The organism is Streptomyces sp. MB09-02B (genome assembly GCF_033794485.1).
Lineage (GTDB): Bacteria > Actinomycetota > Actinomycetes > Streptomycetales > Streptomycetaceae > Streptomyces.
Genome location: NZ_JARGEE010000025.1, coordinates 1 through 40,895 on the forward strand (window position 1 = coordinate 1; position 40,895 = coordinate 40,895).

Sequence of the window (40,895 nt, forward strand, 5' to 3'; positions counted from 1 at the left end):
GCGGTACGGGGCCCGGATGCGTGCCCGGGGGGATCGGTTGGCCCGCACCGGGGTGGTGACCCGGTGGGTTCGCGCCCGGCGCTCCCGGATGAGGGGGTGCCGGGTGTCCCTGGTGGTTCGCGGTCGGCGACCACGGGGCCGCCGGGTCCTGCCCCGGCCGATGGGGCGGCGGCAGCGGAGCTCCCACTGCGTGCTGCATCCGGTGCCACTCCGTCTCGTACAGTCACATCGACACTGGCGAGCGGGACCTCACGACCCCGCCCTTACCGAACGGTACCGTCCCCGGCCGCCGTTTGGTGAACGGCCGGGGGCAGCCCGAAGTGCCCAAGTGGCCAGGGACACAAGGCGAATCGGGCAAGTGGTGCCCGAGCGGGTGTTACTGGCCCACTTCGCCGTAGGCGGCGAGCAGGATCGCCGGGTCGGGACCCTCCAGGACGGTGGGCTTGGCCAGACCGTCCAGGACGATGAAGCGCAGCAGGTCGCCCCGGGACTTCTTGTCGACCTTCATCGTCTCCAGCAGCCGGGGCCACTGGTCGTAGCGGTAGTGCAGCGGCAGCCCGACCGACTCGAGGACCGTGCGATGACGGTCCGCGGTGGCGTCGTCCAACCGGCCCGCCAGACGGCCCAGTTCGGCCGCGAAGTGCATGCCCACGGACACGGCCGCGCCGTGCCGCCACTGGTAGCGCTCGTTCTTCTCGATGGCGTGGGCCAGCGTGTGCCCGTAGTTGAGGATCTCGCGGCGGCCGGACTCCTTGAGGTCGCCGGAGACGACCTCGGCCTTGACCCGGATCGACCGCTCGATCAGCTCCGAGGTGTGCCGCCCGGCAGGCGTGCGGGCGGCCTGCGGGTCGGCCTCGACCAGGTCCAGGATCACCGGGTCGGCGATGAAGCCGGCCTTGATGATCTCGGCGAGTCCGGAGACGTAGTCGTTGACCGGCAGCGAGTCGAGCGCGGCCAGGTCGCACAGCACCCCGGCCGGCGGGTGGAACGAGCCCACCAGGTTCTTGCCCTCGGCCGTGTTGATTCCGGTCTTGCCGCCGACGGCCGCGTCCACCATGGCCAGCACGGTGGTGGGGATGGCGATCCAGCGGACCCCGCGCAGCCAGGTCGCCGCCACGAAGCCGGCCAGGTCGGTGGTGGCGCCGCCGCCGACACCGACGATGACATCGGTGCGGGTGAAGCCGGACTGGCCGAGCGCCTTCCAGCAGTACGCGGCGACCTCGGCGGTCTTGGCCTCCTCCGCGTTCGGCACCTGGATGGCGACCGCCTCGAAGCCCTGCTCCGCCAGGTCGGCGCGCAGGGCCTCGCCGGTGCCCTCCAGCGCCTCCGGGTGGATCACCGCGACGCGCTTGACGCGGTTGCCGATCAACCCGCCGAGTTCGCCGAGGAGTTGACGCCCCACCAGAACCTCGTACGGCTCGGTGCCCGCCGTACCGCCGACCTGGATACGGGTCACTGTCTCGCTCATGCGTCCTTCAACTCCAGTGCGTCCAGGGCAGCCCGGGTGACTTCCTCGGGCGTGCGGCCGTCGGTGGCGACGACGGCCGTGGCGACCTCCTCGTAGAGGTTGCGCCGGGCGTCCATCAACTCCCGCCACTGCTTGCGGGGATTGACGGCCAGCAGGGGGCGGGCGGCGTTGAGGCCGGTGCGCTTGACGGCCTCCTCGACGTCCATCGAGAGGTACACGACCCGCTGCCCCACGAGCAGGGCCCGGGTGTCGGCGTCGAGGATCGCACCGCCGCCGAGGGCGAGGACCCCGTCGTGGGTCGCGAGCGCCGTGTGCACGGCCTTTTTCTCGATGGCACGGAAGGCGGGCTCGCCCTCGTCGACGAAGATCTCCGCGATCTCGCGGCCCTGCTCGGCCACGATGTCGTCGTCGGTGTCGCGGTAGGCGACGCCGAGCCGCTCGGCGAGCAGCTGTCCGACGGTGGACTTGCCGACGCCCATGGGGCCGACGAGGACAACCAGAGGCACCGGGCTCACCGGATCGCGAGGTGGTCGAGGTAGGAGCGGACGTTGCGGGCCGTCTCGGTGACGCTGTCGCCGCCGAACTTCTCGGCCACCGCGTCGGCCAGCACCAGGGCCACCATCGCCTCGGCGACGATACCGGCCGCCGGCACGGCGGAGACGTCGGAGCGCTGGTGGTGGGCCTGCGTGGCCTCGCCCGTGGTCACGTCGACGGTCTGCAGGGCGCGCGGCACGGTCGCGATCGGCTTCATCGCCGCACGGACCCGCAGCAGCTCGCCGGTGCTGAGCCCGCCCTCGGTGCCGCCGGAGCGGCCGGAGACCCGGCGGATACCCTCGGGGGTGTTCACGATCTCGTCGTGCGCCTTGGAGCCCGGCACCCGCGCCAGTTCGAAGCCGTCACCGACCTCGACGCCCTTGATGGCCTGGATGCCCATCAGCGCGCCGGCGAGTCGGGCGTCCAGCTTGCGGTCCCAGTGGACGTGCGAGCCGAGGCCCACGGGCACGCCGTACGCCAGGATCTCGACGACGCCGCCGAGGGTGTCGCCGTCCTTGTGGGCCTGGTCGATCTCCGCGACCATCGTCTTCGACGCGTCGGCGTCCAGGCAGCGCACCGGGTCGGCGTCCAGCTTGTCCACGTCGGCCGGGGTCGGGTACACCCCCTGCGGGGCCTTCGCGGCGGCCAGCTCGACGACGTGGCTGACGATCTCGACGCCGGCCGTCTCCTTCAGGTACGACCGGGCGACGGCGCCGAGGGCGACCCGGGCGGCGGTCTCCCGGGCAGAGGCCCGCTCCAGGACCGGACGGGCCTCGTCGAAGCCGTACTTCTGCATGCCGGCCAGGTCGGCGTGACCGGGCCGGGGGCGGGTCAGCGGCGCGTTGCGGGCGAGCCCGGCGAGGATCTCCGGGTCGACCGGGTCGGCCGCCATGACCTGCTCCCACTTCGGCCACTCGGTGTTCCCGACCATGATCGCCACCGGGGAGCCCATGGTGAGGCCGTGCCGCACACCGCCGAGGAAGGTGACCTCGTCGCGCTCGAACTTCATCCGGGCACCGCGTCCATAGCCCAGGCGCCGCCGGGCCAGGTGGTCCGCCACCATCTCCGTGGTGATCGGCACGCCGGCGGGAAGGCCCTCCAGCGTCGCGACAAGTGCGGGACCGTGGGACTCCCCCGCGGTCAGCCAGCGCAACCTGCTCAACGGTGCTCCTCCAGTGCTCGCGCCCGGTACTGCGTCCTGCCTGCGTGTACGCGCGTCCTCGCGTACGGCGACGGCTACCGGGTGCGCGGCCCCGGCCCGCCACCTCCGATCCTCCCACGTCCGGGGCGGCAGCCGGTCACAGGTCCAGCAGACGGACGGGCCAGGCGCGCGGGACGGAGCACCGCGCCGGGTCAGCGCATCTTCGCCGCCGCGCTCTTGATCGCCTCGCGGATGCGGAAGTACGTGCCGCAGCGGCAGACGTTGGCGATCTCGTCGATGTCGGCGTCGGTGGGGTCGCTGGTCCGCTTGAGCAGGGCGACGGCGGCCATGATCTGCCCGGGCTGGCAGTAACCGCACTGGGCGACGTCCTGCTCCAGCCAGGCCTCCTGGACGGGGTGCAGCTCGTCGCCGTCGGCCAGGCCCTCGATGGTGGTGACCTCGCGGCCCGCCGCCTCGGCGACCGGCACCACGCAGGGCCGGACGGCCTCGCCGTCGAGGTGGCTGGTGCAGGCCTTGCAGACGTCGATCCCGCAGCCGTACTTCGGGCCGCGCACGCCCAGCAGATCGCGCAGTGCCCACAGCAGGGGCAGGTCGTCGGGGGCGTCGACGGTGACGGTCTCGCCGTTCACGGTGAAGGTGTGGGAGGGCATCGATGTGCTCCTGGACTGTGCGGTGGGCTCAGCGGGGGAAGGGCGTGAAGTCCACGTCGAAGTTGAGGGGGAAGCTGCGCGGCTTGGTGCCGGTGGCCCGCGCGTAGGCGTTGGCGACGGCGCCGACGGCCGCCGGGACGCCCAGTTCGCCCGCGCCGCCGGGTTCGTCGGCCCCCTCGATGACGAAGATCCTGACGTCCTTCGGGGAGTCCTTCTGGCGGGCGTAGTGGAACTGGGAGTAGCTGCCTTCCAGCGGCAGGCCCTCGTCGATGTGGAGCCCGGCCCGCAAGGTGGTGGAGATGGCGTCCGTGAGCCCGCCGAGCAGCTGGGCCTCCAGGCCGCGCGGGTTGATCACGCGGCCCACGTCGGCGGCGATGACGGCCTTGGTCACGCGGGGCTTCTTCGGATCGGTCGCGTCGATCTCGACCAGGCAGGCCGTGCAGGCCTTGTACTCGTCGTGGAAGGCGACGCCCTGGGCCCAGCCGTCGGGGAGGATCCGCCCCCAGTTCCCCTCCGCCGCGACTTTGTCGAGCACGGCCCGCTGCCGCGCGGTCTTGAGGAACTCCCGCCGGAAGGCGACGGGGTCCTTGCCCAGCTTCGCCGCCAGCTCGTCGACGATGATCTCCTCGGCCCCGCGGGTGTTGGCCGAGTACACCGAGCGCCACGACCCGGTGTGCATCCTGATCGGCACCTCGGTGAGCGTCTGTGCGGTGACCCCGAAGTTGTACGGGGATTTCACCGTGGTCAGGAACAGGGTCTGGGCGAAGGTCGCGTTCCCGATGCCGGACGGCAGGCTCGCCGCGGCGGCGGTGATCGCGTCGCCGAGCCCGTGGCGGAAGTCGGTCTCCACCGCCGCCACCTGGTGGGTGAAGGTGAGCACCTGCCCGGCCGCGTAGGTGGCCCGGACCCGGTGGTGGGTGGCGGGCCGCATCCGCCCGTGCCGCATGTCGTCGATACGGGACCACATCAGCCGTACCGGCCGCCCGCTCTTCTTCGACACGACGGCGGCCTCCAGTGCCGCGTCGTAGAAGAGCCGCCGCCCGAAGGAGCCGCCGGACTGCACGACGTGCACGTCGACCTTGGACACGGGGAGCCCGACGGCCTTGGCGATGGCGGCCTGGGCGACGATCGGCGACTTCAGCCCGGACCAGATCTCGGCACGGTCTGCCCGCACGTCCGCCACGGCCGAGTTCGTCTCCAGCGGCGCATGGCTGGCGAACGCGAAGTCGAACGCGCCCTCCACCTTCTTCACCAGCAGCCCGAGGACGTCCAGCGAGGGCGTGGCCGCCTTCAGCTTCGCCCTGATGCCGTCGTCCGAGAGCGCGTCGACGCTGCCCGGCCCCCAGGTGACGTCCAGCGCCTCCTTGCCGTCGAGGGCCTGCCCGAACGTTTCCGCGACGACGGCGACGCCCGTGTCGATGGTCACCACGTCGAGCACGCCGGGCATGGCCCGTACGGCGGCCTCGTTGTTCACCGCCTTCACCGTGCCGTTGATCGTCGGCGGCCTGCGCACCATGCAGGGCTTGGCCCCCGGCACGTCGAGGTCGAGCGTGTAGGCCTGCTTGCCCGTGACCAGGGCACGGGCATCGATGCGTGAGGTGGGGGTGCCGACGAGGGTGTGCTCCGACTCCTTCTTCGGCGTGACGGTGAGGTAGCCGAGGTCGAGGGATGCGGCGGCCGCCGAGAGCGAGCCGTAGGAGGCGGTACGTCCGTCCGGCGCGACGACGACGCCCTGACGCATCGTCAACTCACGTGCTGAAAGCCCCCATTGCTTTGCGGCGGCACGAACCAGGCGGGCCCGTGCGGCGGCTGCCGTGTGCCGGACCGGATCGTAGAGCGAGCGGATGGAGTTGGAGCTGCCGGTGAGCTGGTTGAACAGCAACTCCGGCCGCGCGTCGTCCAGTTGGATCCTGACCCGGTCGAGCGGGGTGTCCAGCTCCTCCGCCACCAGCATCGCCACGGCAGTCGTGAGCCCCTGCCCGACCTCCTCGCGCGGCAGCCGGAAATGGGCCACGCCCTCCTCGTCGACGCTCAGCACCAGCATGTGCGCCGTCGGCGTCCCGGCCAGGATCAGCAGATCACCGAGGTCCACCAGATCCGCCGGCGCGGGCAGTGTGGGGATCGCCGCCTCCGCGCTGCCGGGCTCGTAGACGTCCAGGCCGATCTTGGTGGCGACCGCGAGCGTGGGCGCGGCCACCAGATACGTGAGAAACCTGCGCCGGGAGTGACGTGACATGTGGGCTCCGTTCAACGCCCCGCCTGCGTCGCCGGGCCGCCCGGTGATGATCGCCGCTGGTTACCCCTCGGTACAAGGGCTTCACAGCATCAGCACACGCGGGGTGACACGCGGGCTGCTCGCCCCTCCCTCAGCCGCGCTCGGCCAGCGCCCGCTCCCCCGCCGTCCGCATCGCCGCCACCGGCGCCGTCTTGCACCCGGTCATCTGCTCGACCTGCAGCACCGCCTGGTGGACGAGCAGATCGAGCCCGCTGACGACGGCACCGCCGTATGCCGACCAGCGCGCGGCGAGTTCCGTCGGCCACGGGTGGTACAGCACGTCGAACAGCGTCGTCGGCCGCTCCGGCACCACACCGGACAGCGCGTCCGTCGCCCCGGCCGGTGTCGTGGCGATGACAAGGGGAGCGCTCAGGCCGCGCTCGGCCTCCGCCCAGTCCGCCGTACGTACCTCGACTTCCAGCCGCTCGCCCCACTGCCGCATCTCGGCGGCCCGCGCCTCGCTCCGGACGTACGCCACGACCTCACCGGTACAGATCCGGGCGAGCGCGGCGAGCGCGGAGGACGCCGTGGCGCCCGCGCCGAGGATGGCCGCCGACTCCACCTGCTCGATGCCGCGCTCCCGCAGGGCCGCGACCATCCCGGGGATGTCGGTGTTGTCGCCGACGCGACGTCCGTCCTCGGTGAACACCAGCGTGTTGACGGCCTCGACGGAGGTCGCCGTCTCGCTGATCTCGTCCAGCAACGGGATGACCGCCCGCTTGAGCGGCATGGTCAGCGAGAGGCCCGCCCACTCCGGCCCGAGCTGCTCGACGAAGCCGGGCAGAGCCTCCTCGTCGACCTCGAATCGGTCGTACGACCAGTCGGTGAGCCCGAGTTCGGCGTACGCGGCCCGGTGCAGCACCGGGGAGAGCGAGTGGGCGATGGGCGAACCGAGCACGGCGGCGCGGTTCTTGCTGGCGGTGCGGCTCATTGTGCGTTCTGCGCTTCCTGGTACTTCCGGCGGTTCTTGTTGTGCTCTTCGTTGGTGACGGCGAACAGCGTCTCGTCCTTGCTGATCGACACGAAGTAGTACCAGTCGCCCTTGGTCGGCTTGAGGGCTCCCTCGATCGCCTCGTCGCCGGGGTTGCCGATCGGCCCGGGCGGCAACCCATACACCTTGTACGTGTTGTACGGGTCATCGATCCGCCGCAGCGAGTCGACTGAGCCGGTGGCCAGCTTGGATTCACCGCGCAGGTAATTGACCGTCGAGTCGAAGTCGAGCAGCCCAGCCGTCTCCGCATTGTTGGGCTCAAGGCGGTTGTAGACGACCCGCGCGATCTTCTTGTAGTCCTTGCTGTTGTTTCCCTCGGCCTGCACCAGGCTCGCGACGGTGAGCACCTGAAGCGGACTTTCGAGCTTCAGACCCTTCGCCTTGCCCGTCAGATCGAACTGCTCGTACTTCGCCTTCGCGAGATCGATCATTTCCTTCAGGACCGCCTCGGGCTTCATGTCATTGGCGACCGGATAGGTGGACGGGTAGAGGAATCCTTCCAGCGGATCCTTGATCTCGTCGTTGTCGTTCGCCCACTCGGGCAGGCCGAGTGAGTTCCACTTCTTCTCGGCGACGTCGGCGGTGGTGCCCTTCTTGAGGCCGAGTTCCTTGTCGATCAAGACATAGATTGCACTGTTCCGCTCACCTTCACGCACAGTGAAGTTGTTCTGGCTCTTCGGATCCAGCATCAAGGCGATAGCGCTTGCAGCGGACATCTCCTTCTTGAGGAGATAAACACCGGCCTGAATGTCCTTCCCGGGATTCTTCGCCAGCGCGGCCGTGAAGGCGTCCACGCTCTTGACGACCCCGGCCGTTTTCAATTTCTGCCCGATGTCCGACCCGAACTCACCCTTGGCGACCGTGATCGTCACGGTGTCGTTCGTGCCGTTGCCCGAATAGTCGGGAGCCTCGCCAAAACGACTCTGGAAGAACTGGTACCCGAAATAACTCACACCGGCGAAGCCGCCGCCGAGGACCATGACGACCACCAGGCAGGCGCACCCGCTGCGGCGCTTCTTGCCGCCCTTGCCCGGTTTCTTGGACTTGCCGCCGCGGCCCTTCCGGTCGCCCCGGCCGCCACGCCCCTCCGACTCGTCGTCATCGTCGTCATCGGCGCTACCCGCGAAGAACGCGTGCTCGCCCTGGTCCGGCCCGGGGTCCCAGTCGGTCCGTTCGGCGGCCTGCGGCTTCTCGGCCTCGGGCTCCGGAGCGGGCGTGGTGTCCGCGCGGCGGCGGGCGGGCGGCTCCGGCGGCGGATACGCGTCGGGCGTCCCGTAGAAGTCCTGCTGGCCACCGCCCCCGTAGGCCATCGCCTGCTGCTGTCCCCCGTAGGGGTCGTTCGGGTCGCCGGCGTAAGTGCCCTGCTGGTGCTGGTGTGTTCCGTTGTTCCAGCCGCCGTTGACCTGGTCGTACTGCTGCTGACCAGGTCCGGGGTACTGCTGGTGGTGCTGGGGCTGGTGGTGCTGAGGCTGGGGCTGGTGGTGCTGGGGCTGCTGCTGGCCGGCGTACTGCTGCCCCGGGTCGCCGTACTCCTGCTGGTACTGCTGCTGGGCGTAGGCGTCATGATGGCCGTTGCCCCAGGTGCCGTTGCCGTTTCCGTTGTCGTACTGCTGCTGGTACTGCTGCTGCTCCGGGTAGTGCTGCTGCGGCTGGCCGCCGTACGCGGACTGCTGGCCCGCCTGGGCCTGCTGTCCGTCCCATCCGCCGTCCCCGTACAACGGGTCGTCCGGATGCCACGGTTCGGAGCCTGGGCCCCGGCCATACTCAGTCATCGATCCCCTAGAGCCGCGAGGCGGCGGTCACGCGGGGCCTGTGGCTCGGCTGTCGTCCCCGCCTCTTTTTGTGCGGTGGCTGTTCGAAGGCCACCACATCGCGCGGAACGTTACCGTATCGCGATCAGATGACCACTTCGACGCCCTCGCCCGGAGCTTTGCCTGACATCCGTTCGGATTCCAACGCCTGTTGCAGGATGATCACGGCCGCTGCCTGGTCGATGACCGACCTGCCCTTTTTGGATTTCACCCCTGAGGCACGCAGGCCTTGACCGGCCGTCACCGTGGTCATTCTCTCGTCGATGAGTCTGACCGGAACGGGCGCGATCATGCGAGCCAACTCCTGGGCGAAACCTCGCACCTTGACGGCGGCCGGCCCCTCTCCGCCTTTCAGAGAGCGTGGCAGACCGACGATTACTTCGATAGGTACGTATTCGTCGACCAGTTGTCTCAATCGACGCTGAGCCGCCGGGACATCGCGTCCGGGAACCGTCTCGACCGGGGTGGCGAGGATCCCGTCGGGGTCGCAGGAGGCGACACCGATCCGGGCGTCCCCGACGTCGATCGCGAGGCGACGGCCACGGCGCATGGCCGGACCGTCGCCTTCGCTCGTGTGATCCGTGGTGCTCACTTGGCCGTCTCGGCGACCAGGCGCTCGACCGCGTCCACGGCCTCGCCCACGGCGGCCGCGTTCTGGCCGCCGCCCTGGGCGACGTCCGGCTTGCCGCCACCGCCGCCGCCGAGGGTCTTGGCGGCCGTACGGACCAGGTCGCCGGCCTTCAGGCCGCGCTCGCGGGCGGCCTCGTTGGTGGCGATGACGGTGAGCGGCTTGCCGTTCACGACGGTGAACAGGGCGACCACGACGGCCCGGCCGCCCTGGATGCGTCCGCGCACGTCGAGGACGAGCTTGCGGAGGTCGTCGGCGGTGGTGCCGTCCGGGACCTGACCGGTCACGAGAGCGACGCCGGAAACGTCCTTGGCGGACTCGACGAGACCACCGGCGGCCTGGAGCACCTTCTCCGCGCGGAACTTCTCGATCTCCTTCTCGGCGTCCTTCAGCTTGCCGAGCATTGCGGAGACCTTCTCCGGAAGCTCCTCCGGGCGGCCCTTGATCAGCTCCTGGAGCTGGGCGACGACCGTGTGCTCACGGGCGAGGAAGTTGTAGGCGTCGACGCCGACGAGGGCTTCGATACGGCGCACGCCGGAGCCGATCGAGGACTCGCCGAGGAGCTTCACCAGGCCGAGCTGCGATGTGTTGTGGACGTGCGTGCCGCCGCACAGTTCCTTGGAGAAGTCGCCGATGGTGACGACGCGGACGCGCTCGCCGTACTTCTCGCCGAACTCGGCGATGGCGCCCTGCTTCTTGGCCTCGTCGAGGCTCAGGATCTCCGCGTGGACGTCCAGGTCGCGGGAGAGCACCTCGTTGATCTTCTGCTCGACGTCGGTCATCACGGCCGTCGGAACGGCGGACGGGGAGCCGAAGTCGAAGCGGAAGCGGCCGGGCTGGTTCTCGGAACCGGCCTGGGCGGCCGTCGGGCCGAGGGCGTCGCGCAGGGCCTGGTGGGTGAGGTGGGTGGCCGAGTGGGCGCGGGCGATGGCCGTACGGCGGCGGCCGTCGATCGAGGCCTGGGCCTTGGCGCCGACGGTGACCTCGCCGACCTGGACGACGCCCTTGTGGACGTAGACGCCCGGGACCGGCTTCTGGCAGTCGCGGATCTCGATGACGGCACCGGAGTCGACCTTGATCCGGCCGGTGTCGCCGATCTGACCGCCGCCCTCGGCGTAGAACGGGGTGCGGTCGAGGACGATCTCGACCTCGTCGCCCTCGGTGGCGGCGGGCGAGGAGAGACCGTCGACGAGGATGCCGACGACTGTGGACTCGCCCTCGGTGTCCGAGTAGCCGATGAACTCGGTCTCCCCGGCGGTGTCGGCGATCTCACGGTAGGCGCCGAGGTCGGCGTGGCCGGTCTTCTTGGAACGGGCGTCGGCCTTGGCCTTGTCCCGCTGCTCCTTCATCAGGCGGCGGAAGCCGTCCTCGTCCACGGAGAGGCCCTGTTCGGCGGCCATCTCCAGGGTGAGGTCGATCGGGAAGCCCCAGGTGTCGTGGAGCAGGAACGCCTTGTCGCCGGGCAACTGCTTGCCACCGGCGGTCTTGGTGTCGGTGATGGCCGTGTCGAGGATGCTCGTGCCGGCCTTCAGCGTCTTGAGGAAGGCGTTCTCCTCGGCGAGGGCGACCTTCTCGATGCGCTCGCGGTCGGTGATCAGCTCGGGGTACTGCTGGCCCATCATGCCGATGACGACGTCGATGAGGTCCTTGACGACCGGGCCGGTGGCACCGAGCAGGCGCATGTTGCGGATGGCGCGGCGCATGATGCGGCGCAGGACGTAGCCACGGCCCTCGTTGCCCGGGGTGACGCCGTCGCCGATGAGCATCACGGCGGTGCGGATGTGGTCGGTGACCACGCGCAGGGAGACGTCGGACGCGTGGGCGTCGCCGTAGCGGACGCCGGTCAGCTCGGTGGCCTTGTCGATGACGGCCATGGAGGTGTCGATCTCGTACATGTTCTGCACGCCCTGCAGAATCATGGCGAGGCGCTCCAGGCCGAGGCCGGTGTCGATGTTCTTGCTGGGCAGCTCGCCGAGGATCTCGAAGTCCTCCTTGGAGGTGCCCTCGCCGCGCTCGTACTGCATGAAGACCAGGTTCCAGATCTCCACGTACCGCTCGTCGTTGACGGCCGGGCCGCCCTCGACGCCGAACTCCGGGCCGCGGTCGTAGTTGATCTCGGAACACGGGCCGCACGGGCCGGGGACGCCCATGGACCAGTAGTTGTCCTTCTTGCCGAGGCGCTGGATGCGCTCCTTGGGCACGCCGACCTGCTCGTGCCAGATGCGCTCGGCCTCGTCGTCGTCCTTGTAGACGGTGATCCAGAGCTTCTCGGGCTCCAGGCCGTAACCACCCTTGTCCTGGGGGCTGGTGAGCAGCTCCCAGGCGTGCTGGATGGCGCCCTCCTTGAAGTAGTCGCCGAAGGAGAAGTTGCCGCACATCTGGAAGAACGTGCCGTGCCGGGTGGTCTTGCCGACCTCTTCGATGTCCGGCGTACGGACGCACTTCTGCACGCTGGTGGCGCGGTCGAAGGAGGGCTTGACCTCACCGAGGAAGTACGGCTTGAAGGGGACCATGCCCGCGTTGACCAGGAGCAGAGTCGGGTCGTCCGCGATGAGCGACGCCGAAGGGACAACGGTGTGACCGCGCTCCTCGAAGAAGCTCAACCAGCGGCGACGAATCTCGGCCGACTCCATCAGTGGTCCTCATTCCGGTTGTACGGGTACGGCGAGTTGTCGGCGTACCTCGGATTCCTGCTGTACTTCGAGGTGTTGCTGTTCTCGATGGCCACGACGCGCCGCGGGGCCGGAAGCTCCGGGTACGTGTCGGGATTGGCCTCGATGCCGAGCGCCTCGCCCAACTCGGCCTCCCGCTGGGCCATGTTGTCGCGGACGTCGAGCGCGAAGTGGACGGCCCGGTCCTTGATCCTGTGGCCCGCCTCGACCGCCTTGTGCGCTGCCTGGGTCGCGAGGTGCTCGGGCGTGAGCTGCTTCAGTTTGCGGTTGACCTTGGTGGTGGCCCACACTCCGGCGGCGACCCCTGTGGTGAACCAGAACGTACGGCGGAACATCGCTCGGTCAGTCCTTCTTTCCACGGGTGTCACGCCTGCTCCGGCGCGTGCCCGGAACGGTGCGTCCCACGATCACGGTACGACGCTGTTCCTCGGCGGACTCGCCCTCCCGGCGGCCGCCCATGGCCCGGCGTACGCCGTAGCCGAAGGCGGCGACCTTCACGAGGGGGCCGCCGAAGGTGGACGCGACGGTCGTGGAGAGCGCCGAGGCGTTCGACGTGACCTCCTGGACGTCGGACGCGATGGCGTCGACCCGCTCGATCTGGGTCTGCGCGGAGCGGACGGCGGTGGACGCGTCGGCGAGGAGGGGGACGGCCTGGTCGGTCACGTCCGCGACGAGCTTGGTGGTCGCCTTGAGCGTCTGGGCCAGCCTCGCCAGCGCGACGGCGAGGAAGGAGACCAGGATCGCCCAGAAGACGGCCACCAGGATCCCGGCCACCTCTCCACCGGACACTGTCTGCACCCGCTCCCTGGAACATGCCTGAACGTCGAAAAGTCGTGTCCCGAGCCTATCGCGCCGGGGCGATCGCTCAGAACCGCATTAATGCCTACCGCACCAAGGCGTCAGCCCGCCGTCCCGCCCGCCTCGGAAGGCGGGGGAACGACGGGCTGACGCTCGGTGCGTGTGTCCTACGTCCGTCGAAAGAGGATCAACGGGCGTAGTACTCGACGACGAGCTGCTCGTCGCAGATGACCGGGATCTCCTTGCGGTTCGGGTCGCGGTCCAGGCGGAAGGCCAGGGCCTTCAGGTTCACCTGGAGGTAGCGCGGGGTCTCACCGTCGGCGGCGAAGCCACCCTCGCGGGCGACCTCGAACAGCGGCTTCTGACGGCTGCGCTCACGGACCATGACGACGTCGTCCGGCTTGACGCGGAAGGACGGCTTGTCGACCTTGTGGCCGTTGACCTCGATGTGGCCGTGGACGACCATCTGGCGGGCCTGGTAGATCGTGCGGGCGATGCCCGAACGCAGGACCAGCGCGTCGAGACGGCGCTCGAGCTCGATGATCAGGGCCTCACCGGTCTTGCCCTGGACCTTGGAGGCACGCTCGTAGGCGCGGACGAGCTGGCGCTCGGACACGTCGTACTGCGCGCGCAGACGCTGCTTCTCGAGCAGACGGACCTTGTAGTCCGAGTTCTGCTTGCGGCCGCGGCCGTGCTCACCCGGCGGGTAGGGGCGGGCCTCGAAGTACTTGACGGCCTTCGGGGTCAGCGCGATGCCGAGGGCACGCGACTTCTTGACCTTGGGGCGGGACTGGTTCGCCACGATCTCTCATTTCTGGGTGTTCGGCTTGTCAGGGTTGAGGGAGGTCGCATCCGCAGCCGGGGAAACCCGCCGGATCCGTGAGGGACCCGATGGGCAGCCGCTCCCCTGGTCTGGGCACATACGTGCAGCACGCGAGTGGCCCACCGACCGGTCCCGCCGTACGACGGATGGTGGTGGGCTGCCCGCGACACCATTCGAACGGTGCGCGACGCTCCTGGAACCCCCTGAGGAGTTCCGGCTGACCGTCCCGTTCTGACTGCACGGGACACAGCACTTCGGCTGAGTCTACAGGCTGCTCAGGACCGCTTACGACCGAGGTGCTGACGGGTCCACTCCACCGCGTCGGCGTACCGGGCCTCGGCGCCGTGCCGGGTGGGGGTGTAGTACTCCCGGTCCCTGAGCTCCTCCGGGGCGTACTGCTGGGCCGCGATCCCTTCGGGCAGGTCGTGCGGGTAGACGTACCCCTGCGCGTGACCGAGCTTGGCCGCGCCCTTGTAGTGCCCGTCTCGCAGGTGCGCCGGCACGGGTCCCGCGTGTCCCTTGCGCACGTCCTCCATGGCGGCGCCGATGGCCGTCGTCGCGGAGTTCGACTTCGGGGCCAGGGCGAGGGCGATGGTGGCGTGGCTGAGGGTGAGCGCAGCCTCGGGGAAGCCGATCATGGCGACGGCCTGGGCGGCCGCCACGGCTATGGGCAGGGCGTTCGGGTCGGCGAGGCCGATGTCCTCGCTGGCGGAGATCATCAGGCGGCGGGCGATGAACCGGGGGTCCTCACCGGCCTCGATCATCCGAGCCAGGTAGTGCAGCGCGGCGTCCACGTCCGAACCTCGGATCGACTTGATCAGTGCGCTGGCCACGTCGTAGTGCTGGTCGCCGTCGCGGTCGTACTTCACGGCGGCGCGGTCGACGGTCTCTTCCAGCGTCTGGAGCGCGATCTCCCGCTCCCCCTTGTCGAGGGCGGCGCCGGCCGCGGCCTCCAGGGCGGTCAAGGCGCGGCGGGCGTCGCCGCCGGCGATCCGCAGGAGGTGCGCCTCGGTGTCCTCGGGCAGGGTGAGCGCGTCCTTGAGCCCGCGCTCGTCACCCAGCGCGCGTTTCAGCAGGCCGCTGAGGTCGTCGTCGGTGAGCGGTTCGAGGGTGAGGAGGAGGGAGCGGGACAGGAGCGGGGAGATCACCGAGAAGTACGGGTTCTCCGTGGTCGCCGCGATCAGGGTGACCCAGCGGTTCTCGACGGCCGGGAGGAGGGAGTCCTGCTGGGCCTTGCTGAAGCGGTGGATCTCGTCGAGGAAGAGAACGGTCTCCTTGCCGAAACCGCCGGTGGCGCGGCGGGCGCCCTCGATGACCGCGCGGACCTCCTTGACCCCGGCGGTGATCGCGGAGAGCTCCACGAACCGCTTGTTGGTGGCCTTGGAGACGACGTACGCCAGGGTCGTCTTGCCGGTGCCGGGCGGGCCCCAGAGGATCACCGAGGAGGGGCCGGCGGGGCCGCCGCCGGACTCTCCGACCAGTCTGCGCAGCGGCGAGCCGGGCTTCAGCAGGTGCTGCTGGCCCACGACCTCGTCCAGGGTGCGCGGACGCATCCGTACGGCCAGGGGGCTGGCGGCCGGGTCCTTCTCCTGGCGTTCTTCGGCGGCGGCGGTGAACAGATCGGGCTCCACACCGAAAACCCTATGTCACCCCACTGACAGTCCCCGCCGGAGCCGCCCTGTCGCTCGACGGGGAACCCGTCAGCTGGTCCAGAAGTCCCACCAGCGGGTCAGGATCAGCATGCCGATGATGCCGATGTGCATCACGGGCAGGACCCAGGTGAACTCGCCGAAGAAGTTCTTCAGCCAGCTCGGCGCGGGCAGGAAGCCGTTGCGGATGTTGGAGGACGTGACGTACCAGAACATCAGGATGGTGGCGACCCAGGCGAGGCAGCACCACAGGCAGAGCGAGTTGATGGTGTAGAGCGACTGGTACTGGAGCCAGGTCACGAAGCCGACCCCGAAGAGGGTGCCCGCGTTGAAGGTGAGCCAGTACCAGCGGGGGAAGGTGGCCCGGGCCAGCAGGCTCATGCCGACGCAGATGACCATGCCGTACGCGACGAGGCCGAGCATCGGGTTGGGGAACCCGAAGACGGAGGCCTGGTCGCTCTTCATGATGTTGCCGCAGGAGACGACCGGGTTGAGGCTGCACCCGGGGGTGAAGTTCGGGTCTTCGAGCAGCTTGAACTTGTCGAGCGTGATGACCCAGGAGGCGAGCAGTCCGGCCGCACCGGTGATCAGCAGCAGGATCGCGAAGGCCCGGCTTCCGCCCGCCGTGCGCGGGGCCTCGGTGTGTTCCCGGTCGGTGGTCGAGACGTCCCTGACTGTCGTCTTGCTCATCACGTCGATTCCGTCGATTCCATAGCGTCGAAGGGGCCGCTGGGGCAGGGTCATTGTGCCGTACACCCTCGCGCGCGGACCGTTCACTGGACGTAAAAGTCGCCCCCGCCACCCGTAAAGGGCGACGAGGGCGACAACGGTTCGAACTCAGCCCAGCCGGGCCTCGAGCTCGGCCACGATCTCGTTCACGCCGACGGCGACCTGCTCTCCGGACTCCATGTCCTTGAGCTGGACGACGCCCTCGGCGAGGTCACGCTCGCCGGCCACGATCGTGTAGCGCGCGCCGCTGCGGTTGGCGTTCTTCATCGCGCCCTTCAGGCCCCTGCCGCCGTAGGCGAAGTCGGCCGCGATGCCGACCTTGCGCAGTTCGGTGACCTTGGCGAACAGCAGGCGGCGGGCCTCGTCGCCGAGCGGGACGGCGAAGACGCTGGTGGCGGCGGGGAGTTCGAGCTCGACGCCCTCCGCCTCCAGGGCGAGGACCGTGCGGTCGACGCCGAGGGCCCAGCCGACCGAGGGCAGCGCGGGGCCGCCGATCATCTCGGAGAGGCCGTCGTAGCGACCGCCGCCGCCGACCGCGGACTGCGAGCCCAGACCGTCGTGGACGAACTCGAAGGTCGTACGCGTGTAGTAGTCGAGGCCGCGCACCAGCTTGAGGTCGTCCTCGAAGGCGACGCCCGCCGCCGTGATCAGGGCGCGCACCTCCTCGTGGTACGCCTTGCAGGCGTCGCAGAGGTAGTCGCGCAGCAGCGGGGCGTCACCGAGCTGCTTCTGCACCGACTCGCGCTTGTCGTCGAGGACGCGCAGCGGGTTGATCTCCGCGCGGCGGAGCGTGTCCTCGTCGAGGTCCAGGCCGCGCAGGAACTCCTGGAGCGCCGCGCGGTAGACGGGGCGGCACTCCTTGTCGCCGAGGCTGTTGAGCAGGATGCGGAAGTTCCTGAGGCCCAGCGAGCGGTACGCCTGGTCCGCCAGGATGATCAACTCGGCGTCCAGGGCCGGGTCCTCGGCACCGATCGCCTCGGCGCCGACCTGGGAGAAGTGGCGGTAGCGGCCCGCCTGGGGCGCCTCGTAGCGGTAGTACGAGCCCGAGTACCAGAGCTTGACGGGCAGGTTGCCCTGCCGGTGCAGGCTCGCCTCCAGCGTCGCGCGCAGCACGGACGCGGTGCCCTCGGGACGCAGGGCAAGCCTGTCCCCGCCCTTCGTCTCGAAGGCGTACATCTCCTTGGTCACGATGTCGGTCGATTCACCGACACCCCGCGCGAACAGCTCGACGTTCTCGAAACCGGGCGTCTCGACATAGCCGTATCCGGAGTTGCGCAGCGGGACGGCGATCGCCTCACGGACCGCGAGGAACATCGCGGAACGGGGTGGCAGCAGGTCGTACGTGCCCTTGGGGGCCTGAAAGGTGCTCACGGAAGGTCTCGTCACATTCCTCGTCGGGGAGGGGTCGTCGGACCCGCTCCCTGGCCGCCGGCGTCCGCCACCTGCCGCAGATACGGGTTGGTGGCGCGCTCCTGGCCGATGGTCGTCTGGGGGCCGTGGCCGGACAGCACCACGGTCGAGTCGTCGAGCGGCAGGCACACGCGGGCCAGCGAGTCGAGCATCTCGGCCATGTCACCGCCGGGCAGGTCGGTGCGTCCGATGGAGCCGGCGAACAGCAGATCCCCGGAGAAGAACACGGACGGGATCTCCGTGTTCTCGGGCATCCGGAAGGTCACCGACCCCTTGGTATGGCCGGGCGCGTGCGAGACGGCCAGCTCCAGACCTGCCAGCTCCAGCTTGGCGCCGTCGGTCAACTCCTTGACGTCACCGGGTTCCCCCACGGTCAGCTCGCCCATGAGCGGCATGCCGATGGACCGGCCGAGCGCCTTCTCCGGGTCGCTCATCATGTACCGGTCCTCGGGGTGGATCCACGCCGGAACGTCGTGCGCGCCGCACACCGGGACGACCGAGGCCACGTGGTCGATGTGGCCGTGGGTGAGGACGACGGCGACGGGCTTGAGCCGATGCTTCTTCAGCGTCTCCTCGACACCCTGGGTGGCCTGGTGGCCCGGGTCGATGATCACGCACTCCTCACCGGCGGCGGGGGCGACCAGGTAACAGTTGGTCCCCCAGGCCCCGGCGGGGAACCCGGCAATGAGCACGATCGTCCTTCTTGTGGCGTACGAGGGTGGGTTGCTGTGGATCAGAGCCTACCGGCGCTGCCGTTTCCTCAGCGAACCCATATACGGTACGGGTCACACGCAATCAGTCCACTCAACGGACGCGCGACGCACCCGTCGACGTACGAGACGCATGAGGAGAGAACCCCGTGGTCAGCCAGGATCAGCGGCGGCGTCAGCTCGCCCGGGAGAAGTTCTTGCGGCAGCAGCAGCGGCGCACGTCCGCGCGGCGCAAGGCACGAGTCCGCAACGCGGCGATCGCTTCGGTGCTCGGTGTGATCCTGGTGGGCAGTGTGGCGCTCTACACGACCGACGTCCTCAAGGGCGACGACAAGAAGGACAACGTGAGCGCGGACGCGAGCGCGAGCCCGTCGCCCAGCAAGGCGCCGGACCCGTGCGAGAAGCCGGCGGAGGGGAAGGTGAAGGACCTCACCTTCAAGAAGGAACCCGCGATCACCATCGACAAGACCGCGAAGTACACGATGGATCTGCAGACGACCTGTGGTTCCATCCCCATAACGATGGACGCGGCGAAGGCCCCGCACACCGTCAACTCCTTCGACTTCCTGGTGAAGAAGGGGTACTTGGACCACACCAAGTGCCACCGGCTCACCACCGAGGGGATCTACGTCCTGCAGTGCGGTGATCCGCAGGGCACCGGCATGGGTGGCCCCGGCTACACGATCCCGGACGAGAACCTCAAGGACTCGCGTCTGAAGGGCGATGTGTACCCGGCGGGCACGGTCGCGATGGCGAACCAGTTCAACGCGCAGACGGGCGAGGGCAAGAACAGCGGCGGCAGTCAGTTCTTCCTGGTCTTCCAGGACAGTCCGTTGCCGGCCAACTACACACCGTTCGGCACGGTCTCCGAGGACGGCATGAAGGTCCTGAAGAAGATCGCCGACGCGGGTGCCCAGCCCACGGACCCCCAGACCGGCAACACGGCACCCAACGCGACCGTGGTAATCAACAAGGCGACTGTCAAGAAATCCTGACCGCCACCAGTGAAATTTCGGTCGCGCGGGATGCGGACAGGCAACCCGCCGGTCGCCTATGTTGGCCGTGACGAAACTGTGGACGATGCCCGGGGGTGCTGAGGCCCCTCGCAGGCATCATGTGGAGGAGGCGCTGTGAGCAGCGACCCGTGGGGCCGCGTCGACGAGACGGGGACCGTGTACGTGCGTACGGCCGACGGCGAGCAGGTCGTCGGTTCCTGGCAGGCAGGCTCCCCCGAGGAGGCGCTGGCCTATTTCGAGCGCAAGTACGAAGGCCTGGTTGTCGAGATCGGCCTCCTCGAGAAGCGCGTCAAGACCACCGACCTGTCGGCGAAGGACGCCCAGACCGCGATCGACCACATTCGCGAGCAGGTCGACGCACACCACGCGGTCGGTGACCTGGAGGCGCTCAAGGTACGGCTGGACAAGCTCGTCGAGACCGTCGAGGCGCGCCGCGAGGAGCGCAAGCAGCAGCGGGCCAAGCAGTCCGACGAGGCCCGGCACGCCAAGGAGGCGCTGGTCACCGAGGCGGAGGAGCTGGCCCAGTCCGATCAGTGGCGGGCCGCCGGTGAGCGGCTGCGGGCGCTGGTGGACACCTGGAAGGGTCTGCCTCGGCTGGACCGCAAGTCCGACGACGAGCTCTGGCACCGCTTCTCGCACGCCCGCTCGGCGTTCTCCAAGCGTCGCAAGGCCCACTTCGCGCAGCTCGACGCGCAGCGCGAGGACGCCCGCAAGGCCAAGGAGAAGCTGGTCGCGGAGGCCGAGGCGCTGTCGAACTCGACGGACTGGGGGCCGACGGCCGCGCGCTACCGCGAGCTCATGGCCGACTGGAAGGCCGCCGGCCGCGCCCAGCGCGAGCACGAGGACGACCTGTGGAACCGCTTCCGCGGGGCCCAGGACGTCTTCTTCGCCGCCCGTAGCTCGGTGTTCGCCGAGCGTGACGCGGAGCAGTCGGAGAACCTCAAGCTCAAGGAGGAGCTGGCCGGGGAGGCGGAGAAGATCCTGCCGGTGACGGATCTGAAGGCGGCCCGTGCCGCCTTCCGCTCGGTCAACGAGCGGTGGGAGGCCATCGGCCACGTGCCGCGGGACGCCCGTCCGAAGGTCGAGGGCCGGATGCACGCGGTCGAGCGGGCCATCCAGGAGGCCGAGGAGGCGGAGTGGCGCCGCACCAACCCGGAGGCCCGTGCCCGTGCGGCCGGTCTCACGGGGCAGCTGCAGGCCGCCGTCGACAAGCTGAAGCCCCAGATCGAGGCCGCCCGCGCCCAGGGCAACAACGCCAGGGCCGACAAGCTCCAGCGCGAGCTCGACGGCCGCCAGGCGCTGCTGGACCAGGCGCTGAAGGGGCTGCAGGAGTTCGGCGGCTGACGCCGACAGCACATCTCATGTGAGAGGGGCTCCCGTACGGTTCGTACGGGAGCCCCTCTCACATGTGTGCGAGCGCGGTCACGGCCTGCGTGCCGATGTCACCCGGTACACGTCGTACACGCCCTCCACGCCGCGTACGGCCTTCAGGACGTGGCCCAGGTGCTTCGGGTCGCCCATCTCGAAGGTGAAGCGGGAGGTGGCGACGCGGTCGCGGGAGGTCTGGACGGCGGCCGACAGGATGTTGACGTGCTGGTCGGACAGGACGCGGGTGACGTCCGAGAGGAGACGGCTGCGGTCCAGTGCCTCGACCTGTATGGCGACGAGGAAGACCGAGGACTGGGTCGGGGCCCACTCGACGTCGAGGATGCGCTCGGGTTCACGGGAGAGCGACTCCACGTTGACGCAGTCGCTGCGGTGAACCGATACGCCACTGCCCCGGGTGACGAATCCGATGATGGGGTCGCCGGGGACGGGCGTACAGCAGCGGGCGAGCTTGACCCACACGTCGTCGACGCCCTTGACCACGACACCGGGGTCGTTGCTGCCGCGCCGCTTGCGGCTCCGGCCGCTGGTGGGCGGTACGGCCTCGTCGATCTCCTCGGTGGCGGCCTCCTCGCCGCCGAGGGCCTGGACGAGCTTCTGCACGACGCTCTGCGCGGAGACATGGCCTTCGCCTATGGCCGCGTAGAGGGCGGAGATGTCCGGGTAGCGCATCTCGTGCGCCAGGGTGACGAGTGAGTCGCCGGTGAGGATGCGCTGGATCGGCAGGTTCTGCTTGCGCATCGCGCGGACGATGGCGTCCTTGCCCTGCTCGATGGCCTCGTCGCGCCGCTCCTTGGAGAACCAGGCGCGGATCTTGTTGCGGGCGCGCGGCGACTTGACGAAGCCGAGCCAGTCGCGGGAGGGGCCCGCGCCGGCCGCCTTGGAGGTGAAGACCTCCACCAGGTCGCCGTTGTCGAGGGTGGATTCGAGCGGGACGAGGCGGCCGTTGACCCGGGCGCCTATGGTGCGGTGGCCGACCTCGGTGTGGACCGCGTACGCGAAGTCGACGGGGGTCGCGCTGGCCGGCAGGGCGATGACGTCGCCCTTCGGGGTGAAGACGAAGACCTCGTTGCGGGAGAGGTCGAAGCGCAGGGACTCCAGGAACTCTCCGGGGTCCTCGGTCTCCTTCTGCCAGTCCAGCAGCTGCCGCAGCCAGGCCATGTCGTTGAGGTGGTCGTCCTTGCCCGTGGTCCGGGGCGCGTCGGTGCGCACCTTGGAGGCGCCGGCGACAGCCTCCTGCTTGTACTTCCAGTGCGCGGCGATGCCGTACTCGGCGCGGCGGTGCATGTCGAACGTACGGATCTGGAGTTCGACGGGCTTGCCGTTGGGTCCGATGACCGTCGTGTGCAGCGACTGGTACATGTTGAACTTGGGCATCGCGATGTAGTCCTTGAACCGTCCCGGAACCGGGTTCCAGCGGGCGTGGACGGTGCCCAGGGCCGCGTAGCAGTCGCGGACGGTGTCCACCAGGACGCGGATGCCGACCAGGTCGTAGATCTCCGCGAAGTCCCGGCCGCGGACGATCATCTTCTGGTAGACGCTGTAGTAGTGCTTGGGGCGGCCGGTGACGGTCGCCTTGATGCGGGCGGCCCGCAGGTCCTGCTGGACCTCGTCGGTCACTATGGCGAGGTACTCGTCGCGCTTGGGGGCGCGCTCGGCGACGAGGCGGACGATCTCGTCGTACATCTTGGGGTAGAGGATCGCGAAGGCGAGGTCCTCCAGCTCCCACTTGATGGTGTTCATGCCCAGGCGGTGGGCGAGGGGCGCGTAGATCTCCAGGGTCTCGCGCGCCTTCTTCTCCTGCTTCTCACGCTTGAGGTAGCGCATGGTGCGCATGTTGTGCAGGCGGTCGGCGAGCTTGATGACCAGGACACGGGGGTCCTTGGCCATGGCGACGACCATCTTGCGCACGGTCTCGGCCTGGGCGGCCTCGCCGAACTTGACCTTGTCCAGCTTGGTGACGCCGTCGACGAGGAGGCCGACGGAGTCCCCGAAGTCGCGGCGGAGCTGGTCGAGGCCGTACTCGGTGTCCTCGACCGTGTCGTGCAGCAGACCGGCCATCAAGGTGGCCGGATCCATACCCAGCTCGGCGAGGATCGTGGTGACGGCGAGGGGGTGCGTGATGTACGGGTCGCCGCTCTTGCGCTTCTGGCCCCGGTGCCAGCGCTCGGCGACCTGGTAGGCCTTCTCGATCTGGCGGAGCGTCGACGTCTCGATCTTCGGGTCGTTGCCGCGCACGGCCCGCAGCAACGGCTCCAGGACCGGGTTGTACGGATTGGAGCGCTGGACACCGAGACGGGCGCGCCGGGCCGTCGGTCTTGTCGGCGGGCGCGGACTGGGCGTGCTCGACGGAGCCCTGCGCGGACGTGGCGGTGTTCTCGGGGTTCGCCTTCGCCGCGTGCTGCGCGGGCTTGGCCGCGGGGCCCGAGGCGGACTCGGGCTTGGCGGCGGTCAGGTGCTGGGCCTCGTCTGCCAAGAGGGCTCCTCGTGCGCGATCCGGGTCCCCCGGTCAGGCTCCGGAGCACCCATGGTAGCGATCCCGCGCCCCAGGATCGCCTTCAGGCCACATTGAGGGCGGTCTACCCATGCAACACGGGGGGCGCTCGGCGGATTCCGGGGCAGCGCGGAGTGGGTGGGCGTTGGTGGGTCGGTGCGGGTCGTACGTGGTCGCTCGCGCAGTTCCCCGCGCCCCTTCAGGGGCGGGCCTCGTGACCTTAAAGCGGCGGGCGCCCCGGGGAAGGATTCCCGGGGCGCCCGCCGCATGGTTGTCCGCTGGGTTCAGACGGTGATCAGGGCCTCCAGCGGGGCCCCGGCCAGGGCCGTCTCCAGGCGCTGCCGTCCCGGGAGGAACGACAGCTCCATCAGGACCGCGACGCCGGCGACCTGGGCGCCCGCGCGGCGGATCAGCTGGAGGGATGCCTCCGCGGTGCCGCCGGTGGCGAGGACGTCGTCGATGACCATGACGCGGTCGTCCGCGGTCAGGTCCTCGGCGTGCACCTCGATCTCGGCGGAGCCGTACTCCAGGTCGTAGGCCTGGCCGAGGGTGGCTCCGGGGAGCTTGCCCGCCTTGCGTACGGGGATGAAGCCGACGCCGGCGCGGACGGCGGCCGGGGCGCCCAGGATGAAGCCCCGGGCCTCAAGGCCGACGATCTTCGTGGCGCCGTGCCGCACGGTGAGCTCGGCCAGCGCGTCCGTCAGGGCGGTGAACGCCGCCGGGTCGGCCAGCAGCGGGGTGATGTCCTTGAACATCACGCCCGGCTCCGGGTAGTCCGCGACGTCACGGATGCGGCTGAGCAGCAGCTCCTTGATGTCGGTCATCGCCGCTTCCCGCCCCGGCCCCGGCTCCGGCTCCCCGACTGGGCGCGCGGGCCGACCACCGCGGGGGTGGCGTCCGCGGGCTCGTCGTCGTACGGGCCGTCGGTCCCCGTCTCCGCGTCGTGCTCGGCCTGGGCCCGCTTGGCGAGGATGCGCTTCTTGAGGGCCTTCAGCTGCGGCTCGCGCTCCTTGAGGTCGGCGACGAGCGGCGTGGCGATGAAGATCGAGGAGTACGCACCGGCCGCGAGGCCGACGAACAGCGACAGCGAGATGTCGTTGAGCATGCCCGCGCCGAGGACACCGCCACCGATGAAGAGGAGGCCGGCGACCGGGAGCAGCGCCACCACGGTGGTGTTGATCGACCGCACCAGGGTGCTGTTGATCGAGCGGTTGGCGATCTCGGCGTACGTCCAGCGGTTCTGCTTGGTGATGTCCTTCGTCTGCTCCTTGAGGCTGTCGAAGACGACGACCGTGTCGTAGAGCGAGTAACCGAGGATGGTCAGCAGACCGATCACCGTGCCCGGTGTCACCTCGAAGCCGACGAGGGCGTAGATGCCGATCGTGATGGTGATGTCGTGGATCAGGGCGACGAACGCGGCGATGGCCATGCGCCACTCGAACGCGATCGCCAGATAGATCACCACGAGGACCAGGAAGATGGCCAGGCCCTGCCAGGCCTTGTTGGCGATCTGGTCACCCCAACTGGGGCCGACCAGGTCCGCGTTGATCGAGTCGGCGTCGACCTTCAGGTCCTTGGCGAGCTCCTGCTTGATCTCGTCGGACTTCGCCGTGTCCACGCCGGAGATCTGGATGCGCAGGGTGTCGTTGCCGAGTTCCTGGACGATCGCGTCGTGGCCGGAGGCCTTCTCCGCGTAGGTCTCCGCCTGGCTGACCGAGACGCTCGTCTTGCCCGTGGTGAAGACGGCACCGCCCTGGAACTCGATGCCCATGCTCAGGCCGCGCACCGCCAGGCCGACGATGGCCGTGATGGTGATCAGGATCGACACGCCGTACCAGATCTTGCGGTTGCGGACGAAGTCGTAGCCGACCTCGCCGCGGTGGAGTCGGGCTCCGAGGTCACCGAGCTTCGACATCTCAGGCCTCCTTCGGGTCGGCGGGGACGGCGGGACGGCGGGTGCGGCGCAGCGGGGGCCGGGCACCCAGTCGCTTCGGGTCCAGGCCGGACCAGCTGTGACCGTTGCCGAAGAACTTGGTGCGGGCCAGCAGCGTCAGCAGCGGCTTCGTGAAGAAGAAGACGACCACGACGTCGAGCACGGTCGTCAGACCCAGCGTGAACGCGAAGCCCTGGACCTTGCCGACGGTCACGACGAAGAGCACCGCGGCGGAGAGGAACGACACGAAGTCGGAGACCAGGATGGTGCGCCGGGCTCGGGGCCAGGCCCGCTCGACGGCGGGACGCAGCGTGCGGCCCTCCCGGATCTCGTCCCGGACGCGTTCGAAGTACACGATGAACGAGTCCGCGGTGATACCGATCGCGACGATCGCGCCGCAGACCGCCGGGAGGTTCAGCGCGAAGTTGATGGTCGGGCCGAGCAGCGCCATGATCACATAGGTCAGGGCGGCCGAGACCAGCAGTGAGGCGATGGCGATCAGCGACAGGCCGCGGTAGTAGACGACCAGGTAGATCATGACCAGGGCCAGGCCGATCGCGCCGGCGATCAGGCCCGCGTGCAGCTGCTCACCGCCGAGCGCCGGGCTGACGGTGCTGACGCTGGACTCCTTGAAGGTCAGCGGGAGCGCGCCGTACGACAGCATGTTGGCGAGGTTCTGGGCCTCCTCCTGCGTGAAGCTGCCGGAGATCTCGGCCTTGCCGCCGGTGACCGCCGCCTGCACGTAGGGGTGGGAGACGACCTCGTCGTCGAGGACGATCGCGAACTCGTTCTGCGGGGAGGTCTGCGTCGCCAGCTGGCCGGTGATGTCGGCGAACTTGTCGGCGCCCTTGGAGTCGAAGTCCATGACGACCTGCCAGCCGGAGCCGCTCTGCGTGTCGAGCAGCGCCTGGGCCTTCTCGACCTCGGTGCCGTCGACCCCGACCGGGCCGAGGATGAACTTGCTCCAGCTGCCGTTGTCCTGGCCGCAGGCCACGACGGTGTCGGTGGTCTTGCCCTTGCCGGCCTCGGCGCGCTGATCGGCGTTGTTGCAGTCGAGGGCGGCGAACTTGGCCTGGAGCTCCTGGGTCGCCTTGTCGGCGCTCGGGTTCGCGGTGGGGGCGGCGCTGTCGGAGGCCTTGGCGGACGCCGAACCGCTGCCCGACGGCGTGGGGTCGGCCTTCAGTGCGTCGGTGAGCGCACGGCCCTGCGACGTGGCGGAGGACGACGGGCTCGACGACGGGTCGGCGGAGTCACCGGCCCCGGGCTCGGTGGCCTCGTTCTTGCCGTCGGAGCTCGACGGGCTCGGCGAGCCACTGCCACTGGGGCTGGTGCTCGGCGAGGCGGTGGGGTTCTCCGTCGCACCGGTGCCGACCTGGCTCGCGAGGACGGGACGGAAGTACAGCTTCGCGGTGGTGCCGACCTGTTCCCGGGCCTCTTCGGAGTCCGTGCCCTTGGGAATATTGACAATGATGTTGTCACGGCCCTGCGTCTGGACCTCGGCCTCGGACACGCCAAGACCATTGACACGGCGGTTCATGATCTCGACCGCGGTGTCCATGTTGGTCTTGTTGATCGCGTTGGGCTGGCCGGGCTCGTTGACCGCCGTCAGTGTGATGCTCGTACCACCGGCGAGGTCGATGCCGAGACGCGGAGTGGTGTGTCCGGAGGCGAACATTCCCCCGGTGAGCGCCACAAGGGCGATCAGGATGAGGGCCAGCGCGCGCCCAGGCTTGCTCTGGGTGCTCGCGCTCCGGCCCTTCTTCGGTGCTGCCACCTTCTCGTACTCCCTCTCGGGCCGCCGTGCGCGGGGTCAGCGCGGGGACGGCCATGACTTGTGTCGGGAAGCCGGGCGAAAACGGCACGTGCCCGGGGCGCGGGCGGTTCTCGCTCGCACTCCCGGGACGTGACTACTTCGCGTCGGACTCGCCGTCGGTCTTCTTCGGCTCTGCTTCGTCGGCCTTGGCCTCGTCGGCCTTCGCCTCGGCGGTCTCGTCGGCCGCGGCGTCGGGCGCGTCCTTCTTGCCGAGGTCGATGGGCTTGTCGTCGGAAGCGGCGGAAGCGTCGTCGGAGGGCTCGTCGGTCTCGGTGAGGGAGGAGGCGTCGTCCGGGACGACGTCGGACTTCAGGTCGTGCTCGATGCCGTGGACGATGCGGTTGTACTCCTCGTCACTGAGGACGGCACCGATGGAGTTCTTGGCGAACAGCAGCTCGACGCCCGGCCCGGCGTCGAGGAGGACCGTGTCCTCGCTGACCTCCTTGACGGTCGCGTACATGCCCCCGATCGTGCGGACGCCGGAACCGGGCTGCATCTGGTTCCGCATGTCGACGGCCTGCTGCTGCTTCTTCTTGGCCGATCGGGTCATCAGGATCATGGCCCCGATGAGCACGATGAACGGGAGGAGGGTCACGAGACTCACGGGTCGGAACTTCCTTCACACGACCGCGATGGCGAGCGGCCTGATGGTTGGGGGTATGTGTGCTGCCGACAAGGGCGGCATCGGCGGAGTCTAAGCGAGTCCACCGTGATGGAACAACGCACAGCATGTCACCGGGGTTCCATGCCGGGCGAGTACCGCGCCGTCACGAGAAGGTCACGCCCCGAACAGGTCCTGTTGTCCGTTTCCGCCGGTCGTGCCGCGTGGCGGGGTGAGTCCGAGATGGGCCCAGGCGGCGGGGGTCGCGACCCGGCCGCGGGGGGTGCGGGCGAGGAGTCCCTCGCGGACGAGGAAGGGTTCGGCGACCTCCTCGACGGTCTCGCGCTCCTCCCCCACGGCGACGGAGAGGGTGGAGAGGCCGACGGGTCCGCCGCCGAAGAGCTTGAGCAGGGCTTCGAGGACACCCCGGTCGAGGCGGTCGAGGCCGCGGGCGTCCACCTCGTACACGGCGAGGGCGGCCGAGGCGATGTCGCGGGTGATGACGCCGTCGGCCTTGACCTGCGCGTAGTCCCGTACGCGGCGCAGCAGGCGGTTGGCGATACGGGGGGTGCCGCGGGAGCGGCCCGCGATCTCGGCGGCGCCGTCCGTGTCGATCTCGACGTCGAGCAGGTTCGCCGAGCGGTGGATGACGCGCTCCAGTTCGGCGGGCTCGTAGAACTCCATGTGCGCGGTGAAGCCGAAGCGGTCGCGCAGCGGCGGCGGCAGCAGTCCCGCGCGCGTGGTGGCGCCGACCAGGGTGAAGGGCGGCAGTTCGAGGGGGATCGCGGTGGCGCCGGGGCCCTTGCCGACGATCACGTCGACGCGGAAGTCCTCCATCGCCATGTACAGCATCTCCTCGGCGGGCCGGGACATGCGGTGGATCTCGTCGAGGAAGAGGACCTCGCCCTCCTGGAGGGAGGAGAGGATCGCGGCGAGGTCGCCGGCGTGCTGGATGGCGGGGCCCGAGGTGATGCGGATGGGGGCGCCCATCTCGGCCGCGATGATCATCGAGAGGGTGGTCTTGCCGAGGCCCGGGGCGCCGGAGAGCAGGACGTGGTCGGCGGTGGCCCCTCGCGCGCGGGCCGCCCGCAGGACCAGGTCGAGCTGTTCGCGGACCTTCTCCTGGCCGATGAACTCGTCCAGGTCCTTGGGGCGCAGGGCGGCCTCGACGGCCTGGTCCTCACGGTCGGCGACGGAGCCCACCAGGCGGTCGGGGGCGGTGTCGTCGGTCGTGTCGTCCCAGTTCATTGCGTGTGCCTCGCGGGTCGCGGTCGGATGAGGGGAAGGGGGGCGCAGGGCTGTGCGGGTGGGGTACGAGCGCTTCGACAGGGCGGTCAGCGGGCTCTGTTGAGGGTCTGGAGGGCGGCCTTCAGCAACTGGCCCACCTGCGGCGTGCCTTCGGTGGCCTCGGCCTGGGGGGTCACGGCCGACACGGCCTCGTCGGCCTCGCGGGTGGCGTACCCGAGGCCGATCAGGGCGGCGTGCAACTGATCGCGCCAGCCCTGGGTGACCGGGGCGCCGATCGCGGGGGCGCCGACGGGCTCGCCCAGGCGGTCCTTCAGCTCCAACAGCAGCTTCTGGGCACCCTTCTTGCCGATGCCGGGGACGGCGATCAGGGCCTTCTCGTCGGCGGTGGCGACCGCTCGGCGCAGGGCGTCGGGGGTGTGCACGGCCAACATCGCCTGGGCCAGGCGTGGTCCGACGCCGCTCGCGGTCTGCAGCAGTTCGAAGACCTGGCGCTCGTCGTCGTCCACGAAGCCGTACAGCGTCAGTGAGTCCTCGCGGACGACCAACGACGTGGCGAGCTTGGTCGGCTTGCCCATGCGGAGCCCGGACAACGTGTTCGGCGTGCACTGGACCGCGATGCCGATCCCGCCGACCTCGACCACGGCGGAGTCCGGGGCGAGGGCGGCGACCGGGCCGCTGACGAAGGCGATCATGACGTACGGCCTTTCGATGCGTGCAGGGCCACGGCCTGCTGGAGGCGGTTCTGGGCGGGGGCCCGCCAGATGTGGCAGATGGCGAGGGCGAGGGCGTCGGCGGCGTCCGCCGGTTTCGGTGGTGCGTCGAGCCGGAGGAGACGGGTGACCATGGCGCCGACCTGGGCCTTGTCGGCGCGGCCGCTGCCGGTGACGGCGGCCTTGACCTCGCTGGGGGTGTGCAGGGCGACGGGGATGCCACGGCGGGCGGCGCACAGCATGGCGACGGCGCTGGCCTGGGCGGTGCCCATGACCGTCCGGACGTTGTGCTGGCTGAACACCCTTTCCACGGCGACGCATTCGGGGCGGTGTTCGTCGAGCCACTGCTCGATGCCCTGCTCGATCGCGACGAGGCGGTGCCCCAACTCCGCGTCCGCGGGCGTCCGGACGACACCGACGCCGATCATGGTGAGCGGTCGGCCCGCGACTCCCTCGACAACGCCCACGCCACACCGCGTGAGTCCGGGGTCCACCCCGAGTACGCGCACCGCGCCCCCTCCCCTCCTTGCGGCTAAACCGCCGCCGCTCTCGCGGACCTGGCTGAGCACCATCGGGGTCCTCAATTGATGGTTGCGGCCCGTGGACGGCGATCATTGATTGCCGTCAGGCTATCCGCTGCCACCGACAACAGCGGCGGGCCGGTAGGACGTGTCCCACCGGCCCGCCGGATCCGCTCGGTTCGCGGCAGCGTTACGCGTCGACCTTGGCCATCACGTCGTCGCTGACGTCGAAGTTGGCGAAGACGTTCTGGACGTCGTCGCTGTCCTCGAGGGCGTCGATCAGTTTGAAGATCTTCTTGGCGCCCTCCTCGTCCAGCTCGACCTGCATGGTCGGGACGAAGTTGGCCTCGGCGGAGTCGTAGTCGATGCCGGCTTCCTGGAGGGAGGAGCGGACCGCGACGAGGTCGGTGGCCTCGCTGAGCACCTCGAAGGACTCGCCCAGGTCGTTGACCTCCTCGGCGCCCGCGTCGAGGACGACCTCCAGGACGTCGTCCTCGGACAGCTCGCCCTTGGGGACGATCACGACGCCCTTGCGGTTGAAGAGGTACGAGACGGAGCCCGGGTCGGCCATCGAGCCGCCGTTGCGGGTCATGGCGACGCGGACGTCGGAGGCGGCGCGGTTGCGGTTGTCGGTGAGGCACTCGATGAGCACCGCGACGCCGTTCGGACCGTAGCCCTCGTACATGATCGTCTCGTAGTCGGCGCCGCCGGCCTCCAGGCCGCCACCGCGCTTGACCGCGGAGTCGATGTTCTTGTTCGGGACCGACTGCTTCTTCGCCTTCTGGATGGCGTCGTAGAGAGTCGGGTTGCCCTCGATGTCGACGCCACCCATCCGCGCCGCGACCTCGATGTTCTTGATGAGCTTCGCGAAGAGCTTGCCGCGCTTGGCGTCGATCACGGCCTTCTTGTGCTTCGTCGTAGCCCATTTAGAGTGGCCGGACATCTGCCTGTCTCCTTCACGTAACCCATCTCTGCAACGAACCCCAGAGATCCTACAAGGACTCCGCCGGCTTGTTCGCGCGCACCATGTCGACGAACAGCGCGTGCAGCCGGTGGTCGCCGGTCAGTTCCGGGTGGAAGGACGTGGCGAGGGCGTTGCCCTGGCGTACGGCGACGATGTGGCCGTCGTGCTCGGCCAGCACCTCGGTCTCCGCGCCCACGGACTCCACCCAGGGGGCGCGGATGAAGACGCCCTCCACGGGATCGCCCTCGACGCCCCGCACGGCGACCGCCGCCTCGAACGACTCGTTCTGGCGTCCGAAGGCGTTGCGGCGCACGATCATGTCGATGCCGCCGATGGTCTCCTGGCCCGAGCGCGGGTCGAGGATCTTGTCGGCGAGCATGATCAGGCCTGCGCAGGTGCCGTACACGGGCAGACCGTCACGCACGCGCGCGCGGAGGGGCTCCATCACGCCGAAGAGGACGGCCAGCTTGGAGATGGTGGTGGACTCGCCGCCGGGGACGACGAGGCCGTCCACCTCGGCGAGTTCCTCGGGGCGCCGCACCGGCCTGGCCACGGCGTCGGCCGCGGCCAGGGCGACGAGGTGCTCCCGTACGTCGCCCTGGAGGGCCAGGACGCCTATGACGGGGGTGTCGCTCATGGGTGCCTACCAGCCCCGGTTCGCGTAGCGCTCGGCCTCGGGGAGGGTGTCGCAGTTGATGCCGACCATGGCCTCGCCCAGGTTGCGGGAGGCGTCCGCGATGATCTTCGGGTCGTCGTAGAAGGTGGTGGCCTTCACGATGGCGGCGGCGCGCTTGGCCGGGTCGCCGGACTTGAAGATGCCGGAGCCGACGAAGACGCCCTCGGCGCCCAGCTGGCGCATCAGCGCGGCGTCGGCCGGGGTGGCGACGCCACCGGCGGAGAAGAGGACCACCGGCAGCTTGCCCAGCTCGGAGACCTCCTTGACCAGCTCGTACGGGGCGCGCAGCTCCTTGGCGGCGGCGTACAGCTCGTTGTTGTCGAAGCCGCGCAGCTTGGCGATCTCGTTCTTGATCTGGCGCAGGTGGCGGACGGCCTCGACGACGTTGCCGGTGCCGGCCTCGCCCTTGGAGCGGATCATGGCCGCGCCCTCGGCGATGCGGCGCAGGGCCTCGCCCAGGTTGGTGGCACCGCAGACGAAGGGGGTCGTGAACGCGAACTTGTCGCTGTGGTTGACCTCGTCGGCCGGGGTGAGGACCTCGGACTCGTCGATGTAGTCGACGCCGAGCGACTGCAGGACCTGGGCCTCGACGAAGTGGCCGATGCGGGACTTGGCCATGACCGGGATGGAGACGGCCTCGATGATGCCCTCGATCATGTCGGGGTCGGACATCCGGGCCACGCCGCCGTCCTTGCGGATGTCGGCGGGGACGCGCTCCAGGGCCATGACCGCGACCGCGCCCGCGTCCTCGGCGATCTTGGCCTGCTCCGGGGTGACGACGTCCATGATCACACCGCCCTTGAGCTGCTCGGCCATGCCGCGCTTCACGCGGGCGGTGCCGGTCTCGGGGGTCTGGGCGGCGGAGTGGGAGAGCGTGCTGGACACGGGTTTGACCTCGCTCGGGGGAAGGGGGCTTCTGCAATCCCCGAGGAAACGCGAGGGGGGCAGGCCACTGCAAGGGCCAATGGGGAGGCGGTGGATCGTTTTGTCGGGGGGCGTAGTCGGGTGCGGGTGGGTGGGGGCTGGTCGCGCAGTTCCCCGCGCCCCTGAAAAACCGGGGCTACGCCCCTGCTTTTTCAGGCCCGCAGGGGCCTGGTCTATTAGGGGCGCAGGGAACTGCGCGAGCAACCCCCACCGGGCCCGCGGTCGCCCACGAACCCGCACCCCCGAGCCATCAGGCGGCCGAAGCCAAGGAAACCGGCGGCTCGTCGTCCATCTCGAAGGCCATCGGGAACGGCGCGTGCCCGGCCAGCCGGAACCAGCGAACCTTGCGGTGCCGGCGCAAAGCCCTCGCCGCCCGCACCGCGTCATTGTGGAAGCGCCGCGCCATCGGGACCCGGCGGACCGCCTGGGCCAGCTCGTTCGCCGCGTCCTCACCACCCGGCGCCTCGCGCACCACCTCCACCTGCTGCGCGTCCGCGAACACGGCCCGCAGCGCCTGGCTCAGCTCGCTCTCGGCGACCTCGCGCTGCTCCTCCTCGGCCTGCCGGGCCGCGTGCGCCGCCTCGTAGAGGACGATGGACGCGGCCGGGTCCAGCACTCCCGAGGTGGCCAGTTCCTGCGCGACCGACGCGCGGCGCAGCAACTGCGCGTCGAGCGCGGCCCGGGCGGCGTCGATGCGCGCGTGCAGCCGGTCGAGGCGTCCCGCGGTCCAGCTCAGATAGAGGCCGATCGCGAACAGGACGACCGCGATCCAGATGAGTGTCGAAGTCACGGGCCGCAAGGCTACTACCGGTGCCCACCACCGCCACGCCCGAGCTCAGCGCTCCACAAGGGCGGCGGGGACCACGCGAACGGCCCCCGCACCCGCCGGAGTCATTCCCGGGCCAGCCCCAACCGCGCCCGCAGTCCCACCCGTTCGTCCGCCGCCACCGACGCCGCACCCTCCGTGACGGTCTCGTAGACACCGAGGATGTCGGCGCCGACGGTGGACCAGTCGAACCGGCGGACGTGGGCGCTGCCCCGTTCGCTGAGTTCGCTGCGGCGGACCGGGTCGCCCAGGAGGCGTACGGCGGCTGTCGCGAGGGCGTCGGCGTCCTCGTTCGCGAAGAGCTCGCCCGCGGTGCCCTGGTCGAGGACCTGGGCGAAGGCGTCGAGGTCGGAGGCGAGGACGGGGGCGCCGGCGGACATGGCCTCGACGAGGATGATGCCGAAGCTCTCGCCGCCGGTGTTGGGGGCGACGTAGACGTCGACGCTGCGCAGGAAGCGGGCCTTGTCCTCGTCGCTGACCATGCCGAGGAACTCGACGCGGGAGCGCAGTTCCTCGGGCAGGCTCTCGACCGCTTCCTCCTCGTCCCCGCGCCCGGCGACCAGCAGCCGGGTATGCGGGCGCTCGGCGAAGATCCTCGGCAGGGCCTTCATCAGCACCGGCAGCCCCTTGCGGGGCTCGTCGATGCGGCCGACGAAGCCGAGGGTGTCGCCCTGCCAGTCCGGGTTGGGCTTGGCGCGGGCGAAGAAGTCGACGTCGACGCCGTTCGGGATGACGACCGCGTCGCCGCCCAGGTGTTCGACGAGGGTGCGGCGGGCGTACTCGCTCACCGCGATCCGCGCGCTGATCTTCTCCAGCGCGGGCTGGAGGATCGGGTAGGCCGCGATCATGGCCCGGGAGCGCGGGTTGGAGGTGTGGAAGGTGGCGACGATCGGCCCCTGCGCCGCCCAGCAGGCCAACAGGCCGAGCGACGGGGAGGCCGGCTCGTGGATGTGGATCACGTCGAACGTGCCGTCGTGCAGCCAGCGCCGTACCCGGGCCGCCGAGAGGAATCCGAAGTTCAGGCGGGCCACCGAGCCGTTGTAGGGCACCGGGACCGCGCGGCCCGCCGAGACGACGTAGGGCGGCAGCGGTGTGTCGTCGTCGGCGGGGGCGAGCACTGACACCTCGTGCCCGAGGCGGATGAGGTGGTCGGCCAGGTCGCGGATGTGGAACTGGACTCCCCCGGGCACGTCCCAGGAGTACGGGCAGACGATCCCGATCTTCACGGGCGTCCCTTCTCGGAGTCCGTCTCGGCATCCGGCAGCGGACCGCGTGCGACATCCGTCTGCGGATCACGTGCTGCATCCGTCTGCCGGTCACGCACGGCGTCCGCCCGCGAACCCTGCGCGACATCCGTCGCCGGGTCCGCGGCCGATCTCGGTGCGGGTGTGGTGGGTCCGCCGGGACTCCTCGCGGGGTCGAGGTCCGCGAGCCACAAGCGCTGGAGCATGTGCCAGTCCTCCGGGTGGTCGGTGATGCCGGTGGCGAAGGCATCCGCCAGCGCCTGTGTCATGACAGACGTCTTCTCCGCGCGGGTACCTGTCCCGGGTACCTCGATCGGGGGGTGCACGCGTCCGCGCATGACGGGCGAGTCGTCGAACCAGAGCGTCACCGGCAGCAGCAGCGCGCCGGTCTGCTGGGCGAGCAGGGCCGGTCCGGCGGGCATCCTGGTGGGCTCGTCGAAGAAGTCGACCTCGACGCCGGACGCGGACAGGTCGCGGTCGGCGACCAGACAGACCAGGCCGCCGTCGCGCAGCCGCCGGGCGAGGGTGCCGAAGGCGGAGCCGCCGCTGTGCGGCAGGACCTCCATGCCGAGACCCTCGCGGTAGGCGACGAAGCGGTCGTAGAGCGTCTCGGGCTTGAGACGTTCGGCGACCGTGGTGAACGGGGTCTTCAGCTCGGTGGTGACCCAGGCCCCGGCGAGGTCCCAGTTGGCCAGGTGCGGGAGCGCCAGTACGACACCGCGGCCGGCCGCGAGACCGTCGGTGAGGTGGTGGAGGTCCTGCGGCGCGAAGCCGGTCCTGATGCGCTCCTCGCTCCAGGCGGGGAGGCGAAAGGACTCCATCCAGTAGCGCAGGTACGACCGCATGCCCGCGCGGGACAGCTCGGCGAGGCGCTCCGGACCCGCGCCCGGGACCACGCGCGCGTAGTTGGCCTCCAGCCGGCGCACGAGGGGGCCGCGCCGCTTCCAGGTGGCGTCGGCGATCGTCCGGCCGAGGCGTACGGCGACGGGCTCGGGGAGCTTCTTCACGGTGCCCCAGCCCAGGCCGTACAGCCCGTCGGTCAACCGTTCCCGCAGAGCGCTCACGGGGTCGCCTCGCTGTTGCGGTTGGTGTCCGGGGTCTCCTGGGTGCTCGCGGCGGAGGCCTCCGCTGCGGCCGCCGCTTCGGCCTCGGCGGATTCGCGGCGGACGGTGACCACGCGCTGGATCAGCGTGACGAGGCTGCCGACGGCGACGATCCACAGGGCGACGGGCAGCAGGACGTCGATCCCGGGCACCCCGAACGCGTGCAGGCCGGAGAGTCCGGCCGCGACCAGCGAGATCACCAGGCGCTCGGCGCGCTCCACCAGCCCGTTGACCGCCACCGGCAGACCGATCGACTCGCCGCGCGCCTTGGTGTACGACACCACCTGGCCGCTCGCCAGGCAGAAGATCGAGACGGCGCACAGGGCGAGGTCGTCGCCCTTGCCCGCGTACCAGAGGGCGAAGCCGCCGAAGATCGCGCCGTCGGCGACCCGGTCGAGCGTGGAGTCGAGGAAGGCTCCCCACCGGCTGGAGCGGCCCATCTGGCGGGCCATGTTGCCGTCGACGAGGTCCGAGAACACGAACAGCGTGATGACGATCGTGCCCCAGAAGAACTCGCCCCGGGGGTAGAAGACCAACGCGCCCGCGATCACTCCGGCGGTGCCGATGAGGGTGACCGTGTCGGGGCTGACGCCCCTGCGGATCAGAAACGCGGCGAACGGTGTGAGGACACGCGTGAAGAATGCACGCGCGTACTTGTTCAGCATGGCCTTCCCGAGGGTCGGTGTCGCCGCGTGGCCCCTGCTGGCCATCCGGCTGGCCCATCGTAGCCACGCGCGCGCGTGTGCGACCGTCGGGCACCAGCCCGCCGTGTCCCCCGGGGTGAGCGGGGCCGCGAGGAGCGATCACGTCCTTCGTATGGACGCACCGTGACGCGAGTGCAAAGCTCGAAGACACCGCGGGCGTCACCGGAGCCGCCCCCCACGCGGATCGGTATGTCCGCGCCCACAGTGACCTCACCGTGCACGGGAGGCAGAATCATGGGCGACAAGGCGAACGCACATCCCGGAGCCGCCGGCAGGGCTACGGCGGCCGACCACCCCGCGTCCGTACGGAATGTGGTGCTGGTCGGCCACTCCGGTTCGGGCAAGACGACATTGGTGGAGGCTCTCGCGCTGACAGCGGGAGCGGTGAACCGGGCGGGCCGCGTGGAGGACGGCGGCACCGTCTCCGACTACGACGAGATCGAACACCGGCAGCAACGCTCGGTGCAGCTCTCCCTCGTCCCCGTCGAATGGGGCGGGTACAAGATCAATCTGTTGGACACCCCCGGATACGCCGACTTCGTCGGGGAGCTCAGGGCCGGTCTGCGAGCAGCGGACGCGGCCCTTTTCGTCGTCTCGGCCTCGGACGGCGTCGACGGCTCGACGCGCATGGTGTGGGAGGAGTGCGCGGCGGTCGGCATGCCGCGGGCAATAGTGATCACGCACCTGGAGGCCGCGCGGTCGGACTTCGATGAGATGACCCGGATCTGCGCGGAGACGTTCGGCGGGGACGACCCCGACGCCGTCCTGCCGCTCTATCTGCCGCTGCACGGTCCCCAGGGTCCCGACGGACACGCGCCCGTGACCGGCCTGACCGGGCTGCTGACCAGGAAGCTGTTCGACTACTCCTCCGGCGAGCGCAAGGAGTCCGAGCCGGGCCCGGAACAGCTGCCGGCGATCGAGGAGGCCCGCAACCGGCTCATCGAGGGGATCATCGCCGAGAGCGAGGACGAGACCCTCATGGACCGCTACCTCGGCGGCGAGGCCATCGACGTCAAGACGCTCGTCGACGACCTGGAGCGGGCCGTCGCGCGCGGCGTCTTCCACCCGGTGCTGGCCGCCGCGCCCGCCGCCGAAGGCGCCAAGCAGGGCATCGGCACGGTCGAACTCCTCGAACTGGTCACCGGCGGTTTCCCCACTCCCCTGGAGCGCGAGACACCCACGGTCACCACCCCCGAGGGCAGCCCCCGCGAGATCACGTCGGTCTGCGACCCGGACGGGCCCCTGGTCGCCGAGGTCGTGAAGACCGCCAGCGACCCCTACGTGGGCCGGATCTCCCTGGTACGGGTCTTCTCCGGGACGCTGCGCCCCGACGCGACGGTGCACGTCTCCGGGCACGGGCTGGCCGACCGCGGGCACGAGGACCACGACGTCGACGAGCGGATCGGCGCCCTGTCCGCCCCGTTCGGCAAGCAGCAGCGGTCACTCACCCACTGCATCGCGGGTGACCTGGCCTGCGTGGCGAAACTGAACCGCGCGGAGACCGGGGACACGCTTTCGGCCAAGGACGACCCGCTGCTCATGGAGCCGTGGGAGATGCCCGACCCGTTGCTGCCGCTCGCCATCCAGGCGCACAGCAAGGCCGACGAGGACAAGCTCTCCCAGGGGCTCGCCCGGCTGGTCGCCGAGGACCCGACGATGCGGCTCGAACAGAACCAGGACACGCACCAGGTGGTCCTCTGGTGCCTGGGCGAGGCGCACGCCGACGTGGCCCTGGAACGGCTGCGCAGCCGCTACGGCGTCCAGGTCGACGTGATACCGCACCGGGTCTCCTTGCGGGAGACGTTCGCCGACAGTTCGGCGGGCCGGGGCCGGCACGTCAAGCAGTCCGGCGGGCACGGGCAGTACGCGATCTGCGAGATCGAGGTGGAGCCCCTGCCCGGCGGCTCCGGCATCGAGTTCGTCGACAAGGTCGTCGGTGGCGCGGTGCCCCGGCAGTTCATCCCGTCCGTCGAGAAGGGGGTACGGGCGCAGGCCGCGAAGGGCGTCGCGGCCGGCTATCCGCTCATCGACGTACGGATCACGCTGCGCGACGGCAAGGCGCACTCGGTGGACTCCTCGGACGCCGCGTTCCAGACGGCGGGCGCGCTGGCGCTGCGTGAGGCCGCCGCCGACGCGAAGATCCACCTGCTGGAGCCGGTCGCGGAAGTCTCGGTCCTGGTCGGCGACTCGTACGTGGGCCCGGTGATGAGCGATCTGTCCGGGCGGCGCGGCCGGGTCGTGGGCACCGAGCAGGCGGGCGGCGGACGCACCCTCGTCCGGGCCGAGGTCCCGGAGATCGAGATCGACCGGTACGCCGTCGATCTGCGCTCGCTCTCCCACGGCACCGCGCGCTTCGGCCGCCGGTACACACGACACGAGCCGATGCCCTCCCACGTCGCCGAGAAGCTCAGGGGGCAGGCGAAGGAGAACTGACCGACGGGTTCGGATCAATCGGATCAAAGGGACGGAAGGTGCGGAAGAACACCGGTGACCGCACGGTGGACGGCCCCGGCCGTCCACCGGTGGGTTCCGTGAATGTCCGTTCCCCGCGCCGCGCGATGTCCGAGGCTGCGGATACGCTGATCACCTGATCGACAAGTATGGCTCGATCAGGCTCAGATCAGGCTATGACCTGATCAACAGGTGTGCGGAGCACGGAAGTCGGGAAGAGCCGCAGGAGCGAGTGTGCGGCGATGGGGGCGGCGGCGGTGGCGGACGAATTCGATTTCACTCCCGGGGCGCAGGTGCCACTGACGGGCACCGCGGGCCAGACCGCGGCGACGTACGCCCTGGCGTCCGCGGCGTACCGGGACAACGAGATCGCGGAGATCCTCAAGGCCAACAACGACTGGCACAAGTCCACGGTCAAACCGGGCCGCAAGTGGGCGACCATCTTCCGGCCGAACCTCGGTGAGGCCTTCTCCCTGGCGGTGCGGGACCGGATGGTCGGCGCGGGCCGCAAACCGCTCATCCAGTCCTTCGGCATGGAGCCGCAGGTCGTCGTCGAACACTGCCTCGCGGCGAACAACATCCGGCGGGAGCGCGACAACCGACTCTCGGCGATCATGGTCCTGTGCGGCCTGCTCTTCCTGCCCGGGCTCCTCCTGTGGCTGCTGGTCTTCCAGATCCGTACGACGGTCGCCAAGCGTGACGACAAGCGGGCGGGCGCCCTCGGCACCACCCTGCTGGTCGCGGTGGGCGCCCTCGCCGTGATCTTCCTGCTCAAGATGCCCTTCGACGGCTTCTGGGCCTGGTACGCGCGTGCCTGCGTGGTGCTGCCGGTGGTCGGCTGGTTCTGGGCCAAGCAGGTCTGCGAGAGCGCCGCGAAGGACCTGCGCGAGCGCTGGTCCGGCCTGCTGGCGGGCGGTGGTGTCGGCGCCAAGATCCCCGAGGCCGTGCCCGGCAGCCCCGGCGAGACCAAGGCCGAGCAGCTGCGCAAGGAACTGGCCCGGCTCAGCGCCGAGCAGCGCTCCAACCTCGTCTTCTACGCCGGCCCCAAGGGCATCCTCGGTATGGGCACCCGCTGGGGCAGCTGGCAGCTCGCCGAGGACCTCGTACCGGCCGAAGCGGGCAAGGAGATCCACCCGTTCCGTAGCTGGGACGTCATACGCGCCATCCACGACCAGCTGCGCATGCTGGAGCGCACCCCCCTCAACACCGGTGGTTTCACGGCCCCTTCCATCAAGCACTGGATCGTGAGCCCCATCGGCGAGGGCGCCGGCGCGGTGGCCCGGCCCGACAGCACCGACGTGGACGCCTACCAGTACAAGACGCACGCCATACAGGAGATCTGCAACAAGCAGCACTTCGGCAGCGGCAACCGCCATTACCTGGGGGTCCAATGGACCCTCTGGGACGGCCAGTTGGTCATCACGATGCTGGTCACGGTCACCGTGCTGCACCAGACGTTGCGCATCGAGGTGACCGGCCACGCCCTGGGGCCGGTGCACGGCCTCTTCACGACCGGCCCCGCGGCGAAGGAGAAGGAAGTCCAGAAGTCGCTGCGCTTCTGGGAGACACGCAAGGTCAAGCTCCCCCTCATCGACGCCGACGAGGTCGTACGGCTCGCCGCGCGCGCCCCCCTGACCTGGTACCCGCCGCTGCTCAACTGGCTCGGCGGTTCCATGGGCCTGCCCGAGCCGTTCGGCCTTCGGCACGCCTGGGCCGACCAGCCGTGGCGGCACCGCTTCATGGCCGACGACGCGCTGCGCGCCGCCACCCCGGTGCTGCGCGTGGTGCACAACGCCGCGATCAAGGTGCTGAAGGACAACGGCGTCGACACCGAGAAGTTCGGCTCGCGGGCCGGGTTCCTCAGCGGGGCGGTGCAGGATCCTACGCCGCGGAAGGCATGTCTCTTATTAAACGCTTGAGCTTGCGACGAAAAACCATAAATAAAACTGGGGGGCGACCGAAAACAAAAAA

The 40,895-nt window shown here is 69.9% G+C and carries 34 protein-coding genes and 1 pseudogene; 4 read left to right on the top strand and 31 right to left on the bottom strand.

All coding sequences use genetic code 11. The features are described 5' to 3' along the window. Positions 1 to 376 precede the first annotated feature (376 nt). The 16 genes from aroB to P1P70_RS06225 all read right to left on the bottom strand — a co-directional run bounded on the left by aroB (position 377) and on the right by P1P70_RS06225 (position 18,292). A complete protein-coding gene (gene aroB / locus P1P70_RS06150; protein WP_319235228.1) occupies positions 377 to 1,468 on the bottom strand; it encodes a 3-dehydroquinate synthase in 1,092 nt (363 codons plus the stop codon). Then, positions 1,465 to 1,947, bottom strand: coding sequence for a shikimate kinase (locus tag P1P70_RS06155; RefSeq protein ID WP_319235276.1), 483 nt, complete (start codon positions 1,945 to 1,947; stop codon positions 1,465 to 1,467). The genes aroB and P1P70_RS06155 overlap by 4 nt, the downstream gene beginning before the upstream one ends. 32 nt (positions 1,948 to 1,979) lie before the next feature. Next, a complete protein-coding gene (gene aroC, locus P1P70_RS06160) occupies positions 1,980 to 3,164 on the bottom strand; it encodes a chorismate synthase (RefSeq protein WP_319235230.1) in 1,185 nt (394 codons plus the stop codon). A 191-nt stretch (positions 3,165 to 3,355) separates the two neighbouring features. After that, complete coding sequence (locus tag P1P70_RS06165) at positions 3,356 to 3,814, bottom strand: (2Fe-2S)-binding protein (protein WP_045557240.1); 459 nt, start codon at positions 3,812 to 3,814, stop codon at positions 3,356 to 3,358. Positions 3,815 to 3,842: 28 nt separating this feature from the next. After that, positions 3,843 to 6,050, bottom strand: coding sequence for a xanthine dehydrogenase family protein molybdopterin-binding subunit (locus P1P70_RS06170; protein WP_319235231.1), 2,208 nt, complete (start codon positions 6,048 to 6,050; stop codon positions 3,843 to 3,845). Between the two features lie 130 nt (positions 6,051 to 6,180). Further along, on the bottom strand, positions 6,181 to 7,020 hold the full coding sequence (locus P1P70_RS06175; RefSeq protein WP_319235233.1) for a shikimate dehydrogenase: 840 nt from the start codon (positions 7,018 to 7,020) through the stop codon (positions 6,181 to 6,183). After that, a complete protein-coding gene (gene mltG / locus P1P70_RS06180) occupies positions 7,017 to 8,852 on the bottom strand; it encodes an endolytic transglycosylase MltG (protein WP_319235234.1) in 1,836 nt (611 codons plus the stop codon). The genes P1P70_RS06175 and mltG overlap by 4 nt, the downstream gene beginning before the upstream one ends. Positions 8,853 to 8,976: 124 nt before the next feature. Then, entirely contained in the window at positions 8,977 to 9,441 is a 465-nt protein-coding gene (ruvX, locus tag P1P70_RS06185) for a Holliday junction resolvase RuvX (RefSeq protein WP_093789435.1), read from the bottom strand. A 38-nt stretch (positions 9,442 to 9,479) separates the two neighbouring features. Continuing rightward, positions 9,480 to 12,152, bottom strand: a complete 2,673-nt coding sequence (gene alaS, locus P1P70_RS06190; RefSeq protein ID WP_319235236.1) for an alanine--tRNA ligase — start codon at positions 12,150 to 12,152, stop codon at positions 9,480 to 9,482. Continuing rightward, complete coding sequence (locus tag P1P70_RS06195; RefSeq protein ID WP_319235238.1) at positions 12,152 to 12,526, bottom strand: hypothetical protein; 375 nt, start codon at positions 12,524 to 12,526, stop codon at positions 12,152 to 12,154. The genes alaS and P1P70_RS06195 overlap by 1 nt, the downstream gene beginning before the upstream one ends. A 7-nt stretch (positions 12,527 to 12,533) precedes the next feature. Continuing rightward, complete coding sequence (locus P1P70_RS06200) at positions 12,534 to 12,980, bottom strand: DUF948 domain-containing protein (protein ID WP_319235278.1); 447 nt, start codon at positions 12,978 to 12,980, stop codon at positions 12,534 to 12,536. Between the two features lie 196 nt (positions 12,981 to 13,176). Beyond that, on the bottom strand, positions 13,177 to 13,791 hold the full coding sequence (gene rpsD / locus P1P70_RS06205; RefSeq protein ID WP_033532580.1) for a 30S ribosomal protein S4: 615 nt from the start codon (positions 13,789 to 13,791) through the stop codon (positions 13,177 to 13,179). A 296-nt stretch (positions 13,792 to 14,087) separates the two neighbouring features. Continuing rightward, entirely contained in the window at positions 14,088 to 15,443 is a 1,356-nt protein-coding gene (locus P1P70_RS06210; protein WP_319235241.1) for a replication-associated recombination protein A, read from the bottom strand. Positions 15,444 to 15,512: 69 nt separating this feature from the next. Beyond that, a complete protein-coding gene (locus tag P1P70_RS06215) occupies positions 15,513 to 16,151 on the bottom strand; it encodes a vitamin K epoxide reductase family protein (RefSeq protein ID WP_319235243.1) in 639 nt (212 codons plus the stop codon). Between the two features lie 147 nt (positions 16,152 to 16,298). After that, on the bottom strand, positions 16,299 to 17,561 hold the full coding sequence (hisS, locus tag P1P70_RS06220) for a histidine--tRNA ligase (RefSeq protein ID WP_319235245.1): 1,263 nt from the start codon (positions 17,559 to 17,561) through the stop codon (positions 16,299 to 16,301). A gap of 11 nt (positions 17,562 to 17,572) precedes the next feature. Beyond that, positions 17,573 to 18,292, bottom strand: a complete 720-nt coding sequence (locus tag P1P70_RS06225; protein WP_319235247.1) for an MBL fold metallo-hydrolase — start codon at positions 18,290 to 18,292, stop codon at positions 17,573 to 17,575. A 167-nt stretch (positions 18,293 to 18,459) separates the two neighbouring features. Here P1P70_RS06225 and P1P70_RS06230 point away from each other — a divergent pair, with 167 nt between their 5' ends. Both P1P70_RS06230 and P1P70_RS06235 read left to right on the top strand, forming a co-directional pair. Then, complete coding sequence (locus P1P70_RS06230) at positions 18,460 to 19,305, top strand: peptidylprolyl isomerase (protein WP_319235249.1); 846 nt, start codon at positions 18,460 to 18,462, stop codon at positions 19,303 to 19,305. 135 nt (positions 19,306 to 19,440) lie between these two features. Further along, entirely contained in the window at positions 19,441 to 20,670 is a 1,230-nt protein-coding gene (locus P1P70_RS06235; RefSeq protein ID WP_319235251.1) for a DUF349 domain-containing protein, read from the top strand. Between the two features lie 78 nt (positions 20,671 to 20,748). Here P1P70_RS06235 and P1P70_RS06240 read toward each other — a convergent pair. The 15 genes and pseudogenes from P1P70_RS06240 to pgsA form a co-directional block, all read right to left on the bottom strand. Further along, positions 20,749 to 23,188, bottom strand: a pseudogene (locus tag P1P70_RS06240) (RelA/SpoT family protein). Between the two features lie 302 nt (positions 23,189 to 23,490). After that, complete coding sequence (locus P1P70_RS06245) at positions 23,491 to 24,030, bottom strand: adenine phosphoribosyltransferase (RefSeq protein WP_319235252.1); 540 nt, start codon at positions 24,028 to 24,030, stop codon at positions 23,491 to 23,493. Beyond that, complete coding sequence (gene secF / locus P1P70_RS06250) at positions 24,027 to 25,121, bottom strand: protein translocase subunit SecF (RefSeq protein ID WP_319235253.1); 1,095 nt, start codon at positions 25,119 to 25,121, stop codon at positions 24,027 to 24,029. Before secF ends, P1P70_RS06245 begins: the two co-directional genes overlap by 4 nt. Before the next feature lies 1 nt (position 25,122). Beyond that, the gene (gene secD, locus P1P70_RS06255) at positions 25,123 to 26,913 is read right to left on the bottom strand and encodes a protein translocase subunit SecD (RefSeq protein WP_319235255.1); all 1,791 of its coding nucleotides are present in this window, start codon (positions 26,911 to 26,913) and stop codon (positions 25,123 to 25,125) included. A gap of 133 nt (positions 26,914 to 27,046) precedes the next feature. Then, entirely contained in the window at positions 27,047 to 27,556 is a 510-nt protein-coding gene (gene yajC, locus P1P70_RS06260) for a preprotein translocase subunit YajC (RefSeq protein WP_319235257.1), read from the bottom strand. Positions 27,557 to 27,730: 174 nt separating this feature from the next. Continuing rightward, a complete protein-coding gene (gene ruvB, locus P1P70_RS06265) occupies positions 27,731 to 28,801 on the bottom strand; it encodes a Holliday junction branch migration DNA helicase RuvB (RefSeq protein WP_319235258.1) in 1,071 nt (356 codons plus the stop codon). An 86-nt stretch (positions 28,802 to 28,887) separates the two neighbouring features. Next, a complete protein-coding gene (gene ruvA, locus P1P70_RS06270) occupies positions 28,888 to 29,493 on the bottom strand; it encodes a Holliday junction branch migration protein RuvA (protein WP_319235260.1) in 606 nt (201 codons plus the stop codon). Beyond that, on the bottom strand, positions 29,490 to 30,020 hold the full coding sequence (gene ruvC / locus P1P70_RS06275; protein WP_319235261.1) for a crossover junction endodeoxyribonuclease RuvC: 531 nt from the start codon (positions 30,018 to 30,020) through the stop codon (positions 29,490 to 29,492). Before ruvC ends, ruvA begins: the two co-directional genes overlap by 4 nt. Positions 30,021 to 30,222: 202 nt before the next feature. Then, a complete protein-coding gene (locus P1P70_RS06280) occupies positions 30,223 to 30,975 on the bottom strand; it encodes a YebC/PmpR family DNA-binding transcriptional regulator (protein ID WP_319235263.1) in 753 nt (250 codons plus the stop codon). Positions 30,976 to 31,024: 49 nt separating this feature from the next. Beyond that, the gene (gene pdxT / locus P1P70_RS06285) at positions 31,025 to 31,633 is read right to left on the bottom strand and encodes a pyridoxal 5'-phosphate synthase glutaminase subunit PdxT (protein ID WP_319235264.1); all 609 of its coding nucleotides are present in this window, start codon (positions 31,631 to 31,633) and stop codon (positions 31,025 to 31,027) included. A gap of 6 nt (positions 31,634 to 31,639) precedes the next feature. Beyond that, positions 31,640 to 32,557, bottom strand: a complete 918-nt coding sequence (gene pdxS, locus P1P70_RS06290; RefSeq protein ID WP_319235265.1) for a pyridoxal 5'-phosphate synthase lyase subunit PdxS — start codon at positions 32,555 to 32,557, stop codon at positions 31,640 to 31,642. Positions 32,558 to 32,846: 289 nt separating this feature from the next. Next, positions 32,847 to 33,386 (bottom strand): hypothetical protein, encoded by a 540-nt coding sequence (locus tag P1P70_RS06295; protein WP_319235267.1) that lies wholly within the window; start codon positions 33,384 to 33,386, stop codon positions 32,847 to 32,849. Positions 33,387 to 33,487: 101 nt separating this feature from the next. Further along, a complete protein-coding gene (locus P1P70_RS06300) occupies positions 33,488 to 34,648 on the bottom strand; it encodes a glycosyltransferase family 4 protein (RefSeq protein WP_319235268.1) in 1,161 nt (386 codons plus the stop codon). Continuing rightward, on the bottom strand, positions 34,645 to 35,730 hold the full coding sequence (locus P1P70_RS06305) for a phosphatidylinositol mannoside acyltransferase (RefSeq protein WP_319235269.1): 1,086 nt from the start codon (positions 35,728 to 35,730) through the stop codon (positions 34,645 to 34,647). Before P1P70_RS06305 ends, P1P70_RS06300 begins: the two co-directional genes overlap by 4 nt. Next, entirely contained in the window at positions 35,727 to 36,479 is a 753-nt protein-coding gene (gene pgsA, locus P1P70_RS06310; RefSeq protein WP_319235271.1) for a phosphatidylinositol phosphate synthase, read from the bottom strand. Before pgsA ends, P1P70_RS06305 begins: the two co-directional genes overlap by 4 nt. Positions 36,480 to 36,707: 228 nt before the next feature. On the opposite strand from pgsA, the gene P1P70_RS06315 reads away from it, so the two are divergent. Both P1P70_RS06315 and P1P70_RS06320 read left to right on the top strand, forming a co-directional pair. After that, on the top strand, positions 36,708 to 38,906 hold the full coding sequence (locus P1P70_RS06315; RefSeq protein WP_319235272.1) for an elongation factor G-like protein EF-G2: 2,199 nt from the start codon (positions 36,708 to 36,710) through the stop codon (positions 38,904 to 38,906). A gap of 260 nt (positions 38,907 to 39,166) precedes the next feature. Beyond that, positions 39,167 to 40,843 carry a hypothetical protein gene (locus P1P70_RS06320; protein WP_319235274.1) on the top strand — a complete coding sequence of 559 codons (1,677 nt, stop codon included), beginning with the start codon at positions 39,167 to 39,169 and terminating at the stop codon, positions 40,841 to 40,843. Positions 40,844 to 40,895: the final 52 nt, after the last annotated feature.

What these genes read in the sequence shown, in the direction of transcription:
- P1P70_RS06215 (WP_319235243.1), bottom strand. Translation starts at nt 16,151, where the DNA reads ATGAGCAAGACGACAGTCAGGGACGTCTCGACCACCGACCGGGAACAC.
- P1P70_RS06320 (WP_319235274.1), top strand. Translation starts at nt 39,167, where the DNA reads ATGGGGGCGGCGGCGGTGGCGGACGAATTCGATTTCACTCCCGGGGCG.
- mltG (WP_319235234.1), bottom strand. Translation starts at nt 8,852, where the DNA reads ATGACTGAGTATGGCCGGGGCCCAGGCTCCGAACCGTGGCATCCGGAC.
- P1P70_RS06280 (WP_319235263.1), bottom strand. Translation starts at nt 30,975, where the DNA reads ATGTCCGGCCACTCTAAATGGGCTACGACGAAGCACAAGAAGGCCGTG.
- ruvX (WP_093789435.1), bottom strand. Translation starts at nt 9,441, where the DNA reads ATGCGCCGTGGCCGTCGCCTCGCGATCGACGTCGGGGACGCCCGGATC.
- pgsA (WP_319235271.1), bottom strand. Translation starts at nt 36,479, where the DNA reads ATGGCCAGCAGGGGCCACGCGGCGACACCGACCCTCGGGAAGGCCATG.
- secF (WP_319235253.1), bottom strand. Translation starts at nt 25,121, where the DNA reads ATGTCGAAGCTCGGTGACCTCGGAGCCCGACTCCACCGCGGCGAGGTC.
- P1P70_RS06245 (WP_319235252.1), bottom strand. Translation starts at nt 24,030, where the DNA reads ATGACCGACATCAAGGAGCTGCTGCTCAGCCGCATCCGTGACGTCGCG.
- P1P70_RS06195 (WP_319235238.1), bottom strand. Translation starts at nt 12,526, where the DNA reads ATGTTCCGCCGTACGTTCTGGTTCACCACAGGGGTCGCCGCCGGAGTG.
- P1P70_RS06155 (WP_319235276.1), bottom strand. Translation starts at nt 1,947, where the DNA reads ATGGGCGTCGGCAAGTCCACCGTCGGACAGCTGCTCGCCGAGCGGCTC.
- P1P70_RS06175 (WP_319235233.1), bottom strand. Translation starts at nt 7,020, where the DNA reads ATGAGCCGCACCGCCAGCAAGAACCGCGCCGCCGTGCTCGGTTCGCCC.
- alaS (WP_319235236.1), bottom strand. Translation starts at nt 12,152, where the DNA reads ATGGAGTCGGCCGAGATTCGTCGCCGCTGGTTGAGCTTCTTCGAGGAG.
- P1P70_RS06170 (WP_319235231.1), bottom strand. Translation starts at nt 6,050, where the DNA reads ATGTCACGTCACTCCCGGCGCAGGTTTCTCACGTATCTGGTGGCCGCG.
- P1P70_RS06165 (WP_045557240.1), bottom strand. Translation starts at nt 3,814, where the DNA reads ATGCCCTCCCACACCTTCACCGTGAACGGCGAGACCGTCACCGTCGAC.
- aroB (WP_319235228.1), bottom strand. Translation starts at nt 1,468, where the DNA reads ATGAGCGAGACAGTGACCCGTATCCAGGTCGGCGGTACGGCGGGCACC.
- pdxT (WP_319235264.1), bottom strand. Translation starts at nt 31,633, where the DNA reads ATGAGCGACACCCCCGTCATAGGCGTCCTGGCCCTCCAGGGCGACGTA.
- P1P70_RS06315 (WP_319235272.1), top strand. Translation starts at nt 36,708, where the DNA reads ATGGGCGACAAGGCGAACGCACATCCCGGAGCCGCCGGCAGGGCTACG.
- ruvB (WP_319235258.1), bottom strand. Translation starts at nt 28,801, where the DNA reads ATGAACTGGGACGACACGACCGACGACACCGCCCCCGACCGCCTGGTG.
- ruvA (WP_319235260.1), bottom strand. Translation starts at nt 29,493, where the DNA reads ATGATCGCCTTCGTCAGCGGCCCGGTCGCCGCCCTCGCCCCGGACTCC.